The organism is Nonomuraea sp. NPDC050786 (assembly GCF_040654115.1).
Taxonomy (GTDB): domain Bacteria; phylum Actinomycetota; class Actinomycetes; order Streptosporangiales; family Streptosporangiaceae; genus Nonomuraea.
Genome location: NZ_JBFAHJ010000055.1, coordinates 1 through 41,285 on the forward strand (window position 1 = coordinate 1; position 41,285 = coordinate 41,285).

The 41,285-nt window shown below is 71.0% G+C and carries 42 protein-coding genes; 15 read left to right on the forward strand and 27 right to left on the reverse strand.

All coding sequences use genetic code 11. The features are described 5' to 3' along the window. Window positions 1-315: 315 nt before the first annotated feature. A complete protein-coding gene (locus tag AB0H84_RS51480; protein WP_357621544.1) occupies window positions 316-732 on the reverse strand; it encodes a nuclear transport factor 2 family protein in 417 nt (138 codons plus the stop codon). A gap of 50 nt (window positions 733-782) precedes the next feature. On the opposite strand from AB0H84_RS51480, the gene AB0H84_RS51485 reads away from it, so the two are divergent. Next, on the forward strand, window positions 783-1,265 hold the full coding sequence (locus AB0H84_RS51485) for a MarR family transcriptional regulator (RefSeq protein WP_357621547.1): 483 nt from the start codon (window positions 783-785) through the stop codon (window positions 1,263-1,265). A gap of 122 nt (window positions 1,266-1,387) precedes the next feature. On the opposite strand, the gene AB0H84_RS51490 is transcribed toward AB0H84_RS51485, so the two are convergent. Further along, window positions 1,388-2,104 (reverse strand): phytanoyl-CoA dioxygenase family protein, encoded by a 717-nt coding sequence (locus AB0H84_RS51490; RefSeq protein ID WP_357621549.1) that lies wholly within the window; start codon window positions 2,102-2,104, stop codon window positions 1,388-1,390. An 11-nt stretch (window positions 2,105-2,115) separates the two neighbouring features. Continuing rightward, window positions 2,116-2,724, reverse strand: coding sequence for a TetR/AcrR family transcriptional regulator (locus AB0H84_RS51495; protein WP_357621552.1), 609 nt, complete (start codon window positions 2,722-2,724; stop codon window positions 2,116-2,118). Between the two features lie 191 nt (window positions 2,725-2,915). Between AB0H84_RS51495 and AB0H84_RS51500 the strand changes: the two genes are divergently transcribed. From AB0H84_RS51500 to AB0H84_RS51510, 3 genes are all read left to right on the forward strand, one after another. Further along, complete coding sequence (locus AB0H84_RS51500; protein ID WP_357621555.1) at window positions 2,916-3,098, forward strand: hypothetical protein; 183 nt, start codon at window positions 2,916-2,918, stop codon at window positions 3,096-3,098. Continuing rightward, complete coding sequence (locus AB0H84_RS51505; RefSeq protein WP_357621557.1) at window positions 3,095-4,684, forward strand: NAD(P)/FAD-dependent oxidoreductase; 1,590 nt, start codon at window positions 3,095-3,097, stop codon at window positions 4,682-4,684. The genes AB0H84_RS51500 and AB0H84_RS51505 overlap by 4 nt, the downstream gene beginning before the upstream one ends. 214 nt (window positions 4,685-4,898) lie before the next feature. Beyond that, window positions 4,899-5,234, forward strand: coding sequence for a hypothetical protein (locus AB0H84_RS51510; protein ID WP_357621559.1), 336 nt, complete (start codon window positions 4,899-4,901; stop codon window positions 5,232-5,234). 62 nt (window positions 5,235-5,296) lie between these two features. On the opposite strand, the gene AB0H84_RS51515 is transcribed toward AB0H84_RS51510, so the two are convergent. Next, complete coding sequence (locus AB0H84_RS51515) at window positions 5,297-6,343, reverse strand: ketoacyl-ACP synthase III family protein (RefSeq protein WP_357621562.1); 1,047 nt, start codon at window positions 6,341-6,343, stop codon at window positions 5,297-5,299. Window positions 6,344-6,599: 256 nt separating this feature from the next. On the opposite strand from AB0H84_RS51515, the gene AB0H84_RS51520 reads away from it, so the two are divergent. Next, window positions 6,600-7,862: a multidrug effflux MFS transporter gene (locus tag AB0H84_RS51520; RefSeq protein WP_357621565.1), complete on the forward strand. Its 1,263-nt coding sequence runs from the start codon at window positions 6,600-6,602 to the stop codon at window positions 7,860-7,862. Window positions 7,863-7,927: 65 nt separating this feature from the next. Here the strand turns inward: AB0H84_RS51520 and AB0H84_RS51525 are convergent, their stop codons facing one another. The 5 genes from AB0H84_RS51525 to AB0H84_RS51545 all read right to left on the reverse strand — a co-directional run bounded on the left by AB0H84_RS51525 (window position 7,928) and on the right by AB0H84_RS51545 (window position 12,912). Then, window positions 7,928-8,437 carry a flavin reductase family protein gene (locus AB0H84_RS51525; RefSeq protein WP_357621568.1) on the reverse strand — a complete coding sequence of 170 codons (510 nt, stop codon included), beginning with the start codon at window positions 8,435-8,437 and terminating at the stop codon, window positions 7,928-7,930. Next, a complete protein-coding gene (locus AB0H84_RS51530) occupies window positions 8,434-10,029 on the reverse strand; it encodes a tryptophan halogenase family protein (RefSeq protein ID WP_357621571.1) in 1,596 nt (531 codons plus the stop codon). The genes AB0H84_RS51525 and AB0H84_RS51530 overlap by 4 nt, the downstream gene beginning before the upstream one ends. Window positions 10,030-10,124: 95 nt before the next feature. Beyond that, window positions 10,125-11,522, reverse strand: coding sequence for a HAMP domain-containing sensor histidine kinase (locus AB0H84_RS51535; protein WP_357621574.1), 1,398 nt, complete (start codon window positions 11,520-11,522; stop codon window positions 10,125-10,127). A 17-nt stretch (window positions 11,523-11,539) separates the two neighbouring features. After that, window positions 11,540-12,205, reverse strand: a complete 666-nt coding sequence (locus AB0H84_RS51540) for a response regulator transcription factor (protein WP_357621577.1) — start codon at window positions 12,203-12,205, stop codon at window positions 11,540-11,542. Between the two features lie 20 nt (window positions 12,206-12,225). Beyond that, the gene (locus AB0H84_RS51545; protein ID WP_357621580.1) at window positions 12,226-12,912 is read right to left on the reverse strand and encodes a response regulator transcription factor; all 687 of its coding nucleotides are present in this window, start codon (window positions 12,910-12,912) and stop codon (window positions 12,226-12,228) included. 267 nt (window positions 12,913-13,179) lie between these two features. On the opposite strand from AB0H84_RS51545, the gene AB0H84_RS51550 reads away from it, so the two are divergent. Both AB0H84_RS51550 and AB0H84_RS51555 read left to right on the forward strand, forming a co-directional pair. Then, a complete protein-coding gene (locus AB0H84_RS51550; protein ID WP_357621582.1) occupies window positions 13,180-14,241 on the forward strand; it encodes a serine hydrolase domain-containing protein in 1,062 nt (353 codons plus the stop codon). Between the two features lie 103 nt (window positions 14,242-14,344). Continuing rightward, window positions 14,345-15,574: an aminotransferase class V-fold PLP-dependent enzyme gene (locus AB0H84_RS51555; protein ID WP_357621584.1), complete on the forward strand. Its 1,230-nt coding sequence runs from the start codon at window positions 14,345-14,347 to the stop codon at window positions 15,572-15,574. Between the two features lie 26 nt (window positions 15,575-15,600). On the opposite strand, the gene AB0H84_RS51560 is transcribed toward AB0H84_RS51555, so the two are convergent. Together AB0H84_RS51560 and AB0H84_RS51565 are read right to left on the reverse strand one after the other, a co-directional pair. Next, window positions 15,601-16,488 carry an alpha/beta hydrolase gene (locus tag AB0H84_RS51560; RefSeq protein ID WP_357621586.1) on the reverse strand — a complete coding sequence of 296 codons (888 nt, stop codon included), beginning with the start codon at window positions 16,486-16,488 and terminating at the stop codon, window positions 15,601-15,603. Further along, the gene (locus AB0H84_RS51565) at window positions 16,475-17,221 is read right to left on the reverse strand and encodes a tryptophan 2,3-dioxygenase family protein (protein WP_357621589.1); all 747 of its coding nucleotides are present in this window, start codon (window positions 17,219-17,221) and stop codon (window positions 16,475-16,477) included. Before AB0H84_RS51565 ends, AB0H84_RS51560 begins: the two co-directional genes overlap by 14 nt. Window positions 17,222-17,330: 109 nt before the next feature. On the opposite strand from AB0H84_RS51565, the gene AB0H84_RS51570 reads away from it, so the two are divergent. Then, a complete protein-coding gene (locus AB0H84_RS51570) occupies window positions 17,331-18,791 on the forward strand; it encodes an amino acid adenylation domain-containing protein (protein ID WP_357621591.1) in 1,461 nt (486 codons plus the stop codon). On the opposite strand, the gene AB0H84_RS51575 is transcribed toward AB0H84_RS51570, so the two are convergent. Next, window positions 18,780-19,511 carry an ABC transporter permease gene (locus tag AB0H84_RS51575; RefSeq protein ID WP_357621593.1) on the reverse strand — a complete coding sequence of 244 codons (732 nt, stop codon included), beginning with the start codon at window positions 19,509-19,511 and terminating at the stop codon, window positions 18,780-18,782. The two genes, AB0H84_RS51570 and AB0H84_RS51575, sit on opposite strands and share 12 nt — an antisense overlap. Continuing rightward, window positions 19,508-20,440: an ABC transporter ATP-binding protein gene (locus AB0H84_RS51580; RefSeq protein WP_357621595.1), complete on the reverse strand. Its 933-nt coding sequence runs from the start codon at window positions 20,438-20,440 to the stop codon at window positions 19,508-19,510. The genes AB0H84_RS51575 and AB0H84_RS51580 overlap by 4 nt, the downstream gene beginning before the upstream one ends. Before the next feature lie 148 nt (window positions 20,441-20,588). Between AB0H84_RS51580 and AB0H84_RS51585 the strand changes: the two genes are divergently transcribed. Beyond that, window positions 20,589-22,181 (forward strand): alpha/beta hydrolase, encoded by a 1,593-nt coding sequence (locus tag AB0H84_RS51585; protein ID WP_357621598.1) that lies wholly within the window; start codon window positions 20,589-20,591, stop codon window positions 22,179-22,181. Here AB0H84_RS51585 and AB0H84_RS51590 read toward each other — a convergent pair. Beyond that, a complete protein-coding gene (locus AB0H84_RS51590; protein ID WP_357621599.1) occupies window positions 22,159-23,178 on the reverse strand; it encodes a methyltransferase in 1,020 nt (339 codons plus the stop codon). The two genes, AB0H84_RS51585 and AB0H84_RS51590, sit on opposite strands and share 23 nt — an antisense overlap. Before the next feature lie 122 nt (window positions 23,179-23,300). On the opposite strand from AB0H84_RS51590, the gene AB0H84_RS51595 reads away from it, so the two are divergent. From AB0H84_RS51595 to AB0H84_RS51620, 6 genes are all read left to right on the forward strand, one after another. After that, entirely contained in the window at window positions 23,301-24,587 is a 1,287-nt protein-coding gene (locus tag AB0H84_RS51595) for a pitrilysin family protein (RefSeq protein WP_357621601.1), read from the forward strand. A 209-nt stretch (window positions 24,588-24,796) separates the two neighbouring features. Continuing rightward, window positions 24,797-25,063 carry a hypothetical protein gene (locus tag AB0H84_RS51600; protein WP_357621604.1) on the forward strand — a complete coding sequence of 89 codons (267 nt, stop codon included), beginning with the start codon at window positions 24,797-24,799 and terminating at the stop codon, window positions 25,061-25,063. Window positions 25,064-25,076: 13 nt separating this feature from the next. Beyond that, complete coding sequence (locus AB0H84_RS51605) at window positions 25,077-25,343, forward strand: hypothetical protein (protein WP_357621605.1); 267 nt, start codon at window positions 25,077-25,079, stop codon at window positions 25,341-25,343. Between the two features lie 65 nt (window positions 25,344-25,408). Continuing rightward, window positions 25,409-25,669, forward strand: a complete 261-nt coding sequence (locus AB0H84_RS51610) for a hypothetical protein (RefSeq protein ID WP_357621608.1) — start codon at window positions 25,409-25,411, stop codon at window positions 25,667-25,669. Window positions 25,670-25,732: 63 nt separating this feature from the next. Then, a complete protein-coding gene (locus tag AB0H84_RS51615) occupies window positions 25,733-26,137 on the forward strand; it encodes a hypothetical protein (RefSeq protein WP_357621611.1) in 405 nt (134 codons plus the stop codon). 35 nt (window positions 26,138-26,172) lie between these two features. Next, window positions 26,173-26,718 carry a hypothetical protein gene (locus AB0H84_RS51620; RefSeq protein ID WP_357621613.1) on the forward strand — a complete coding sequence of 182 codons (546 nt, stop codon included), beginning with the start codon at window positions 26,173-26,175 and terminating at the stop codon, window positions 26,716-26,718. Here the strand turns inward: AB0H84_RS51620 and AB0H84_RS51625 are convergent. The 13 genes from AB0H84_RS51625 to AB0H84_RS51685 form a co-directional block, all read right to left on the reverse strand. Further along, a complete protein-coding gene (locus tag AB0H84_RS51625; RefSeq protein ID WP_357621616.1) occupies window positions 26,675-27,877 on the reverse strand; it encodes a cytochrome P450 in 1,203 nt (400 codons plus the stop codon). The two genes, AB0H84_RS51620 and AB0H84_RS51625, sit on opposite strands and share 44 nt — an antisense overlap. After that, entirely contained in the window at window positions 27,874-29,127 is a 1,254-nt protein-coding gene (locus tag AB0H84_RS51630; protein WP_357621618.1) for an NAD(P)/FAD-dependent oxidoreductase, read from the reverse strand. The genes AB0H84_RS51625 and AB0H84_RS51630 overlap by 4 nt, the downstream gene beginning before the upstream one ends. 67 nt (window positions 29,128-29,194) lie before the next feature. Further along, window positions 29,195-29,587 carry a DUF393 domain-containing protein gene (locus tag AB0H84_RS51635; protein ID WP_357621621.1) on the reverse strand — a complete coding sequence of 131 codons (393 nt, stop codon included), beginning with the start codon at window positions 29,585-29,587 and terminating at the stop codon, window positions 29,195-29,197. Next, on the reverse strand, window positions 29,565-30,296 hold the full coding sequence (locus AB0H84_RS51640) for a response regulator transcription factor (RefSeq protein ID WP_357621623.1): 732 nt from the start codon (window positions 30,294-30,296) through the stop codon (window positions 29,565-29,567). The genes AB0H84_RS51635 and AB0H84_RS51640 overlap by 23 nt, the downstream gene beginning before the upstream one ends. Beyond that, window positions 30,296-30,859, reverse strand: a complete 564-nt coding sequence (locus tag AB0H84_RS51645; protein WP_357621626.1) for a hypothetical protein — start codon at window positions 30,857-30,859, stop codon at window positions 30,296-30,298. Before AB0H84_RS51645 ends, AB0H84_RS51640 begins: the two co-directional genes overlap by 1 nt. Continuing rightward, entirely contained in the window at window positions 30,856-31,836 is a 981-nt protein-coding gene (locus AB0H84_RS51650) for an alpha/beta hydrolase (protein ID WP_357621628.1), read from the reverse strand. The genes AB0H84_RS51645 and AB0H84_RS51650 overlap by 4 nt, the downstream gene beginning before the upstream one ends. Next, window positions 31,833-33,584, reverse strand: a complete 1,752-nt coding sequence (locus AB0H84_RS51655; protein ID WP_357621631.1) for an ABC transporter ATP-binding protein — start codon at window positions 33,582-33,584, stop codon at window positions 31,833-31,835. Before AB0H84_RS51655 ends, AB0H84_RS51650 begins: the two co-directional genes overlap by 4 nt. Next, window positions 33,581-34,450 carry a hypothetical protein gene (locus tag AB0H84_RS51660; RefSeq protein WP_357621634.1) on the reverse strand — a complete coding sequence of 290 codons (870 nt, stop codon included), beginning with the start codon at window positions 34,448-34,450 and terminating at the stop codon, window positions 33,581-33,583. Before AB0H84_RS51660 ends, AB0H84_RS51655 begins: the two co-directional genes overlap by 4 nt. A 110-nt stretch (window positions 34,451-34,560) precedes the next feature. Continuing rightward, complete coding sequence (locus tag AB0H84_RS51665) at window positions 34,561-34,818, reverse strand: hypothetical protein (RefSeq protein WP_357621636.1); 258 nt, start codon at window positions 34,816-34,818, stop codon at window positions 34,561-34,563. A gap of 213 nt (window positions 34,819-35,031) precedes the next feature. Beyond that, complete coding sequence (locus AB0H84_RS51670; RefSeq protein ID WP_357621639.1) at window positions 35,032-37,857, reverse strand: thioester reductase domain-containing protein; 2,826 nt, start codon at window positions 37,855-37,857, stop codon at window positions 35,032-35,034. Further along, on the reverse strand, window positions 37,857-38,573 hold the full coding sequence (locus AB0H84_RS51675; protein WP_357621642.1) for an alpha/beta fold hydrolase: 717 nt from the start codon (window positions 38,571-38,573) through the stop codon (window positions 37,857-37,859). The genes AB0H84_RS51670 and AB0H84_RS51675 overlap by 1 nt, the downstream gene beginning before the upstream one ends. Further along, on the reverse strand, window positions 38,570-39,718 hold the full coding sequence (locus AB0H84_RS51680; RefSeq protein ID WP_357621644.1) for an acyl-CoA dehydrogenase family protein: 1,149 nt from the start codon (window positions 39,716-39,718) through the stop codon (window positions 38,570-38,572). Before AB0H84_RS51680 ends, AB0H84_RS51675 begins: the two co-directional genes overlap by 4 nt. Then, window positions 39,718-41,285, reverse strand: a 1,568-nt coding sequence (locus tag AB0H84_RS51685; protein WP_357621647.1) for a condensation domain-containing protein, incomplete at its 5' end; no start/stop codon positions are given. The genes AB0H84_RS51680 and AB0H84_RS51685, both read right to left, overlap by 1 nt.

A 41,285-nucleotide genomic window follows, 5' to 3' on the forward strand; every position in this document is an offset into this window, starting at 1 on the left:
TCACCACGCGCCATGCCCATGGCTTATCAAGGCCAGACCACACCGCGCAGACGAATCCACAACCCTCTCGTGATCGGAACCCCGAACAGGCTCTAGGCCACCGCGCAAGGCGTCCTCGCCCGCGCGGCCACCGCTGCCCTCCTGCCCGGGAGCTGACCATGGACCCGTGCGTTCGCGAGCGACTACGGCGGTCACGTCATGGGAGCCTGGCCGTGTTCGGCCAGGAACTGGGCGGTCCTTGCCAACGGGGGCCACTCAGCTTCCGAGCGAGCGTCCGACACCAACCTCCAGGAGCCCTCCATACCCACGGGAGCGTCAGGGACGAGTCGGACGTTCGTAGCAGTCGTAGTTGCGCTGGGCGACGATCTTGCCGTCGCGGAACTCGAGGAACGTCCCGATGTGCGCACGCAGGGTGTGACCCGCCGGCAGGTCACCCAGCGGGACGGCCAGGGTCCCGGTCCAGAGGACTTCGAGGGCGACCTGGTCGCCGGACGCGACCGCGTTGAGCACCTCGAAGCGCTGCTCGCTGATCGTCTTACGGCCGCGTTCCGCCGCCGCGCGCAGGCCGTCGAGGTCGCGTACGGCGCCGTCGGGGAAGAGCGCGTTAGGGAGCTCGCGGTGCACGGCGTCCTCATGGAAGTACGGGTCGGGGCCTTCGCCCCTGGAGACCGCCTCGTGGTAGCGGACGGCGAGGTCCACGTTGGGGTGCTGCTGGAGTCCTGTCCGGGTCATATAAACAACCATAGTTGTACAACTTGGGTTGTCAATTGCAGAATGGTCCCATGCAGCCTGTTCTGCCCGGCGATCTGGACACCGGGACACTTGCCCTCTTCGTCGGCTTCACGGCCGCCGCGGCCGTGCAGGAGAGCCTGGAGGGTCAGGGCTTCTCCGGGCTGCGGTTCTCACACGGGTACGTCTTCCAGCACCTCGTCGGCGACACCGGGCCGACCGTCGGCGACCTGGCCCCCAAGCTGGGCGTGACGCAGCAGGCGGCGTCGAAGACCGTGGCAGAGCTGGAGCGGCTCGGCTACGTGGAGCGCATCGCCGACCCGCGGGACGCCCGGATCCGCCACGTACACCTGACCCGGCGCGGCCACGAGGCGGTGGCGGCGGCGCGGCGGGCACGGGAGGCGCTGGAGTCACGGCTGGCAGCGCGCGGCGGGGAGAAGCGGCTGGAGGAGTGCCGGGAGCTGCTCACCGAGTTGCTCGACGAGCTGGGCGGCACGCCGGCCGTGCGCCTGCGCCAGGTCAGGCCGCCCCGCTGAGCACTGGCCGGGGGTTGGCTGCCGCGTGACTCTCGGAGGACGCCGATCCGCGGAGAACGCCTGGAAGGCCGCAGCGGGTCAGGCGAGCAGGCGGTGCTGGTCAGGCGAGCAGGCGCTGCGGGTCAGGCGAGCAGGCGCTGCGGGTGCATGCCGTCCACCAGCCCCGTGTCCGGCGGATGGACGCTGTAACCGAGCATGCGGCGGACCCGGCGGCTCAGCTGCCTGGCCACCTCCCGGCCGGGTGACAGGGTGAAGGCCTCCCTGGTGCGCAGCCACGGCTCGCAGTATTGCGCGGTGATCGTCAGCTCTGGGGCGGCGGCCGGGGGGAGCGCGGCGATGCCGTGCCAGAGGGTACCGAGGATGATCACGCATGAGCCCGGCGGGAGTGTGAGGGGGACGCCGGGCTCGTCGGGACGGCGGGCCGAGGGCCAGCGGTGGCTGCCCGGCCACAGGAGGAGGCTGGTCCCGGCGTCGAGGGCCCAGGTGACGGCGACCGACAGGGCGGGCCGGGGGCGGGGAATGGGATAGTGGTCGTCGTCCGCATGGGGCGGGCGGGCGGCGGCGCCGGGGCACCGTTCGATCACGTCCAGTTTCGAGAGCAGGAAGTTCGGCAGCAGGAGCCGATCGAGCAGTGCCACCACGTACTGGTGGTCGAGGAGGGCGTCCACGGCGCGGGTGTTGTGCAGGACGCCGAAGACCTGCCGCGTGTGACGCGAACTGAACGGATCGCGACCGGCGGGCATCAGGAGAGGGGCGAGCTCCGCCCGGATGCGCCGGCGGCCGCCGGCCGCGAGGAGGCCGGGGAGCACGAGGTAGCCGTCGCGGTGCAGGCGCGACATGGCGCCCGGGATCATGATGCACCGCCGTCGAGATCGCCGGTGAGGCCCAGGGCGGAGACGGTGAACAGCCAGACCTCGCGCATCACGGCCGGCCGATCGGGGCGCGGATCCTGGTCCAGGACGGTGGCGAGAATGGCGCGCATGCCGCCTACCACCGCGGCGGCCAGGAGCTCCGGGTCCCGATCGGCGGCCACGTGTCCTTCGGCCTGGCCCGCTGCAAAGTGCTTGGCGCCCAGGTCGATGACCCGTTTGAAGCACTGCGCTTCCAGGGCGGCCACCCTGGCGTCGCCGACCATGCGGCCGAGCACGACGGGCGCGAGCGGGTCCGCGTACATGTGCTCGATCCAGGTGGCGACCTGCGCCCGCCACCGCTCGAGCCAGCTCGCCCCCTCGTAGTGCCCGAGCACGGTGACAGCGATGAGGCGCTCGTAGAAGTCCTCAAGCAGTGCGCTCATGAGGCCGCTGCGGGTGCCGAAGTAGCGGTACGGGAGCCCGGTGCTCATCCCGGCGCGCCTGGCCACGGCGGCCACCTCGACGTCGCCGGTGGCGATCAGTTCGTCGGCGGCGGCTTGCAGGAGGCGCCGCCGACTGGCGGCGGCACGGTCGGAGACGGATTCCATGTCTCAATGTTGGTTGAGCTCAACTCAATTGGCAAGCGCTAGAAGCCCGGCATTCCGGTCCTGCGCCGCACCGTCTGCGGCGGCACCTGGCCGCCGAGCGAATGCGTTGACGGAACGCGTTCTGCTTTTTACCTTCAGGACACGTTCCGAGTGATGCAGATCACTCCACGGCCCCGGTGAGGTGACCTTCCATGTCCCTTGACGACGCGACGGCCCAGCTCCTCCAGCAGATGGGCGAAGCGGGCGGCAAGCCGCCGCACGAGATGACGCCCGAGGGACAGATGCATGCCTTCTTCACGATGGTGAACGTGCTGCCGGGCAGCGCGGCGGCGATCGACATGGTCGTCAAGGCGATCGACGGGAGCCTGCGATGAGGTACGACGCCGTCGTCGTCGGCGCGGGCTTCGCCGGCATGTACATGCTGCACAGGCTGCGTGGCCTGGGCCTGACCGTCAGGGTCTTCGAGGCCGGCGACGGCGTGGGCGGCACCTGGTACTGGAACCGCTACCCGGGCGCCCGCTGCGACGTCGAGAGCATGCAGTACTCCTACTCCTTCGACGAGGAGCTCCAGCAGGAGTGGGAGTGGAAGGAGCGCTACCCCTCCCAGCCGGAGATCCTGCGCTACGCCAATCACGTCGCCGACCGATTCGAGCTGCGCAAGGACATCCAGTTCGAGACCAGGGTGACCCGCGCCGACTACGACGAGACCGCGAACCTGTGGCATGTGGAGACCGACCGTGGCGAGCGGGTGTCGGCCACGTACCTCATCGCCGCGGTGGGCTGCCTGTCGGCGGCCCGGATACCCGACTTCCCCGGCGCCGGCTCCTTCCTGGGCCCCTGCCACCACACCGGGCGGTGGCCGCACGAGGGTGTGGACTTCACCGGTCAGCGCGTCGCCGTCATCGGCACCGGCTCCTCCGGCATCCAGGCCATCCCGGTGATCGCCGCGCAGGCGGAGCACGTGACGGTGTTCCAGCGCACCGCCAATTACAGCCTGCCCGCGAAGAACAGGCCCATGGAGCCGGAGTACGCGCAGTGGGTGAAGGCCAATTACGCCGAGATCCGCGCCGACATGCGTACCTCGGCCGCCGGCGTCATGGGCAGCTCCAACACCGCGTCGGTGCTGGAGGCGACGGAGGAGGAGCGGCTGCGGGAGTTCGAGACCCGCTGGGCCAGGGGCGGCGTGGCCTTCCTCGGCGCCTTCGGCGACACCGCGATCGATCCGGAGGCCAACGAGATCAGTGCCGAGTTCGTCCGCAAGAAGATCCGCGAGATCGTCACGGATCCGCGGGTGGCCGAGCTGCTGGCGCCCAAGGACCATCCCATCGGCACCAAGCGGATCTGCATCGACACCGATTACTACGCCACCTACAACCGTCCCAACGTGACCCTGGTCGACGTGCGTGCCGCGCCGATCGAGGAGATCACACCGACCGGCGTGCGCACCGCCGACGCCGAGTACGCCGCCGACATGATCGTGTACGCCACCGGCTACGACGCCATGACGGGCCCGCTGCTCGGCATCGACATCACCGGCAAGGGCGGCCTGTCGCTGCGGCGTAAGTGGGAGGCCGGGCCGCGTACGTACCTGGGGCTGATGACGGCGGGCTTCCCCAACCTGTTCACCATCACGGGCCCCGGCAGCCCGTCCGTGCTCAGCAACATGATGGTCTCCATCGAGCAGCACGTGGAGTGGATCGCCGACTGCCTGCGACGGCTGCGGGCCGACGGCATCGCCACCATCGACGCCGACCCGCTCGCCGAGGACGCCTGGACGGACCACGTCAACGAGGTCGCCGGTCGCACGCTCTATCCGCGGGCGAACTCCTGGTACCTGGGCGCCAACATCCCGGGCAAGCCCCGGGTGTTCATGCCGTACGTGGGCGGTGTCGGCGCCTACCGGCAGAAATGCGACCAGGTCACGGCGGACGGCTACGCGGGCTTCGTGCTCTCCGCCTGACCGCCGAGGATCACCCCGTCGGCCGCCGGGGTCCACAGCGCCGCTGACTCGCCGTTGCCGGTGGTGTGTACCACGATCACCTATTGCATAGGAAGCTTTCCTATTTAATACTGCGATCAATGCAGCTTGTCGCGGGTGCGCGATGCTCCTTCGCACTTCTGCTGCACTGACGCACGGCCCCACCAGCTCAGCGGCTCACTGCCCGGAGGTCCTCGTGACTCGTCGTCTTCCTGCCCTCCTCACCGCCATGCTCGCCTGCCTCGGCGCGCTCCTCATCTCCGCCGCGCCGGCGCAGGCGGCTGTCGTGGAGGTGACCTACAGTCCGATCTCACTCGGCGACTACTGCTCGGCCAAGGTCAACTCCTCCTCCACCATCGGCTTCTACAACGGCGGCCTGAGCTGCTACCGCTGGAGCACCGGCGGCTCCGGCATGACCTACACCGGTAGCGGAAGCGCCTCCGCCGCGTGTGCGTACTTCAACCCCACCTACACCTTCCTCGGCTACAGCCAGGGCGCCAGCCAGGCGCTGATCTGCAGGTACGCGGTCTGACTCGCACCGGTGCCACCCCTTCGGGAGGCACCGGACGCAACCGGGTCGCGCGCTCGCCCCGCTCAGCCGGACCCGTCAGAGGCGTACTCCTGGGGAATGTCGAGGATCCGCAGGACGGCGCAGGCCAAGGTCTTGCCGGCGCCCACCCCGATGAGCAGCACGTAGTCGCCGGCAGCCAGCGCCCCACTGGCCAGCAGGTGATCCAGGGCGACGAACTGGTCGCTGACCCCGAAGTGTCCGACGCCGGCGCCGTACTCCCAGGTGGTGTCGGCCAGGGTCAGCCCGAACCAGCTCGCCCGCTCCTCCACGTTGTCCCAGCGCCCGTGCGGGAACGCCACGCGCGCCACCTCGTCGAGGGTGATCCCCGCCTCCTTGAGCGTGCGGTCGACCAGCACCATCAACGTCGACTGGATCGCCAGCATGACGCCGGAACCGTCGCGGGCCAGCAGCCGCTTGCGGAACGCACGGTGGCGGGCGGCGAAGTCGAGCGGCCGGCCCACGGTCGCGTCCGGCGGCCACATCGGCACGCCGCCGTCGTTGACCGACTCGGCCTCCGGCAGCACGGTCACGTTGACCGAGCACAGCTCCGCGAAGCCCGTGTCCGTGGTGATCAGCAGCGCGCATCCGGCGTCGCCCACCACGTAGCCCTCGATCATGCGCCACCGGTCGACCAGCGGGCTGCCGTGGTTGTCGGCGCCGACCAGCAGCGCGGTGCCGCCCGGCCGCAGGTAGCCGGCGGTCAGCTGCAGCGCGCTGAACAGGCCGCAGCAGCCGTGCCGCAGCTCGACCGCCAGGACGTCGCCGCCGACCAGGTGCTGCTGCAGGTAGAACTGCGGTTGCCAGCCCTCCGGCCCCTGGTGCCAGACGTCGGCGTAGAGCATGAGGTCCAGGTCGCGCGGTGACATCCCGCCGGAGCGCTCGAACGCATGCCGGGCCGCGCGGAGCGCGAGCTCCGGAGCCGGCACGTCGCCGGCCACCGCCGCGCCGCGCAGACGGAAGTACTCCATCTCATCGGCCGGATAGCTGCCCTCGGCGACGGCCGTCTCGATGCTGACCACCGGCGGCAGATGGACGCCGATGCTGCGCAGGTACACGTCGGGTGTACGCATCCGTCCTCCTTCAGCGCGGCATGATGCGGCGCGGGGCGGGGTGGAACGAATAACCCTGTTCTGGGGAAAACCAGCCTGCTGGAAGAGCTGTCCGATTGCCGATCACAGGCCGGATGTGCGTACGGCGGGCGATCGCAACAGCGCCGATGCTAATCGAATGGATCATTCGTGACTAGTGGTGTCATTCTTCGGACGGACCATGCATAATCTTCACCGCCGGAGCGGAGGCGCAGGCGGTCGAGAAAGCAGCTCACCCATGTCCCAGAAGCAGGCTCCGGCCACCGGTCAGCAGCGCACCGGCCGGCTCATCCTCGTGCTCGCGGCCCTCACCGCGGTCGCTCCGCTGGCCATCGACATGTACGTGCCCGGCTTCCCCGGCCTGGCCAGATCCTTCGGCGTCCCGGCCCCCTCGATCCAGCTGTCGTTGACGGCCTTTCTCGTCGGGCTCGCCGCGGGGCAGCTCCTCCTCGGCCCGGTCAGCGACGCGGTGGGCCGCCGCCGCGTCCTGCTGACCGGCGCCGCGCTGTTCACGGTGCTCTCCCTGGTCTGCGCCGTCTCCCCCAGCATCGAGATCTTCGACGCGGCGCGGCTGTTACAGGGGGTCGCCGGGGCGGCGGGCATGGTGGTCGCCCGGGCCGTGCTCACCGACCGCTTCCACGGGACCCCGGAGGCGGGCCGCCACTTCGCGACCCTGTCCGCGATCGTGTTCATGGCTCCGGTGGCCGCGCCGGTGCTGGGCGGGGCCATCCTCGGCGTCGGCTCCTGGCGCCTCGTCTTCACCGCGCTGGCGGGCTACGGCGTCCTGCTGATCGCAGGGCTCCTCGCCTGGGTGCCGGAGAGCCTGCCGGCCGCCCGCAGGCAGTCGGGCGGGGTGACCGGCGTGGTCAAGGCCATCGCGATGCTCGCCGGGCGGCGCGCCCTCGTGGGATACGTGCTCGCCGCGTCCTTCACCGGGGCCGCGCTCTTCACCTACATCGCCGGCTCGACGTTCGTCTTCCAGGACGTCTACGGCCTCTCGGCCACGCGGTACAGCCTCGTCTTCGCCACCAACGCCCTCGGCATGCTGACCTCCAGCGTCCTCTTCGGCCGCCTGTCCGCCCGCGTCCGGGTGGACACCCTGCTCGCCGCGGGGCTGGCCGTGGCCGGCGCCGGTACGGCGGCCCTGGTCGCGTCGCTGGTCACCACCGGCGGTTCCGTCGCCGTCACCTGGGCCTGCCTGTTCGTCACCGTCGCGGGCCTCGGCACGGCGCTGCCCGCCACCACGACCCTCGTCCAGTCACTCGGGCACGACGCTCCCGGGGCGGCCTCCGGCCTGCTCGGCGGCAGCCAGTTCGTCCTCGGCGCGGCCGCCTCGCCCCTGCCGGGTCTCCTCGGCGGCGGCACGCTCTCCATGGCCGTCATCATGCTGGCCGCCTTCGGCCTCGCCGCGCTGTCCCTCATCCCGGCGCGCAGAGCGCGGGGACGCGCGGCGGGGGCCAGGCAGGCTCCCGGACCGCGAGCGGGCACCTCCAGCGGATGATGCCGGACGCGTGGTTCCCCGCACCGGCGGCCGGCGGAGATGGCCGGGCCGATCCGATACCCCCGTCAGGAGGCGGTCAGCAGGGCGGGCTCGCCGAGGACGAGGCGTCCCCCGAGGAAGAGCAGCGGGGGGCGGTGCTCGTCGTGCGTCAGGCAGTGGGCCACCTCACCCACGACCAGTTCGTGATCCCCCACGGGCAGGATGGACCACAGCCGGCAGGCGAACACCGCCAGGCAGCCGGGCACGACCGGGACGCGCGGCGGCTGCCCCGTCAGCGTCAGCTCCACGAGCGGGGCTTCCCCGCTGCGGGTGTGCTCGGCATAGTGCCTGGCATAGTGCTCTTGGTCGGCGCCCAGGACGCTGACGCCGAAGGCGCCCGCCTGCTCCACCAGCGCCCGCATCCGGCCGCCCCTGGTGAGGGCGACGCCGATCAGGGCAGGGCGGAGGGAGAGGGTGACGAAGGAGTTGGCGGTCATCGCGTGCCTGCCGAAGGCGCCTTCGGCCGCCATCACCGTCACGCCGGTGGCGAAGCGTCTGGCCGCGCCGCGCAGCGCCGCGGCGATCTCCGGATTCATCGTGCCCCGTGCAGTCGGCGTAGGAAGTCGCGGTGAGTGGGCAGCGTGCTCATGAGCTGGTCCTGGGTCTCCTTCACCCTGTCGAAGAGCGGGGCCGCCGCGGTGACCGAGTCCTGCTTGTACGCCAGGGCGGGCATCGGGTGGTCCGGAAGGAAGCCGAGTCCGGCGAAGATGGAGTAGTAGCTGCCGTTCGTCCAGAAGTTACGGAACTCCGCCTCGAAGTTGCCGTAGTACGTGGATTCGTCGGAGATCGGGGGGTTCACCGCGAGCCCCGCCTTGTACATCGCTATCTTCTCGGTGATGTTGTCGGGCAGTGTGAGGCTCTTGTTCTCTTTCCAGAACGGCGTGTCCGTACGTGGCGAGCAGTAGAAGTGTGCCTGGATGAAGTCGCGCGTGTCGTCGAACATCTCCTCGATCTCCAGGTTGAACCGATCGATGAGGACCTGATCGAACCGCTTGTCCGGGAAGTGCTTGGCAAGCTGGTAGATGGCCGCGGTGATGAAGTAGATGCCGGTCGACTCCAGCGGCTCCAGGAAGCAGGAGGCCAGGCCGATGCTCACGCAGTTCTTGACCCAGGCGCGACGGTTGCGTCCGACGCGGAAGCGGATGTTGTTGAACTGGGCGGAGTCCGGGTCGAGCCCCCAGAGCCGGCAGAGCTCCAGCGTCGCCTCGTCGCGGGAGGTGTGGGAGCTGGAGAAGACGTAGCCGGTGCCGAAGCGGTCCAACATGGGGATCTTCCAGCTCCAGCCGGAGCTCATGGCGATGGCGGAGGTGTAGGGCTCCACGCCGTGCGCGTCGTCGTCGTGCGGGATCGCGGTGGCGATCGCGCTGTCGCACAGCAGGTGGTCGCTCATGTCGATGAACGGCTCGGCCATCGCCTGGTTGATGAGCAGCCCGCGGAAGCCGGAGCAGTCGATGAACAGGTCCCCGTTGAGCGTGCGGCCCTCCTTCGTGACCAGCGCGGTGATGAAGCCGCGCTCGTCGCGCAGCACGTCCACCATCTCGTCACGAATGTGGACGACGCCCTGTCGCTGCGTGGCGAACCGGCACAGGAAGTCGGCCACGAGCTGGGCGTCGAAGTGCCAGGCGTAGCGGGTGGCCGGGCTGCCGTCGGCGTGCCGCGGCGCCAGCTTGGCGTCCATCAGAGGCGGCTCCCTGAAGCAGGCGTAGTCGAAGGGCCGGTCGTCCTGCCCGGCCTGCCTGCGCTGGAGCCAGTAGTGCGACAGCGGGATCTGGTCGTGGTCGGGCAGCAGCCCGAAGGGGTGGTAGAAGTGGTCGCTGGTCCCGTCGGGGAGCGTGCGGGGGGCGCTCTCGCCCGCACCGGGCGTACGCCAGTTGACGAACTTCACCGCCATCTTGAAGGCGGCGTTGCACTCGCGCATCCACTCGTCCTCGGCGATGCCGAGGTAGTGGAAGAAGGTCTTGTGGAGGTTGGGGACGGTAGCCTCGCCCACGCCGATCCTGGGCACCGCCGGCGCCTCCAGCACCGTGATGCGAACGCTTCCCTGAAGGAACTTCCCAAGGTACGCCGCCGTCATCCAACCGGCGGTTCCTCCACCGAGGATCACAACGTCCTTGATGCGGGGATCCATTGTGCACGTCCTCCTCATCTCGCTGCCACGCGAGAGCTGACACCGGCAGGCTCATCCTGCGAAGCGGAGGAGAATCCGGTAATCCCGATCCGGCGTCACCGAAGGGCATGACCATCTGGCGTGCCCATCCCGGCCGGCGCGGCCGAGACCCGCAGGCGTACCTCCAGGCCGTGGGGGCGGCTCGCCGCCATGATCACTTGGCCGCCGCTCGCCTTGGCCAGCCGTCTGATGATCGCCAGCCCGAGTCCAGTGCCGGGCAGGTTCTGGTGGCGGGTGCTGCGCCAGAACCGCGTGCCCACGAACTCCAGCTCCTCGGCCGGCAGCCCCGGCCCCTGGTCGCGCACGACCACGTCGATCATGTCACCCCGGCGCTGGACCACCACCCGAACGGGGCACTGCTCGCCGAACTTGAGCGCGTTGTCCAGCAGCGCGTCAAGGCCGTGCTCGATCAGCTCGGGCAGGCACAGCGCCCGCACGCCGTCCGGGATGTTGGTGATGAGCGGCACGCTGTTGCGGTCGTAGGCGGAGCGCCAGGCGTCCACCCGCTGGACGACAGTGGCCGACACGTCCACGACGACGGGCAGCTCCTCGTTGTTCTCCGACTTGGCGAGCAGGAGGAGCGAGTCGACGATGGCGCACAGCCGGTCCACCTCGTTCAGGGCCAGCTTGAGGTCCTCGCTCTCGTAGGGGGCGCTGCCGAGCTCGAAGGCGTTCTCCACGCGCAGCCTCAGCGCGGTGATGGGGTTGCGGAGCTGATGGGAGGCTTGGGCGACGAAGTCCCGCTGGCGGGTGGCCAGGGCCAGCACGCGGTCGGCCATGTCGTTGAAACCGCAGGCCAGACGGCGGACCTCGGGCGGGCCCGCCGTCTCGGGCACGCGGACGTACCCGCTGCCGACCTGCTCGGTGGCATCGCCGAGCAGCCGGACCGGGGTCATCACCCACCGCGCCAGCGGGCCGATGACCAGCGTGGCCGCGGCGAGCACGGTCAGGCCCACGACGGCGGCGAGCAGCAGCAGCCGCACGGCGACCGCCGATCTGGCGTCGTCGGTGGGCCACATCGTCACCGCGGCGCCCAGCGGCCGCCCGTCATGCCGGATGACCGCCCCCAGCACGAACGGCCGCCGGTCCCACAGCCAGATGACGTGCGGCGGCACGGGGGCACGCCCGGCCATCGCGTCGGATGCCGGCGTCACGGCCTGGTCGCCGCCCGCCCCAGGAACGAGGTCCAGGCCGGCGGCGACGACGAGCATCCCGCGGTGGTCAAGGATGAACACGGCACACCCGCACGCCCGCGCGCGACCGTCGAGCCACCGCCGCAGGGTCGTCAGGTCTCGCGCGGCCAGCGCGGACTCGGCCAGCGCGGCGATCTCCCCGGTGTTCCTGGTGGCCAGGACGAACAGCTCACGGGATTCCTGGACGGCCGTCTCCATGCCGACCGGGACGGCGAACCCGCAGGCGAGGAAGGCCACCATGAACACCAGTCGTCGATACACACAGATCGCTCCCAGTCTTACTGCATGACCAACCTGTATCCGACGCCCCGAACGGTCTCGATGAGTTCGGGTGAATTGAGCTTCCTGCGGAGTGTGGCGATGTGTACGTCGAGCGTCCTGAAGTTGCCGTCGCGCCGCCGCCACACGCTCGACATGAGCTGGTCGCGGGTGACCACGCTGCCCGAAGCCGCGGCCAGCACTGCGACGATCTCGTATTCCTTGCGGCTGAGCGGCACTCGCTCCCCGTTGCTGGTGACCGTCTTGCGATCCAGGTCGATCGACAGGTCACCGATGGTGATCACGGTCCCGGGGGCCGTGGCGCGGAACGCGTTCCTGCTGCGGCGCATGACCGCTTCCATGCGTGCCTTCAGCTCGGCCAGGCCGCAGGGTTTGACCACGTAGTCGTCGGCGCCCATCCGCAGGCCGCGCACCCTGGCCTCCGCCTCCCCACGGGCGGTGACCGCGATGATCGGCACGTCGCTCCTGGCCCTGAACCGCCGGCAGACCTCGAACCCGTCCATGTCGGGCAGGCACATGTCGAGCAGAACCAGGTCGGCGTCGTCGTCTGAATCGAGGGCTTCGCTGCCGGACACCGCGCACTGTACGTCATATCCATGACGAACCAGTGCAGAACGCAACGCCCCCGCCACCCGTAAGTCGTCCTCAACCAAGAGGATCTTCATAGCTTGTCCCCGTTTGTTGTTTATGGTGCCACAAGACCGTCCCGTAGAGCCACGGCGACCGCCAGTGTGCGGTTGGGACAGTTGAGCTTGGCCAGCACGTTCGCGACCAGTCGCTTGACGCCGTGCTGGGAGATGTCGAGCCTGCGTGCGATCTGCTTGTTGCTGAGGCCCTCCACGAGCAGCGCGAGCGCCTGCTGCTCGCGCGGAGTGAGATAGGGGTTGCGCTCGCGACCGGCCACCGTGTGGCGGCGCACGCTGGCGAGCAGATGGGCGGCGAGCCCGCCCGACATGGGCACCTCGCCGTTGCGGATACCGTCCAGCGCTTTCTCCAACGATTCCGCGGTGAGGTCCTGGAGAGTCAGGAAGCCATTGCTGGGGATCGACGCCGCAATTTCCAGAGATTCTTGCTGATTCCCGTCGAAGAGCAGCAGTACATTCGTGCCGAGCGACTGCGCACGGGACGCTAAACTCGCCGCGAGTTCGCGCGAGATATCGCTGCACGAAAGAATGAGTGTATCGAAAACATCGTGTCCGTCCGTGGCGAGAAGCATGGGGGGTGCCATGGTCCTGCATTTGGCCACCGACGGGATCTTCGTGAGCATCACGCGCAGGCCGTGCCGGTGTACCTCGTTGGCCGCCACGACGACGACGGAATAGCGGACGGATGGACTCTCGACAATACTCGGGACAGTTTCCGGTGCGTACATTCTTCCTCCGGCTGGCTTTGTTCGAGGAAACGCGCATCCGGTGGTGACAGTACCGAGGCGCCCGTGGGGCGGCAAGAGAACTTGATGTACATTTAACCTCCACGACTTGCGGAGAGTTGTCACGGCTGAGTTGCGCAGCGTGGCGAAGGTTTCCGGCTGATTGTCTGTTTCTCTGGTATGCCAGGGGTCCGCATCCTCCGTGGCCTGCCCGAATGGGCCCTTCGATCGGGCTCCCCGCGCTGCCGCGAGTCATAGTTCGCTGGGGTCATGACTACTCCGGTGAGCCCGCTCAGCACGCGCCGCGCCGCCCTGGCGCTCGACGAGATCACCACCCGCTTCGGAGCGCCCGGCGCGATCGGCGAGGTACGCGTGGGCGAGGAGCGCTGGCACGGTGCCACCGGGTACGCCGACGTGGCGGCGAGGCTGCCTCGCCATGCCGACGAGAGGTTCCGGGCGGGCAGCGTCACGAAGATGGTCGTGGCCGCCACGGCGCTCCTGATCGCCGCCGAGGGCGGGCTGAGCCTGGACGACCCGGTCGCGCGATGGCTGCCGGAGCTGGCCCCACGCAACGGCAACGACCTGGGCCGCGTCACCGTCAGACACCTGCTGGGCCACACCGGCGGTCTGTTCGACTACACCCGCGATCCAGCCATGCACCGGCGGCTGACCAGCGACTTCCCCGGTCACCGGACGGCCTCGTATCAGCCGCTGGAGCTGGTCGGGATCGCGCTCGACCACCCGCGGCTGTTCCCGCCGGGCACGGACTGGGCCTACTCCAACACCGGATACGTCCTGGCCGGGCTGGTCATCGAGCGGGCGACCGGCCGGGACTTCCGGCACGAGGTCCGCGCGCGCGTCATCGAGCCCCTGTCCCTGACCGGCACGTCCCTGCCCGGCGACGCCACGCACCTGCCGAAGCCGCACGCCCGCCACTACTCGCGGCTGTCGCTGCCCATCCCCTTCCGCGGCACCCTGGACGTGACAGAGCTCAACCCGTCGGCCGGCGGCGCGTCCGGCGAGCTGATCTCGACCGTGAGAGATCTGACCGTGTTCCTTGGCGCGCTGCTGGGGGGACGGCTGCTGCCCGCACCCGAGCTGGCAGAGATGCTCGCCCCGGTCGAGGGCTCCGGCGGAGCCCACGGGCTCGGCGTCAAGTTCCGGCGGGTGGGCGGCGAGCTCGTCGCCGGTTATGACGGCGCCATCCACGGCTCCATCACCTCGGTGTTCGGCACCCTCGACGGCTCCCGCACCGCCGCGCTGAACGTCAACTCCGACTGGCAGGACGGAGCCGCCATGACCGCGGCCCTCATGGCCGCGGCCCTTGAGTGATGGACCACCCATGACGGTCCACCCCTGACCTCGGAACCCATGACGGTCCACCACCCGACCTGGGAGTAGCCATGACGGTCCACCACCCGACCTCGGAGTAGCCATGACGGTCCACCACCCGACCCTGGACGACGCCCGGCGGCTCGACGCCGAGGATCCGCTCGCTCCGCTTCGCGACCGCTTCGTGCCCACCCTGCCCGGCCGCATCTACCTCGACGGCCACTCCCTGGGCAGACCGCCCGCCGCGGCGCAGGACACCGCCCGCGCGCTCATCACCACCGAGTGGGCGCACGACCTGGTGAACTCCTGGTTCTCCCGCTGGATGAGACTCCAGCACGACATCGGCGACCTGCTCGGCCGGCACTTTCTCGGCGCCGCGCCCGGCCAGGTCGTCGTCACCGACTCCACCGGCGTCAACCTCTACAAGCTGGCCCGCGCCGCCGTCCCGGCCCGGCCCGAGCGGCGGCTGATCGTCTGCGACCGCGGCATCTTCCCCACCGACCGCTACATCCTGGAGGGCGTGGCCGCCGAGCGCGGGCTGGAGCTGCGCCTGGTGGCCTTCGACGAGATCACCGGGCCCACGCCCGACGCCGTGGCCCGGGTGGTCGACGAGCGGACGGCGCTGGTGTGTCTGTCGCACGTCGACTACCGCTCGGGCGCGATCGCGGACATGGCGGCGATCAACGCCGTGGCCCGTTCCGCGGGCGCGCTGACGCTCTGGGATCTGTGTCACTCCGCGGGCGCGGTGCCGGTCGAACTCGACGCCTGCGGCGCCGACCTGGCCGTCGGTTGTACCTACAAGTACCTGTCCGGCGGCCCGGGCGCTCCTGCGTTCGCGTACGTACGGCGCCCGCTCCAGGACCGCCTCACCCAGCCGATCTGGGGCTGGTTCGGCCACCGCGACCAGTTCGCCATGCCCCAGGGCTACGACCCGGCCCCCGGCATCCGGCGCTTCCTCGTGGGCACCCCGCCGGTGCTGAGCCTCGCCCTGGTCGAGGACGGCTGCCGCCTGCTGGCCGAGCCCGGCATCGCGGCCCTGCGCGCCAAGAGCCAGGCGCTGACCGGCCTGCTCATCGAGCTGTACGACGCCTGGCTCGCGCCCCTGGGCGTCCGCCTGGCCGGCCCGCGCGAGGCCGCGCTGCGCGGCGGTCACGTGGCGTTCGCGCATCCTGCCGCCGAGCGGTTCGGCAAGGCGTTGGAGGCCGAGGAGGTGATCGTGGACGTCCGCCCGCCCGACAGGCTCCGCTTCGGCCTGGCCCCGGCCACGACCTCGTTCACCGAGGTGTGGACGGCCGCCGACCGCTTCCGCGGGATCGCCGCGCAGATGAGCTGAGCCCGCGGGCGACCTGACCGCGCGGATCAGCCGAGATCGAGCGCCCGGGACAGCCGTTCCCAGGTGACCGCCCATGCCGGGCTGCCCGGGTCGATGACCGTGAAGTGGTCCCCGCCCGGCAGGCGGATCAGCTCGCAGTCGTCGCCGGCCGCCCGCGCCGCCCGCTGGTACCGGACGCTCATCTCGTACGGCACCGCGTCGTCGGCGGTGCCGTGGACGAGGACCTGAGGGACGCCCAGCGGCAGCAGGTCCGCGGGTGAGGCCAGCTGGTACAGCTCGGGCACCTCCTCGGCGGTGCCGCCGATGAGCCCGGCCGCCGCGTCGTCAGACAGCTTCCAGGCGTGGGCCAGCCGAAGGTCGGCGACCGGCGCGAGCCCGACCACCAGGCGCAGGCGTATCCGCCCGCCCACGCCCCACGGCGTGCGTGTCCTGGCGGGCAGCCACGCGGCCAGGTGCCCGCCCGCCGAGTGGCCGACGACGGCCACCCGCGCCAGATCGAGGGAGTGCGCGGCGGCCAAGCCGGCCAGCGCCTCCAGGCCCGCCGCGACGTCGGTGAACGTGCCCGGCAGGCCGCCGCCGGGGTCACCCACCCTGCGGTACTCCAGGTTCCAGGCGGCGACGCCCGCGTGGGCCACGGCGTGCGCGAGGGCGTGCATGAGATCGGCGCGGTAGCGGCTGCGCCAGTAGCCGCCGTGGACGAGGACCACCACGGGGTGGGGCGGCCGGCCGGTCTCCGGCAGCCACAGCTCGCCGTACTGGTCGGCCTCCGCACCGTACGGCACGCGCAGGCCCCCGCCGGGCACGGTGAAGCGGGCCAGTTCGGGCGGGTACGGCGAGCCGGCGTCGTACGGCGAGCCGGCGTCGTACGGCAGGCCGGCGTCGTACGGCAGGCCGGCGTCGTCAGAGGCGGCCACGCACGCTCCACAGTTCCTCGAAGAACCGTTTGGCGAGGGTCGATCGTAGGTACCCGACGCCCGACGAGCCACCCGTGCCGTCGCGGCCGCCGATGATCCGTTCCACCATGCGCACGTGCCGGTAGCGCCACTGGGAGAAGCCCTCGTCGTGGTCGATCAGCGCCTCGGCGAGCCGGCCGAGGTCGTCGTCGATCACCTCGCTGCGCAGGATCTCGGCCAGGTCGGGCGAGCCGCGCCGGACCCGCAACATGTCGAAGGCCTCCGTGAGTGCGGGCTCGGCGAGCCGGCGCGTCAGCCGTTCCCGCTCGGCGTCCGTCAGGTCGTCCCGGCGCAGGTGGGCGGGGTCCTTGAGGCCGGACAGGAACTCGATCTCGCGGAACTGCGCCGACTGCAGGCCGCTGGAGCTGTACAGGCCGCCGCGGAACTGCTGGAAGGAGCCGGGGCTGATGGTGGCGAGCACGTCGATCTGCTCGCACAGCACGCGTTCGATGACTCGGACGCGCCGCAGGCAGTACAGCGCCCACGGGACGTCGTCGGCGAGCATCGCGTCGCGCGCGCGCTCGAGCTCATGCAGGAGGATCTTGAACCACAGCTCGTAGATCTGGTGTGCGGTGAAGAAGAGCATCTCGTCGTGATGGCCCGACGGCGACTCCTGCAGGGAGAGCAGCTCCTCCAGGTGCAAGAAGCCGCCGTAGGTCCTGCTCCGTGCCGCGGGGTCCATGGCAGAGTGCATTCCCCGACGATACTGTCCGGCCACCGGGCCGCTGAAGATCGGCTGGGCTGCCCGTTCGGCGAGGGCAAGTACGGCTGGCGCGCTCCGGCGCTTGATCTAGCGTTCCAGCATGGACACACTGCCCAGCCTGTTCGAGGCGCAGGTGGCGCGGACCCCGGCGGCCACGGCCGTCGAGTCGCCGCTCGGCACGCTGACCTACGCCGGACTCAACGCGCGAGCGAACCGGCTTGCCCGCCATCTCGTCCGGCTCGGGGCCGGGCCCGAGGACCGGGTGGGCGTGGAGCTGCCCCGCTCGCCCGCCGCAGTGGTCGCCATGCTGGCCGTGCTGAAGTGCGGCGCGGCCTACCTCCCGCTGGACCTCGCCCTGCCGCCGGCCCGCCGCGAGACGCTGATCCGCGACGCCGCGCCGCTCACTGTCATCCGCCACGACCTGCCGCAGGACGACGCAGGACCGCTCGGCTCCCTCCCGGACGGCGACCTGGTCGACGAGGAGCGGGCCCGGCCGCTGCGGCCCGCCCACCCGGCCTACGTCATCTACACATCCGGCTCCACGGGGACGCCCAAGGGCGTGGTGGTGCCCCACAGTGCCATCGTCAACCTGGCGCGCGACCACATCAGGCGCACCCGGCTGGACGGGACCGGCCGGGTGCTGCACATCGTGGCGCCCGGCTTCGACCCGGCCGTGGCGAACGTGGCGATGGCCCTGCTCTCCGGCGCGACGCTCATTCTGCCGGGCCCGTACGACCGGCTGTCGGGCGAGGACCTGGCCGACGCCCTGTGCCTGACCGCGGCGACCTGCCTCCAGATCCCGACGGCCCTGCTGGCCACGCTGCCCGACGAGGACCTGCCGACGCTGCGCACGCTCATCGTCGGCGGTGAGCGGGTCAGCCCCGAGCTGGTCTCCCGCTTCGCGCCGGGCCGCCAGATGATCAACGCGTACGGTCCCACGGAGACGACCGTGGCCGCCACTGCCTGCGACCCGCTCGACCCGGCCCGGCCGCCGTCCATCGGCCGCCCGATCGACGGGGTGCGGGTGTACGTGCTGGACGGACGCCTCCGCCCGGTGCCCCCCGGCGCCGAGGGCGAGCTGTACATCGCCGGCGCCGGTGTGGCCAGGGGCTATCTCAACCAGCCGGGGCTGACCGCGCTGCGCTTCCTCCCCGACCCCTTCGGCCCGCCCGGGGAACGGATGTACCGCACGGGCGACCTGGTCAAGGCCGGACCGGACGGCGACCTGATGTTCCTCGGCAGGACCGACGAGCAGATCAAGCTGCACGGCAACCGCATCGAGCCCGCGGAGATCAGCGCGGCGCTGGAGCGGCACGACGGCATCGCCCAGGCCGCGGTCGTGCTCAAGGGAGAGGGGCAGCCGCGGCTCGTGGCCTACGTGGTGCCCGCCGGTGGGCGGGCGGCCGCCCCCGCCGGCACGGAGCTGCGCAGGCACCTGGCGGGGATCCTGCCCGCCGGTATGGTGCCCGCGGAGTTCGTGACCATGGAGGCGCTGCCGCTCACGCCCAACGGCAAGCTCGACAGCCGTGCGCTGCCGTACCCGGCGGCGTCAGGACGATGAGCCGTCGTCCCAGCGGAAGACGCGTACGGCCAGGGCGCCGAGCAGCAGCGCGCCGCCCGCGCCGATCGCCCACGTCACCCACTCCGGGTGCGGGGGCTCCATGCCGACCAGTTCCCAGCGCAGGGCGCCGGTGATCAGGGCCGGGGGCAGCCACTGAAGGACGTCGGCCACTCCGGCGGGCAGCATGCTCAGCGGGACGACGGCGTCGCCGATGAAGATGATCGCGATGACGAGGATGGTCAGCACGGTCTCGGAGGTCTCGGCCGAGGTGAGCACGGCCGCGAACACGAAACCCAGCGCCAGCAGGAAGGCCAGCCCGACGGCGCTGGTCAGCACCAGCCCGGGCAGCCGCGACACCTCCAGGTAGCCATAGGCCACGCTGACCGCGCAGTTCAGCACGATGAACGCGGCGGCCAGCACCAGCCGGAGCGGGGCCAGGGAGAACAGCAGGGCACGGCGGGTCAGCGGCGTCGTGCTCAGCAACCGGAGTGTGCCCCTGCGGCGCAACTCGGCGGTGGGCAGCACGGTCCCGTACAGGGCGATGGCGGCCAGCGCGGTGAACAGCGCGCCGGGGAGCTGGAAGCGACTGACGTCGCCGGAGCCGACCGGCCCTACCATCGCGAGCACCAGGAAGAGCAGCGGGAAGCCGATCACGCCCATGGCCGCGCGGCGGTCCCTGGTGAGCTGGCGGGTGTGGGCCAGGGCCAGAGTCCAGTTCATACCTTCACCTCGGTGAACACTCGTCCGGTCAGTTCCCGGTAGACCTCGTCGAGCCCGGAGGCGCGGACGACGACGTCACGTACGGGCGGGTCGATGCCGCGGAGCAGCGCCGAGACGGCCGTGGGATCGGAGGTGGAGACGTGCACCTTGGTGCCGCGCACGTCGATCGCCAGCACGTCGGGACGGGAGGCGAGCAGGTCCCTGGCATGGCCGGCATCGCGGGAGAAGGTTACCAGGTGGTGGGGCGCGTGGCGGGCGATCAGCTCGGCCGGGCTGCCCTCGGCCAGCAGCCGCCCGTGGTCGATGATGGCGACCCGGTCACACAGGGACTGGGCCTCGTCCATGGAGTGAGTGGAGAGCATCACCGTGCCGCCCTCGTCGCGGAAGCGGAGCAGCACCTCCCACAGTTCGGCGCGGGCGTTGGGGTCCAGGCCGGTCGAAGGCTCGTCGAGCACGACCGCGCGGGGCCGCCCGATCAGCGCGCAGGCGATGAGCAGGCGGCGCTCCTGGCCACCGGAGAGGTTGCGCACCTGTGTGCGGGCGCTCTCGGTGAGGCTCACCGCGGCCAGCAACTCGGCCACGTCCCCCGGCCGCTCGTAGAAGGTCCGCCAGAGGGTGAGCGTCTCCTCGGCGGTCAGCAGCGGGAAGAGCTGGGCCTGCTGCGGCTGGACGGCCAGGACGCGGACCAGCTCCTGTCGTTCGGCCGTCGGGTCCAAGCCGGCGACGCGGACGGTGCCCGAGGTGGGCGCCCGTAACCCGGCGATGATCTCCAGCGTCGTGGTCTTGCCGGCCCCGTTCGGGCCGAGCAGCCCGAAGATCTCCCCTTGGTCTACCCGGAGGTCAAGACCGTCGACGGCTTTCTTGTCGCCGTAACGTTTGACGAGCGAAGCGAGCAGGACAGCCGGATCTCTCGAATGTGTGGCTGACAAATCACACCTCCAACCTGTACAACGGCACGTTACCAATTGTCAGTGACGAGTTAAACGGAAAAACGGTCTGGTCAAATGGCCAGGGTCCCGGACCGGGTCGAGCGTTATCGTGACGCTACCGCACCTATATTCACACAGGGAATGCCGCATGTTTCTCCGATTACTCACCGCGTTTCTGACCGTCTCCCCGTTGGCTCCGGCACCCGCGGCCACGGCCGCTGTGGCAGCCGCCCCCGCCGCGATCGCCTGGGGGACCTGTTCCGAGCCGTTGCTCGCGTCGCTGGGGCTGGAGTGCGCCAAGGCCGACGTCCCGCTGGACCACGCCGCCCCGGGCGGCCGCACGGTGAAGATCGCGCTGGCGCGCAAGGCGGCCACCGCGCCGCCCGAGCGGCGGCTGGGGGCCCTGCTGGTCAACGTCGGCGGCCCCGGGCAGGCCGGGCGTACGCTGGCCGCGGCCCTCACCGTGCTCATGCCGTCCGACCTGGTCACGCGCTACGACATCATCGGCTACGACCCGCGCGGCACCGGCGCGAGCGAGCCGCGGATGAGCTGCGACCCGGCCCGCTTCGCCCCCGTGCAGCCCGACACCGTGCCGCGTACCCTCGCCGACGAGCGCGCCCAGATCGAGGTGGCGCGCGGCTACGCCGCCGCCTGTGCGGCCCGGCACGGCGACCTGCTGCCTCACATGCGCACCGCCGACAACGCCGACGACCTGGACGCGCTGCGCCGGGCGCTGGGCCAGGACCGGATCTCCTACCTCGGCTACGGGTACGGCTCCTACCTGGGCGCCGTCTACGCCACGCGCCACCCCGGCACCGTCGCCCGCATGGTCCTCGACAGCGTGGTCCGGCCCAGCCACGTGTGGTACCGGCACGGACTCGACCACGCCACCGCGATGAACGACCGGGCCCGCGATTTCTTCGCCTGGATCGCCCGCCACAAGTCCGCCTACGCCCTGGGCGACACTCCCGAGAAGGTCGAACGGGCCTATTACGCCGCCAGGGACCAGGTACGCGCCCGGCCCGCCGGGCAGGTCGTGGGCCCGCGCGAGTTCGACGGCACCTATCTGGCGGCCGGCTACGAGACGACGTGGTGGCCGATGCTCGCCGCCGCGCTGTCGGCCTTGGCCCGCGGCGACGCCCAGCCACTGGTGGACGCCTACCGGTACTTGGCGCCTCCGGACGACAACGACTACGCCGTCCACAGCGCGACCCAGTGCGCGGACGCGCCGTGGCCGCGCGACTGGGACCGCTGGCGCCGGGACGCCTGGCGGCTCCACCTCCGGTCCCCCTTCGTGGGCTGGACGCACGTCTGGTACAACGCCCCGTGTGCGTTCTGGCCGGTTCCGGCGGGTCCGGCCGAGCCGATCTCGGGTCGGGCGGTCGAGAACGCACTGCTCGTCCAGGCCACCAAGGACGCGGGCGCGCCCTGGCCGGGAGCGCTGGAGCTGCACGCCAAGCTGCCCACGTCACGGCTGGTGCTGGAACGCGGGGGGATGAGCCACGGCGTGTCGTTCCTGCGCGGCAACGCGTGCGTCGACGGGTATGTGGCGGCCTACCTGGCCGACGGCACCCTGCCCGACGACCGGCCCGGAGCCGACGCCGCCTGCGACGCCCCACCCGAGCCCGTCCCGGCGGCGGCCTCGAACGCGGCGACGGCGGACGCGGGCACGGCGGCGAAGGGCGCGGCCCCCGTCGTCGGGGCGCCGGTCTCGCTGCTCATGCTCGGACGTACTCGATGACGTGGTAGCCGGACAGCGGCGTCTGGCGCGTCTCGACGTGCGTGAGCCCCGCACGCTCGGCCAGGCGGTGGATCTCCTCCGGCCGCCTGGCCCGCCCGTTCTGCACGACCAACTGGAACATATCCAGATATGTAATGACCTGATCGTCGGCCCTGGCCGTGACGCAGGTGTCCACCACGACCACCCTGCCCTCTGGGGGAACGACCTCGGCACAGCGGCGCAGGATCGCCACCGCGTCGTCGTCCCCCCAGTCGGGGACGACGTTGGCCAGCAGATAGACGTCGTGCCCCTCCGGGAGGGGGTCGAAGAAGCTGCCGTCGACGGTGACGCAGCGCTCGCCCACTCCGGCCGCGGCCAGCGTGTCGGCGGCGGCCGCCGCCGTCTCGGCCCGCTCCACCAGGACCGCGCGCAGCCCCGGGTGTGCCCGCAGGATCGCGGCCGTCAGCTCGCCCGTGCCGCCGCCCACGTCGGCCAGGCTTCCCGCGCGCTTCCACACCTCGTCCTGGGCGATCTCGCCGGCGTACCCGGCGGCCATCGCCGTGGAGACGGCCGAGGTGCGCCGCGACATCTCCGGGTCGGCCGCCATGTCCTCGTAGTAGGGGCGGCCGAACACGCGACGGTAGGCGTCGCCGCCGTACCGTACGGTGTCGAGGAGGCGTCGCTGGGCGTCGGCGATCCGGCCGTGCGGGCCGTCGAGGTCGAGCAGTTCGTGCATGCCCCACGGGTGCGCGGGCGACAGCAGCGACGCCGCCCTGTTCGCCGCGAACACGCCGGGCGCGACCTCGTCGAAGATCCCCCGGCTGCTGAGATAGCGCAGCATGCGCTCCAGCGCGTCGGGATCGGCGCCGCAGGCGGCGGCGAGCTCGGCCGCCGTGGAGCCGCCCGGCGCGACTTCGTCGGCCAGCCGCAGGGTGGCGGCGGCGCGGACGGCGTACGGGACCATCAGATCCAGTGCCGCGGTGACCAGGGTCAGCGCTTCCTCGTCTCGCTCTGTCATGGCCCGAGCCTGGCATCGCACCGCCGCCCGGGGAGCGCCTGCCCGGACCGGATTTCGGCCAGGCCGGACGGGCAGCCCGATCGGGCAGCCCCGTCCCCGGGCCGCCGCGTTAGCGTGCCGGTGTGCCGGCCACACCGCATCTCCGCCGTACCGTGCTCCCGAGCGGCCTCCGTGTGATCACCGAACGGACGCCCGGCCGGCACGCCGCGGCCTTCGGCGTGTGGGCCGCCACCGGCTCGCGTGACGAGCCCGAGGAGTGCCACGGCGCCTCGCACTTCCTGGAGCACGTCGTCTTCAAGGGCACCGGCCGCCGCACCGGCGAGCGCATCGCCGCCGAGATGGACGCCACCGGCGGCGAGTCGAACGCGGTCACCGCCAAGGAGCACACCGCCTACTTCGCCAAGGTGCTGCACGAGGACCTGCCCCTGGCCGCCGATCTGATCTGCGACATGGTGGTCGACCCGGCGCTGAACGGCATCGACGTGGAGACCGAGCGCGCCGTGCTCCTCAACGAGCTGGCCATGCAGCGCGACGATCCGCTCCAGGCGGCGCAGCAGGAGCTGGCGTACCTGCTGTTCGCCGACGAACGGCTCGCCCGGCCGGCGGGCGGTGCGGAAGCCACGGTCGGCGCGATGAAACGGGACTTCGTGGCCGCTTTCCACGCCGAGCACTACGTTCCCGAGAAGCTCGTGGTCGTGGCGACGGGAGACGTCGACCACGACCGGATCGTGGAGCTGGCCGCGGCCGGTCTGCTGCGGCGCTTCGGTGACCGCCGCCGCGACCCCGTGCCGCCGCGAGAAGGCCCGGGGAGCGTGACGGACCGGCCAGGCCGCTGCCGGGTGCTGCCCAGGAGCGTGGAGCTGGCCTCGCTGATGGCCGGCGTGCCGGCGATCTCTCACCTGCACCCGGCCCGCTACGCCATGGCCGTGCTGTCCACCGCGATCGGCGGCGGCATCTCGTCCCGGCTCTTCGTGGAGCTGCGCGAGCGGCGCGGGCTCGCGTACGCGCTGGGCAGCCACGCGCAGGCGTACTCCGACGCGGGCGCGTTCGCCGTCCACGGGGTGTGCCGGCCTGCCGACGTGCCCGCCTTCCTGGAGTGCCTGCGGACCGAGCTCGACCGGATCGCCCGCGACGGGCTGAGCGAGGAAGAGGTCGAGCGCGCCAAGCGGCGCACCCGGGGGCGGCTGGCGCTCGGCCTGGCCGATCCGCTGGCCCGGGCGACCGCGCTGGCCCAGGGCGAGCTGTCCGGGCAGGCCCCCATGACGGTCGGCGACCTGGTGCACAAGGTCGGCGAAACGACCGGAGAAGAGGTACGGGACCTGGCCTCGCAGCTTTTCTCCGCGCCATTGTCTTTGGCCGTCGCCGGCCCCTTCCCTAATGATCGCGACTTCCTCTCGGCGGGGAACTAAATCCACAATATGTTGGATGTGCGCGGCAACTCCGTTCCCTAGCATTACAGGTGTGGAAGTCTCCACAGAAAGGGACGGGAATTGCATCCGGCGGAGACCGCGGCGTAAACCCGATCGGTCGGATCCAGCCGTTACCGCTGGGGTGGCGACCCATTTTCCGTAGTTTCGCGGGGCCATTACCGCCCCCGTGAAAGAGAGGGAACCATCCAATGAACCGAGTCGAAGCGATCGCGCAGAACACGATCCCGACGCGCGCCGCCGCCGGCTTCCAGCCGCTGGAGCACGCGAAGCCGGTCAGCCCGGTGCTGTTCACGCCGGTCGCCGCGTTCGTGGCCGGCTACAACGCCGTCAAGTTCACCTGCACCTTCTTCGGCGGTGACCACCTGGAGTCCACCGCGCTCAAGGGCGGCTCGGACATGACCCAGCTCGACGTGGCCGAGCTGGTCGAGCTGCGCCGGCACATCCTGCACACCTGAAAGGAACGATCCGATGAACGGAGTGGAGCGCGTCGCGCAGGAGACCATCCCGGGGCGCAGCGCGGCCTCCTTCGCGCCACTGGAGCACGCGAACCCGGTCAGCCCGGTCCTCTACACGCCGGTCGCGGCGTTCGCGACCGGCTACCTCGCCGCCAAGTACGTCTGCACCTTCTTCGGCGGCGACCACCTGGACTCCACCGCGCTGCCGTCCGACGTGGACCTGGCCGGCCTGAGCGGTGACGACCTGGCCGACGTCCGGCGGGACATCCTCCGCCGCTGACACCGATGGGTGTCCGGCGGCCGTGCGAGGCCGCCGGGCGCCCCCAGCAACCAGAGAGGAAGCACATGAACGCAGTCGAAAGCGCCGCCCAGCGGATGCTCCCCACCCGCACCGGCCCCGATCTGGAACCCCTGCGGCTGCTGTCGCCGCAATCGCCGGCTCTGACCGCCATCACGGCACCGGTTACCCACGTCATCCTCGTCGCCTGTCCCACAGTGTTCGGCGGCAGCGTCGCCTCGCGGACGGCCCTGAGTGGCACCCCGGACCTGGGCGTCCTCGGCGTCGACGACCTGGCCGCCACCCGCAGGAACGTCCTGCTCGGCTGAGCACCAACGGGCGCCCGGAGGCCGGGTGCCCGTCCCCCCCTTTTCCCGAATCGGAGGTTCACCATGAGATTGAGCGGACGGCTTGCGGTCCTGGGTGCGGCGGCGGTGGCCGCCACGGCGTTGACGACATACCCGGCCGCGGCGGCCACCCCATGGTCGAGGAGCTATGGGACGGCCACGGCCGCGGGCACCACCGAGTTCGTGAGTGACGGAAGGCTGGGCGGCACCACGACTGTCTCGGGAGAGCTCACCAATACCGGAGCGGACTGCTACTCGATCTGGGTGCAGTACATCTACGATCTGGTCCCCGGCCCGGTGGTCAAGCACGTGACCCAGTGCGGCGCGGGCTCGGCCCCCATCAACATCAAGTGGACCAGCACCTTCCTCACGCCGACGCAGCGCATGTACGTGCGGTTGTGCAAGGGCCAGGAGAAGGCCACCGACTGCGCGGCGCCGCTGATCCCATGAGGACGCGACCGACTCCCGCTCAGGTAGGCAGGGGATTGCTCATCACGTTCCTGGGCGCGTGGTTCGCCGCCGCCACGATCAAGCAGGAGCCCACCCGCCGCCTCGAGTGGCACCGCAAAATCGACCCCGGCGGGCTGCTGCTGCCGGAGTGGCGGTTCTTCGCCCCGCATCCCGGCGTCCACGACAACAACGTGCTCTACCGGGACGAGCTGGAGGACGGCGAGCTCACGCCGTGGAAGGAGATCACCTCCGCGGTGCCGCGCAAGATCCGGCACATCTTCTGGCTGCCCGAGCACCGCATCGACAAGGTGATCTTCGATCTGGCCGGCGAGGTGTCCAACACGATCCTGGACGGCAAGCTGGAAAGCCCCGAGGACATCCAGCTCTCGCTGCCGTACCTGTTCCTACTCAACCACGTGACGCACAACCACCCGCACCACCCGCGGGCCATCAGGACGCAGTTCCTCATCGCCCGCTCCGCGGGCTGGGACGAGTCCGAGGAACCGCTGATCGTCTTCTACTCGAACCTGCACCCGATCAAGCGCTCAACCGTACGGCCAGGCGTGAAAGTCCCCACGTGAAGTTCGAGGCGTTGTAGGCCGGCCGGTCGCGTAGCTCGATGGTCCGTACGCGACCGGCCAGCTCGCGCAGGAAGACCGTCAGCTCGATCCGGGCCAGCCGGGCACCGATGCACAGGTGGCGCCCGGCGCCGAACGTGACGTGCCGGTTCGGCGTCCGGCCCACCAGGAAGCGGTCGGCCTGCGGGAACTCCTCCTCGTCCCGGTTGGCCGAGACGTTCCAGAGCGTCACCCGGTCGCCGGGGGCGATGTCCACGCCGCCGATGGTGGCCGGGCGCAGCGCCGTACGCAGGGCGTGGACGCCGGGCACGGTCCAGCGCAGCACCTCCTCCACGGCTGCGGGCAGCGCCGGCTCGCCGCCCGACCTGAGCAGTTCCCACTGGTCCGGGTGGTCGGCGAAGGCCAGCACCGCGCCGGCGGTGGAGAAGCGGGTCGTCTCGTTCGCGCCCGACAGGACACCGCTGCAGTTGAAGACGATCTCCTCGTCGGTCAGCGGGCGCCGGCCGCCTGTCTCGGCCACGCGCTCGTCGGTGGCGATCCGGCTGATGAAGTCGTCCCCCGGCTCCTCGCGCCGCTCGGCCAGCAACTCGCTGAAATACAGGAAGATCTCGCTGTGCGCGTGGCTCTTGGCCTCCTCGTCGGTGCCCTCGAAGGCGGCGGAGATGGTGTCGCAGACCCAGTCCCACTCGCCGGCCGGGATGCCCATGAGCGAGCAGATCACGTGGTTGGTGAGCCGCTTGGCCACCTCGTAGAAGTCGACCTCGCCACGTTCCAGCACGTCGTCGATGGCGCGGGCGGCGGCCGCCCGCGCCAGACGTTCCATGCGGGGCAGCTCCGAGTGGCCCAGAGCCTTGGAGATCACACTTTTGATCCGGTTGTGCTCCGGCGGGTCGGAGACGATCAGCATCCGCTGGGAGACGGCCGCCACGGCCTTGTCCACGCTGCCCAGGCGCATGCCGTGGCGGGAGCTGAACGTCTCGGAGTCGGTGTAGACGCGGGTCACGTCGCGATGCTTGGTCACCACCCAGAAGCCCGGCCCGCCGGGTTCGGGGTGCCAGTGGACCGGTTCATTCCGCCTGAGCCAGGCGAACATCGGCCAGAACGCGTTGCGGCCGAAGAGCGTCCCGTCGGTCACGTCGATCAGCACGGCCGGCTCGGTCATACGACGCTCGCCTCCTCGGGCACCTCAGGGATGGGGAAGAGAATGGCCAGCGCCGACACCCCGGAGACCATGGTGACGAACGCCTCGCGCGCCTCCACGTTCCGTACGTCCAGCTCGGCCATGGCCTGGGCCTGCTGGAAGTAGTCCTCCCGGTCGCGATCGGGATCGTAGAAGAACCGGACGTACTCCAGAAACGTCATGATCATCTTGTGGTGGCTCACGCGGTAGGCGTCGAAGGCGCGCTCCTCCATACCGGGGCTGCGCAGGGCGACGTCGATCGCGCGGGCGGCCGGGTGCGCGCACAGGATCGCCAGGCACACGCCGCCGGAGAACAGCGGGTCGATGAAGCCGGCCGCGTCGCCCACCGTCAGCCAGCCCGGGCCCACGGTGGTCTCGGCGAGGTAGGACCAGTCGCGCGTGGTGCGGAACTCGGCGACCGGCTCGCTGCCCGCCAGCAGGCCCTTGACGACCTTGCTCTCGGCCAGGCCGGCGTCGTACAGCTCGCGCAGGGTCCTGTCCTTGCCGAGCTCGCTGGTGGGGGTCACGTAGCCCACGCTCAGGGTCGGCGGCTCGCTGTCGACCGGGATCGCCCAGAACCAGCCGTCGGTGACCCGTTCGACGAGAATGTTGCCGCGCTGATCGTCGGGCAGGTCACCGGTCGGCGCCCAGTACGTCCAGTGGGCCACACTGCGCATGTCGTCCTGCCACTGCACGGGGCTCAGCCCGCGGCCCAGCGCCCGTGCCTGGCCCGACGCCTCCACCACGACCCTCGCCCGCGCCACCCGCTCCTGCCCGGCCAGCGTGTAGCGCACGCCGGTCACGCGGCCGTCGTCCGTCAGCGCCTCCTTCACGGTCGCCTCCTGCCGTACCACGGCCCCCAGCTCCCCGGCCCGCGTGAGCAGCAGGTCGTCGAACTCGGCGCGGCGCACGTGGTAGGAGTAGTCGTAGACCACGCCGGGGACCTCGGAGAAGTGGATGTTCCACAACTGCCGGTCCTTGCCCCACACCAGGCTGAGCCCGTCCTTCCTGGGGAAGCGTATTCCGGCCAGCCGGTCGACGAGGTCGAGCTCCTCCAGCACGGTCATCATGCCCGGGATCAGCGACTCGCCGATGTGATAGCGGGGGAAGCGCTCCTTCTCCAGGATCAGCACCCGGTGGCCGCGCTTGGCCAGCAGCGCGCCGGTCACCGAACCGGCCGGCCCGCCGCCGACGATCACGGCGTCGAACTCCTCGTACTCGTCCCCGCGCATGGGGCTCCTCCTTATGACGAATCGCTGATGACGAATCTTCGATGACGGTCTTCGATGACGGATCGGGTCAAGAGTCGGGGTCACGGATCGGCACCGCGCAGGCGGCGGTCCCTCCGGGCAGGCGGTATCGGTTGGTCGCGACCAGGCGGTAGACCACCATCGCGACCCAGCTGATCGGCGGCGTCGCCAGCAGCAGCCCGGCGGCCCGCCACGGGGGGCCGCCGGTGCGCAGCAGCGCGGCGAACGCCTGCACGCCGCCGCGCACGGAGGTGCGACCCCGGGCGTCCCTGGTGACCCAGAGCGCCTCGTGCCGGGCGCGCGTGGCGGTGGTGCCGAAGGCGGCCAGGTCCGTTCGCTGGTACGCCCTGGCCTCCGCCGCCGGGCGCACCCGGCCCAGCAGCCAGGTCACCGACCTGGTGCAGAATCCGCAGTCGCCGTCATAGATGAACAGGGACTCCATCCGCGTCGTCCGCTCCTCTCGGTTCCTGATGGGCGGCCGGGACGTACGGCAGCGGCCCGAACAGCCCTCGTTGATGGGCAATGAAGACCGCCTCGGTGCGGTTGCGGACGCCCAGCTTGCGCAGGATCTTCAGCACGTGGGAGCGGACCGTGGCCTCGGTGATGACGAGCTTCTCGGCGATCTCCTCGTTCGGGCAGCCGATCGCGAGCAGTCCCAGCACCTCCTGCTCGCGCGCGGTGAGCGCGCCCGTCGCCCGCGGGTCGTCGCGCCCCTCGGCCAGCCGCACCGCCAGCGGCAGCATGGCCAGGGCGACGTCGTTGAGCATGATCGGCGGGATGTACGGGTGCCCGGCGGCCACCGCGCGCACCGCGGTGACGACCTCCTCGTCCTGGCTGCCGGCGAAGATCACCCCGCGGAACCCGGCGTGCAGCGCCACCAGGAGCCGGTCCCGGTCGCCGGACCCGGTGACGATGGCGATCAGGCCGCCGCGCATCCCGGGGCCCGGGAAGTGCCGCTGGGCCGTCCGGGCCAGATCGACGCCGCCGACGTCGAGCGAGAGCAGGATCACCAGCGCGTCCGTCCCGGGCAGCCGGCCCTCCGGCGGATGGTCCGCCGTCACCACCGAGCCGATCCCATCGGCCCGCCGCAGCGCGCCGACCAGCCGCTGCCGCCGCAACACGTCGGCGTCCACCACCACTACGGTGTTCATCAGCTCAGGGGATGGACGTTGGACAGGAAGAGCGCCAGCGGCTGCTCCGACTCATCACGCCCCGTGGACCGGCAGATGAGGAACTGGGTGGCCTTGGCATGCCGGTGGTGCTGCTGCCGGTGGGTCACATAGTTGAGCAGCATGAGATAGGGCAATGTCACCTGGATGTCCTTGGAGCCGGTGAAATCCGGATCGACGACCGTCCGGGCTATCTGGCCCACCAGGTCGAACAGGGCCTTCTCGTCGCGGCGGTCCGGATACCACAGGATGTGCACCCAGAACCGATTGCGCGTCGGGATGACCTCCTTCCAGGGCGTCACCGTGCCGTCGTCCAGCTCGTCCCGGTACAGCAGGTGGTTGTCCCACATTCCCGGGTTCGGGGCGAAGAAGCGCCAGTCAGGGACGACCATGCCGCTGCCGTCAATCTTGGCCACCCACGCCAGCTTGCCCGCCCACTCCAGCTTCCGCGTCGGCTCCTGCTTCAGGAAGCTCAACGCGAACCACGTGCCGAACAACGCGTAAACCGTCCCGCGCCCGATGCGCGCGCCTAATGTCCCGTTCACGTCTCCTCCAGCTCGGATAACCGGACCACCTTCTCGATCACATGCGCGACCTTGGCGGCGTGGACCTCCTCGGCGATGAGCTCCACGTGCCCGGACTCCTCGATCTCGTGGACGCCGCCGCGCCCGAGCGCGGCCAGCTCGCGCTGCAGCTCCATGTGCATCGGGTCGTCGTCGGACGAGGCCGTGGCGGTGAGCACGGCGACCGGGCAATCGGGCGGCACCGTCGTCTCGCGGACGGCCGCCTCGACGTTGTCGAGCCAGGCGCGGAACTCGGCGTACGCGCCGACGCACGCGGAGCGCCGGTAATACTGGGCCATGGCCACCGACCGCTCCGGTTCGGGCAGCCCCCCGATCCGCATCATGGCCGGGGTGGCGGTCAGCCGCATCAGGCCGAAGGTCGCCTTGGTGACGGACGTCCGCAGGTCCTGCTCCACGAAGTGCAGGCCCATGCGCTGCCGGTGGGATCTGATGAGCTGGTCGGGGTGTGAGGAGTCGACGAACACCAGGCCGGCGACGTCCTCGGGGTACTTGTGGGCGAAGTGCCTGATGAGCAGGCCGCCGTAGGAGTGGCCGGCCAGCACGTACGGGCCGGGCAGGCCCAGCGCCGTCAGCAGCGCTTTGAGGTCGCGGGTGGCGAGGTCGGCGGTCAGCGGCTCGTCCGGCGGATCACTGCGGCCGATGCCGGCCCGTTCGTAGCACAGGACCGGGGCGAACTCGGCGACCATGGGCCGCACCCAGGCCCAGCCCTCCAGCGGGCAACCCATGCCGCTCTCCAGCACGACCGTGGGGCCGGGCCGATCGGTGCCGGCCAGCAGCGCGTGCAGCCGCCTGCCGCCGATGTCGATCAGCTGCCCTGGCAGGGGGATCCGCTCCGCGTCGCGGCGTTCGGCGACGGTCTCGAACAGGGTGCCGGCGGTGAGCGCCAGCCCTGTCGCGGCCACGCCCAGGCCGAGCACTCTCGGCAGCGTCACCTTCATCGTCGAACCTTCCCTTCCGTCAGCTCGGGCGCGAACTGGGTGTGGACCAGGCGCCGGTAGAGGTCGTCGGAGGCCATCAGGCTGTCGTGGGTGCCCTCGCCGCGGACGCGCCCATCCTCCACGACGATGATCTTGTCGGCGTCGACGACGGTGGAGAGCCGGTGCGCGATCACCACGACCGCGCGCTCGGCCGCCTGCACCTTGATCGAGTCGCGCAGGGCCTGCTCGGACTCGGCGTCCAGGTGGGCCGTGACCTCGTCCATGAGCAGCACGTCCGGCCGGGTGAGGATCATGCGGCCGATGGCGACCCGTTGCCGCTGCCCGCCGGAGAGCTCGGCGCCCTCCTCGCCGACCTGGCCGTCCAGCCCGTCCTCGAGCCCGTCGATCCACCGGTTCAAGTTGGCCGCTTCGATGGCGTGCTCCAGCTCGGCCTCGGTGGCGTCGGGGGCGGCATAGAGCAGGTTCTCCCTGATCGTGCCGTCCATGACGGGGGCGTGCTGCTCCACGTACCCGACGCGGGCGCGCAGCTCGGCCAGGTCGATGTCGCGTACGTTCCGGCCGCCCAGCATGATCGCGCCGTCGTCGGCCTCCCACAGCCGCTCGATCAGCGAGAAGATCGTGGACTTGCCGGCGCCCGACGGCCCGACTATCGCGGTGACGCCCCGCGCCGGCACGGAGAACGACACCCCGCGCAGCACGTGACGCCCCGGCTGGTAGGCGAACCAGACGTCGTCGAGCCGCAGGATCTCACCCTCGGGCCGCGGCGCCACCGGGGCCACCGCACCGGGGCGCTCCTCCTCCGCGGGCAGGGTCATGATCTCCTGCAGCCGGGCCACGGAGGCCACGCCCTGCTGGAACTGCGCGGCGGAGGCGAAGAAGTTCACCAGCGGCGTGACCATGTAGAAGAGGTAGAGCAAGAAGGCGGTGAACGTCCCGAGCGACAGCGCGCCGCTCGACAGCCGCAGCGCACCGACGACGAAGACGACCGCGTAGGAGGCCTGCAGGCCGAGGTTGACGGCGGGCAGCAGGGCGGCCACCAGCCGCACCACGCGCTGCTGTGCCCGATAGGCGTCGCCGGCGTGTGCGGTGAGGCGGGCCGCCTCCCGATCCTCCGCCCGGCTGATCTTGATGGTGCTCAGGCCGGCGAGCGCCCGTTCCACCGCCGCGCCGAAGTCGCCCACCCGGCCCTGCAGGTCCACGGTGGCGCGGCGGACCCACCGGGCCAGCGTGAGGCCGGCGACCGCCGCGACCAGGAGGCACAGCGCGGTGACCCCGGCCAGCACCGGATCGATGATCACCATCAGGGCGACGGCGCCGATGACCGTGACGGCGGCCAGCAGCATGCCGGCCAGGCTCTGGGTGAGCGCCCCGGAGATCAGCGAGGTGTCGGAGAGCATCCGCGCCATGGTGTCGCCGCGGCGCCGCTCCTGGTGGTCGCTCATCCGGCCGCGCAGCAGCCGGTGCACGATCGTCTCACGTACGCCGAGCACGATCCGGCTGCCCGTCCGGCCGACGATCAACGCCTGTGCCGCCGCCACGGCGCCCTCGACCACGAACAGGGCGACGAGCAGCAGCAGCGTGGTGGTCGGGAAGGGCCCGCCGGACATGCCGCCGATCAGCGAGCCGATGACCACGGGCTGCGACAGCGAGGCGCCGGTGGCGGCCACGCCCAGGCCGAGTGCCACCACCAGGCTCGTACGGTGGGGACGCAGCAGAGCCAGGGCGCCATGCAACGGGCCGCCCTTCATCGCCGCTTCCGGAAGACGCGCAGCAGTTTCTTGGGCGAGACGTCGTCCAGGTTCATGTGCTTGGACATATAGACGACGGCCGGATAGGTGCCGACGAAAGACCACAGGAACCTGTTCAGTCCCATGAACATGGCGTTCCCGGCGTGGAAGGAGGCGCCCGCGGCCAGCATCCCCCACGCCGACTTCTTGGGCAGGATCAGGGCCAGCGGCACGATCGACTCGCCCACGATCACGCCCCAGCCGGCCAGCTTGGAGAGCATGGGCCGGTCCTTGAGGATCTTGTAGACGCGTTCGTCTCCGTAGACGTAGGTGCGGAAGATGCCGGGCATCGCCTGCCCCTGCCGCCAGGACGGTCCCGCGGCCTTGGCCAGGCCCGCCGCCAGGTACGACAGCATGGACTGCCCGCCGATGAACCAGGCGCTCGCGGCCCGCGCCTTGGGGTCGTTGGGAAACAGGCGGGCGGCCAGCAGCGCCATGTAGGTGAGCTGCGACATGTGCTCGGTGCCGTCCGTGCCGGCCCGGATCCGTACGGCCAGCAGGTAGTTCGTCACCGCGATGAACGCGACCGCGATGTCGCGCGAGGTCCTGTCCGACTTCGGGTTGATCAGCGTCAGCGCCGCCACGAGCCGCAGGTTCAGCAGCACGTAGATGCCCGGCGGCTTGAAGAGCACGTTCAGGAAGTCGGCCTTCTTGCCGGCCAGCATCCTGATGCGCAGGCGCTCGACCTCCCAGCTCATCAGGCCGGTGTCCTCGAACAGGTCGGGACGGGCCAGATACTCCATCGAGGCCAGCGCCAGTCCGACCGCGCTGATCGTCTCCACCTGGCGGAGGGCTCTGTCGACGGGTTCAACCGCCTTGGTCGTCATCGTCACTCCTTTGCCATGCGGTGGATGCGCGGCCTGCTACCGGCCTGGTGACCGTGCCCGCGACCGGACGGTGCCGGCGGGGGGCCGCCGGCACCGCGTGTGGCGATCTGTCAGGCGAGGAGACCCGACCGCCGCGCCTCGACCAGACGGTCGGCGGTCAGGGGACCCTCGGCGTCGAGAACGACGCCCACGTCGGCCTTGGCGGCGCACGCCTTCTGGGCCACGCAGATCGTCGCGCCGACGGTCACGGTCGCCAGGATGATCGGGGTCAGGGTGGGAGGAGCGACCTTGTTGTACTCCAGCGGCCGCAGAACACCCTGCTCCAGACCGGGAATGTCAACCTGTGCCGCCTGCTCGATTCGGTTCATCTCAACCTCCTCGTAGTTCTTACCGGACACATTCAACATATTTCCCGGAGCTTCTCCGCCACATCCACCAAAATATTGGTTGTTGGGATTATCTTGTCTCACATATCCGAGACCATGAAAAATGGCCACTCATACTCGCCATATGACCACCCCATCGGAGTAGTCATATGGGCATGCCGAATCAGCGACGGTCGACAATCGGCGGGCGCGGAATCACGGGGCGGCGATATGGCCCGCCCGCTGGAAATGCTTTATGCAGCCCGCCAGGAAATCGGGGTCGATCGGCGGGAAACCCGGCCGGTCGCCCAGCGCCCTGGCCGCCCGCTCGCACGAGTACGCCGGCTCGCGCATGCCACCCAGCACGCCGCGCACCCACGGCCCGAGCACCGCCATGGCGGTGTCCCAGTTGCCGGACGGCTCCCGCAGCGACAGGCGGACCAGCTCGGCGTACCAGGCCTCCAGCTCCATCGAGCGCACGTCGTAGCCGCAGGCCCGCATCGCCTCGCCCACGTCCAGGAACGTGAACGGACGGGGGCTCACCAGATGGAAGACCTGGCCGAGGGAGTCCTTGTCGCGGGCCAGGGCGGACATGGCGGCCGTCACATGGCCCACCGGGGATGCCGTCATGGCCACGTCGCAGTCGGGGAAGGCGTTCAGCCTGGCACAGACGCGGAGGATCTCGCTGGTGCCGTCGCCGAGCTTCCAGTGCTCCTCCCCTGGGCTGCCGATCAGCCGGGAGGCGCGGTAGAGCACGACCGGGACCTCGCGTTCCTGGGCGAGCGTCATCATCCGGTCGGCCACCCACTTCGCCTGCAGGTAGCCGCTGCCGGCCGCGGGCACGTCAGGGTCCAGCGGCAGTTCCAGCCCGGCGCGGGCCGGGTCGGGGTGGTGGGTGAGGGCCGCCGCCGACAGGTAGTGGACCGGCACCGTACGCCCGGTCGTGGCGAGCCGCAGCACCTCGCGGGCGCCCTCCACGTTGGTCCGCATGACGCGGCGGTAGGAGGACATGATGTTGACGACGCCGCCGACGTGGTGGATCTCGTCGATCGACGTGCCCAGCTCAGCGAAGCGACCCTCGTCGAGGCCGAGGGCCGGCCGGGCCAGGTTGCCGGGGACGATCTCCATCCGCCCGGCCTGCTCCTCGCGCCACAGGCCGGCCGCCCTGAGCGCCTGCTGGACCCGGGCCCGCCCCTCCTCCTCGCTCTCGCACCTGACCAGGCAGGTCACGGTCGCCTCGGTATCGTGCAGCAGCCGAGACAGCAGGGCTGTGCCGGCATAGCCGGTGGCGCCCACAAGCAAGATCCGCTCCGGGTCGGGCACCCAGCCGGGCTCGCCTCCGGGCCTGATGTCGTCGCCGAGCGCGGTCTCGGCCACCAGGTCGAGCCGGCCGCGCACCTGGGACCCGGCGTCTTCGGCGCCACCTCCCTCGATCAGCCGGGCCAGGCCCGCGACCGTGGGCTCCTCGAACAGCGCCCGCAGCGACACGGGCGTCTTCCACCGATCCATCACGCGGTTGACGACCTGGGTGCCGAGCAGCGAGTGCAGGCCCGCCTCGACGAGGTTGTCGTGGACGCCCAGCGGCCCGGTCTCCAGCAGTTCGGCCATCAGCTCGGCCACGGCGGCCTCGGTCTCGTTGCGCGGCACGCCGGGCTCGGTCCCGGCCTCCGTCGTGCGGGGTGCCGCCATCGCCCCGCCGACCGGCAGCCCCAGCCGTACGGGGTCGGTGAGGGCGTCCAGCGGCTCCTCGGGGCCGCGTACGATCGCCAGCAGCGCCGCGCGAACGGCCCCCAGCAGCAGCCGCGCCCCATCCGCATCAAGCCGCCTGCGGTCGTAGACCAGCCGCAGCGGGAAGTCCCCGCCCGGCAGGACGGCCAGCGAGAACGGCACGTGCGGCCGGCTGTCGAAGACGTACCCTTCCAGCTCCAGCCCCACCTTGGCCAGCGAGAACTCCGGGAGCGGCACGTTCTGGAAGGCGACCAGGCTCTCGAACAGCTCCTCCGAGCGCGGCACCCCGCTCCAGGAGTGGATGTCGACCAGCGACACGGCCGAGTGCTCGCGCACGGCGATCACCAGGTCCTGCACCTCGCGCAGCCACTCCACCACCTGCAGGCCGGGCCGGATCACGGTGCGCACGGGCACGGTGGAGACCATGCAGCCGACCGTGGCGTCGGCGTGCGCCATCTCCTGCGGGCGGTGGGCGAACGTGATGCCCACCACCACGTCATCGGCGGCCGTGCAGGCGGCCAGCACCAGTGCCCACGCCGACTGGATCAGCGTGTTGGCGGTGAGCCGGTGCTCGCGGGCGAAGGCTCGCACCTCATCGGCGACCTCGGCCAGCGACAGGTTCTCCCGCTCGTGGGAGACCTCTCCGTCCAAAGACTCCACCCCGCCCAGGTGGACCGGGGCCGGCGGGCGGTAACCGGTCAGCCGCTCCCGCCAGAACGCCTCGGCGTCGTCCGGGCGCTGCCGCATCCACCAGGCCACGTAGTCGCGGTAGCGGCCGGGCAGCGGCAGGTTCGCGGGCCGGCCGGCGACTCCCGCCTTGTACAGGGTCATGAACTCCGACAGCACGATGCCGACCGACCAGCCGTCCAGGATCAGGTGATGGAAGCGCAGGGCCACCTTGTACCGGTCACCGCCCAGCCGGTACAGCGTCACCCGCATCGGCGGGGCGGCCTCCAGGTCGAAGCCGCCGCGCCGCTCCTCCAGGAATCTGGCGTGGATCACCTCGTCCTGGTCGCAAGGGGCAAGGTGGCTCAGGTCCCGCTCGTCGTGCTCCAATGCGCCCTGCCGGCGCACCGCCTGCACGGGCTTGCTGATCTCGTCCCAATGGAAGGTCGTGCGTAACGCTCCGTGCCGCGCCACCACCGTGTCCCACGCCGCCCAGAAGGCGGCGGTGTCCATGCGGCCGGTCAGGTTCAGCAACGACTGCTCAATGTAGTTACCCTCCGACGGCGCGTACAGGTTGTGGTACAACATGCCGTGCTGTAGAGGGGAAAGTTGGTAGACGTCCTCCAGCTCATCTGCTTTGACCGGCATCAAGCCACCTCACTCAGGGATGAAAGGGTTTCCGCGAGCTTGTTCAGCAGCGGTTCGCGTGCGCTGCGCAGGAAGAAGTGGTCTCCCGGCAGCTCGTGCAGGGTGAAGCCGGAGCGCGTGCACTCGGCCCAGGTCTCCATCGCCGCCCTGCTCACGACCGGGTCGTCCGCACCGCAGAAGGCCGTGACGGGGCAGGACGGCAGTGGCCCCGGCCGGTACTGGTAGCGCTCGGCCACCGTGAAGTCGGCGCGGACGACCGGCAGCATGATCTCCATGAGCTGGCGGTGTTCCAGCAGTTCCCGCGGGGTGCCGTTCATCGCCCGCAGGCCCTTCAGGAGTTGGGTGTCGGACAGGTCGCTGAGCCGGGTGATCGGCCCGGGCCAGATCGGCGCCCGCGCGGCGGCGACGATCAGGTGCAGCGGTCGCACGCCGTGAAACCGCTCCAGCCGCCAGGCCAGCTCGAATCCGAGCAGGGCTCCATAGCTGTATCCGAAGATGACCACTGGTAGGTCGTCCGCGGCGGCCACCGTCTCCAGCAGGTCGGCGACGACCGGCTCCAGCCGGTCCAGCGGCGCCTCCGAGAACCGCAGCCCCCTGCCGGGCAGTTCGAGGGGGCGGACGTCGACCCCCTCGAGGGCCGCCCGCCAGTCGTGGAAGACCCGGGCCGAACCGCCGGCGTACGGCAGGCAGAACAGCCGGGCGGCGGCGCCGCTCACTGCCGCACCCCCTGCGCGCCCAGCAGGGTCGAGGCGATACCGCGTAACTGCATGTTGGACGTGCCCTCGTAGATCTTGCCGACCTTGACGTCCCGGTAGAACCGCTCGGCGGGGAAGGCGGTGGAGAACCCGTTGCCTCCGTAGATCTCCAGCGACCTGGAGGCCACCCGCTCCGCCACGTCCGACGCGAAGAGCTTGGCCATGGAGCAGGCACGCAGCCGCTCGGCCGCCGTCCCGCCACCGGTCGCGGCGCGTACCGCGTCGCCCAGCAGCGCGCTCGCCGCGGCCACCTCCGTCGCCATCTCGGCCAGCGCGAACTGCACCGCCTGGAAGGACCCGATGGGCTCGCCGAACTGGCGGCGCCGCTGGGCGTACCCGATCGCGCCCTCCATCGCGCCCCTGGCCAGGCCGACGAGCTGCGCCGCGATGCCGATCTTGCCGAGGGCGAGCGTCTCGATGGCCAGCACGTCGCCCTCGCCCACCGCGCCGAGCACGGCCTCGCGCCCGACGCGGACCCCGTCGAGGATCACCTCGCAGGTCGAGGTCGCCCTGATGCCCATCTTGGCCACGCGCGGGCCGACGGTCAGTCCGGCGGCCGGACACTCGACCAGGAACGCGGTGAGGCGCGGAGTGGCGTCCCCCTCCCTGACCTTGGCGATCACCAGGAACAGGCCGGCCTCGGCGGCGTTGGTGATCCACTTCTTGCGGCCCGTGAGCACGAAACCGCCGTCCTCGGACGTCGCCGTCGCCGACATCGCGAACGCGTCGCTGCCCGCTTCCTCCTCCGACACGGCGAACGCCCCCACGGTGCCGGAGGCCAGGCGCGGCAGGTGACGGCGGCGCTGATCGCCGGTGCCGTACCGCATGACAGCCCCTGCCACCAGCACGTTCTGCACGTCCGCGAACACCGCGACGGCCGGGTCGACGCGGGCCAGCTCCTCGATCGTGGCGACCGTCTCCCACAGGCCGCGGCCGGCGCCGCCGTACCTCTCGGGAATCTCCACGCCCATCAGGCCCTCCGCGAACAGGGCCTTGACCAGGTCGGAGTCCAGACGTTCCCGTACGTCCATCTCGGCGGCCAGCGGGCGCAGGCGGTCCTCGGCGAAGGACCGTACGCGCTGGCGCCACTGCGGATCCGCGGTCATCACAGGACCTCCAGGATCGTTTCGAGCTCGCCGTCGTCGAGTCCGGCGAGCGGGAAGTCGGCGGCGCTGACGTGGGCGCCGTTCCGGTCCGCGCAGACGTCGTCCACCGCCGCGCGGAAGCGTTCGGCCAGGGCGGCGACGATCCGCGCGGGCTCCTCGCCCGCCGGATGCCGCCAGGTGACCGTCAGCCGGTCGCCGGAGACAGCGGCGCACACGTCCAGCCGGTGGCCGTCGCCGTCCCGGCCGATCGCCGCCCCTTCCGGGAGGTCCAGGCGGCCGGGTGAGCGAAGGAGCACCTGGGAGGCGCAGCCGGCAGCCTCGGGCGGCAGGCCGCGGTAGCGCTCCTTCACGACGCGGAGCAGGTCGGCCGGGTCGCGTCCCTCGTCGGCGGCGAGCCGCAGATGGACCAGCGACGACACGGGTCCCGCCGCGCCGTGCGCGCCCAGCTCGTCGCGTTCGTCGCGTTCGACGTCCACGGACACGGCGGCGGCGTCGCCGAGGTGGCCGCGCAACGCGACCACCAGGGCCGACAGCACCATTTCCGGCATGGACGCGCGGCGGGCCGCGGCGGCGTCGAGCAGGGCGGCGGTCTGGGCGGACGAGAGAGTCAGCACGTGGTCCGCCTCACCCGGTCCGTCAGGAAGGAGCGGGACGTCGCCCGGTCCGTCTGAGGGGGGCGGGACGTGCTCGCCCGGGTCCGCCGGTGTGCCGCCGTCGTCCAGGCGGCCTGCCCAGGCCGCGATGGGGTCCTGGAGCGGTGGCGGCGCGGCGGCCGACGGGTCGGCCAGGGCCAGCAGCTCGCCGGCCAGGATCGCCAGGGAGCGCGTGTCGGCGACGAGCTCGTGGAGCAGCCACACGAGCAGCCGGCTCTCTCCGAGGTCGAAGATCGCGGCCTTGCTGACCGGGCCGTCAGCCACGTCCAGCTCGGCCCGCATCTCCGCGGTCATCTCCCGCATGGCCGCCGTCCTGCGGGCGGCCGACAGCGCGCCCAGCTCGATCACCGGCAGGGCCAGATCCTCTTCTCCGCTCACGGTCTGCAGCACCTCGGCCCCCTCGCCCGCCAGGCGCAGGCGGAGCGCCGGCTGGCGGCGCGCCATCTGCGTCATCGCCGCCACCACGTCCGCCGAGGCCACGGCCTGCGGCAGCGGCACCTCGATCCGGTGGACGCCGTGACCGTCCAGAAGGCGGCGCTGGTACGCGGTCAGCGGCACGCCCCGTCCCGACGCCCGGCCCGGGCCGCCCGCGGCTTCGCGCCGGTCGAGCTCGGCGGCCAGCTCGGCCACCGAGCGCGTCTCGAACAGGTCCTGGAGGTTGAGCTCCAGCCCTTCGGCGTTCGCCCTGGCGATGATCTGCACGCCGCTGATCGAGTCGCCGCCGATCTCGAAGAAGTTGGCCAGGGGATCGACCTGCTCGACGCCGATGACCTCAGCGACGATCTCGGCCAGACGGCGCGCGCTCTCCCCCACCTCGACCGGCGCGGTCTCGGTGGTCGAAGGCCCAGCATCCAACCGCTCCAAAGCAGCACGATCCACCTTGCCGTTACCCGTCAACGGCAACTCATCCAGAA

Coding starts and splice junctions, on each gene's coding strand:
- AB0H84_RS51480 (WP_357621544.1), bottom strand. CDS start 732: ATGACCCGGACAGGACTCCAGCAGCACCCCAACGTGGACCTCGCCGTC.
- AB0H84_RS51485 (WP_357621547.1), top strand. CDS start 783: ATGCAGCCTGTTCTGCCCGGCGATCTGGACACCGGGACACTTGCCCTC.
- AB0H84_RS51490 (WP_357621549.1), bottom strand. CDS start 2,104: ATGTCGCGCCTGCACCGCGACGGCTACCTCGTGCTCCCCGGCCTCCTC.
- AB0H84_RS51495 (WP_357621552.1), bottom strand. CDS start 2,724: ATGGAATCCGTCTCCGACCGTGCCGCCGCCAGTCGGCGGCGCCTCCTG.
- AB0H84_RS51500 (WP_357621555.1), top strand. CDS start 2,916: ATGTCCCTTGACGACGCGACGGCCCAGCTCCTCCAGCAGATGGGCGAA.
- AB0H84_RS51505 (WP_357621557.1), top strand. CDS start 3,095: ATGAGGTACGACGCCGTCGTCGTCGGCGCGGGCTTCGCCGGCATGTAC.
- AB0H84_RS51515 (WP_357621562.1), bottom strand. CDS start 6,343: ATGCGTACACCCGACGTGTACCTGCGCAGCATCGGCGTCCATCTGCCG.
- AB0H84_RS51520 (WP_357621565.1), top strand. CDS start 6,600: ATGTCCCAGAAGCAGGCTCCGGCCACCGGTCAGCAGCGCACCGGCCGG.
- AB0H84_RS51525 (WP_357621568.1), bottom strand. CDS start 8,437: ATGAATCCGGAGATCGCCGCGGCGCTGCGCGGCGCGGCCAGACGCTTC.
- AB0H84_RS51530 (WP_357621571.1), bottom strand. CDS start 10,029: ATGGATCCCCGCATCAAGGACGTTGTGATCCTCGGTGGAGGAACCGCC.
- AB0H84_RS51540 (WP_357621577.1), bottom strand. CDS start 12,205: ATGAAGATCCTCTTGGTTGAGGACGACTTACGGGTGGCGGGGGCGTTG.
- AB0H84_RS51545 (WP_357621580.1), bottom strand. CDS start 12,912: ATGTACGCACCGGAAACTGTCCCGAGTATTGTCGAGAGTCCATCCGTC.
- AB0H84_RS51550 (WP_357621582.1), top strand. CDS start 13,180: ATGACTACTCCGGTGAGCCCGCTCAGCACGCGCCGCGCCGCCCTGGCG.
- AB0H84_RS51555 (WP_357621584.1), top strand. CDS start 14,345: ATGACGGTCCACCACCCGACCCTGGACGACGCCCGGCGGCTCGACGCC.
- AB0H84_RS51565 (WP_357621589.1), bottom strand. CDS start 17,221: ATGCACTCTGCCATGGACCCCGCGGCACGGAGCAGGACCTACGGCGGC.
- AB0H84_RS51570 (WP_357621591.1), top strand. CDS start 17,331: ATGGACACACTGCCCAGCCTGTTCGAGGCGCAGGTGGCGCGGACCCCG.
- AB0H84_RS51575 (WP_357621593.1), bottom strand. CDS start 19,511: ATGAACTGGACTCTGGCCCTGGCCCACACCCGCCAGCTCACCAGGGAC.
- AB0H84_RS51585 (WP_357621598.1), top strand. CDS start 20,589: ATGTTTCTCCGATTACTCACCGCGTTTCTGACCGTCTCCCCGTTGGCT.
- AB0H84_RS51590 (WP_357621599.1), bottom strand. CDS start 23,178: ATGACAGAGCGAGACGAGGAAGCGCTGACCCTGGTCACCGCGGCACTG.
- AB0H84_RS51600 (WP_357621604.1), top strand. CDS start 24,797: ATGAACCGAGTCGAAGCGATCGCGCAGAACACGATCCCGACGCGCGCC.
- AB0H84_RS51605 (WP_357621605.1), top strand. CDS start 25,077: ATGAACGGAGTGGAGCGCGTCGCGCAGGAGACCATCCCGGGGCGCAGC.
- AB0H84_RS51610 (WP_357621608.1), top strand. CDS start 25,409: ATGAACGCAGTCGAAAGCGCCGCCCAGCGGATGCTCCCCACCCGCACC.
- AB0H84_RS51615 (WP_357621611.1), top strand. CDS start 25,733: ATGAGATTGAGCGGACGGCTTGCGGTCCTGGGTGCGGCGGCGGTGGCC.
- AB0H84_RS51625 (WP_357621616.1), bottom strand. CDS start 27,877: ATGACCGAGCCGGCCGTGCTGATCGACGTGACCGACGGGACGCTCTTC.
- AB0H84_RS51630 (WP_357621618.1), bottom strand. CDS start 29,127: ATGCGCGGGGACGAGTACGAGGAGTTCGACGCCGTGATCGTCGGCGGC.
- AB0H84_RS51635 (WP_357621621.1), bottom strand. CDS start 29,587: ATGGAGTCCCTGTTCATCTATGACGGCGACTGCGGATTCTGCACCAGG.
- AB0H84_RS51640 (WP_357621623.1), bottom strand. CDS start 30,296: ATGAACACCGTAGTGGTGGTGGACGCCGACGTGTTGCGGCGGCAGCGG.
- AB0H84_RS51650 (WP_357621628.1), bottom strand. CDS start 31,836: ATGAAGGTGACGCTGCCGAGAGTGCTCGGCCTGGGCGTGGCCGCGACA.
- AB0H84_RS51655 (WP_357621631.1), bottom strand. CDS start 33,584: ATGAAGGGCGGCCCGTTGCATGGCGCCCTGGCTCTGCTGCGTCCCCAC.
- AB0H84_RS51660 (WP_357621634.1), bottom strand. CDS start 34,450: ATGACGACCAAGGCGGTTGAACCCGTCGACAGAGCCCTCCGCCAGGTG.
- AB0H84_RS51665 (WP_357621636.1), bottom strand. CDS start 34,818: ATGAACCGAATCGAGCAGGCGGCACAGGTTGACATTCCCGGTCTGGAG.
- AB0H84_RS51670 (WP_357621639.1), bottom strand. CDS start 37,857: ATGCCGGTCAAAGCAGATGAGCTGGAGGACGTCTACCAACTTTCCCCT.
- AB0H84_RS51680 (WP_357621644.1), bottom strand. CDS start 39,718: ATGACCGCGGATCCGCAGTGGCGCCAGCGCGTACGGTCCTTCGCCGAG.